Below are 48,706 nucleotides of genomic sequence, written 5' to 3'. Positions count from 1 at the left end.
ACAGATCAAGTATGTATAACAACTAGAGAATTGCACACATGTACATGCTATGTCACTTCAAGCTATAGAACTTATACACAGCAGATACAAGAACTGCTCTTTCTATATTTTTTTTATTTCTTTTGCTCACACCAAGACCTACACCAGGACGTACACTCTTTCCCTACCCGACGCTCTCCCGATCGGGCGATACGTGCCGATATCTTGCGCGAAACCGGTTTAACCGCCTCGGCTGGCATTGCGCCGATCAAATTCCTCGCCAAGATCGCCTCCGATTTAAATAAGCCCAACGGGCAATACGTCATTACACCGCAAGTGATGCCGGACTTTTTACTGACGTTACCGTTGAGCAAAATTCCTGGCGTAGGAAAAGTGGCGACAAAAAAACTGGAAGAGATGGGACTGCGCACCTGCGCCGATGTGCAGAGAGCCGATCTCGCCTTGCTGCTGAAGAGATTTGGTAAATTCGGCCGCGTGCTCTGGGAGCGCAGCAACGGCATTGATGAACGCGATGTGGTGGTGGAGCGCGAACGCAAATCGCTCGGTGTCGAACGCACATTGATGGAGGACATCCACAACTGGGAACAGTGTCTGGCAATCATTGATTACCTCTATGCTGAGCTGGATCGACGCCTGACAAATATCCGTCCCGACAAGCAAATCGCGCGTCAGGGCGTGAAGCTCAAATTTAATGATTTCCAGCAGACCACGCAGGAGCATGTCTGGCCGGTGTTGAACAAGGATGACATGATCGCAGTGGCGCGGCAGGCATGGGATGAAAGGCGTGCCGGGCGCGGCGTGCGGTTGGTGGGATTGCATGTGACGCTGGTGGATCCGCAATTGGAGCGGCAGCTAGTGTTGGGTTGGTAAAACCTTGAGTATGGCCTTGGCTATCATCCTGGCGGCTTGAAGCGCCGCCAGGATGCCCTATTCGGCCACTGAATTACTTCTTAGCGTTCTTCGCTTCCAGCGTGGCAAACCACGGCGCAACAAAATCGTTGTTCACACCCCAGCCTGGAATAATCTTGTTCAGGGTTGCTACGTTAATCGCCCCTTGCTGGCTATTCAGCAACTGCTGCGAAATGGAGGACGCTTTAAACTCGTAGCTTGCCGGAGTGGCTTCACCCGCGATTTTATTGGCCACTAAGCGCATATTGACCGCACCGATGGTTTTTGGATCGACCGCGACCGTCTGCACCCATGGGCTGTTCTTCTCATGCATCAACTGCAAGTCCTGGTTGGACACGTCAATACTGTAGATTTTGATTTCAGTACGACCATTCTCTTGTAGCGCTTTATAAGCACCCTGACTGAACGCATCCCACGACGCCCAAATCGCATCTATTTTACCTTTTGGATATTTTGCCAGGATCGCACCCACTTTGTTGGCGGTGTCGCCCTGTACATCGGTAGAAACTGCGCCAATGGATTCCAGCTGATGAATGCCTGGATTCTCTTTCAGCAGTTTCTCATACACCACCTGGCGACGTTCCTGCGGCGGGAAGCCTGCGACCCACAGTTTGATGATGTTGGCTTTACCATGGAAATCACTGATCAACTGACCCAGTGACGCCTGCGCCAGCGAGGCATCGTCTTGCGCAGTGACGGTCACGCCATTGACCGGCGTATTTACCGGGGTATCAAAGACGGACAGTTTGATACCTGCATCGACAATGTGTTGCACCAGAGCGGTGGAGTAGGGTTCTTTGCCGTGAGAGAGAATGATGCCATCGTATTTCTGGCTGATCGCCTGATTAACAAAGTCCTGGAAACGCGCATCATCGCCGTTACTCAGGAAAGTACTGACTTTAAAGCCCAGTTGACGACCTTGCTGAATGGCACCGGCAATAAACTGCGTGGTGTTATCGTCAGACCCCAGGTTACGGATGATGGCGATGCGCACCGGACCTTCGTGATTCGCAATCGCTGCGGGAACCGGGGTAACGGTATCGGCAAAGGCAGCGCTGGCGTTCAGCAGGCTTAAGGCCAGCAGCGAAAGGGTAATTTTTTTCATTAGAATCTCTTTCTCAGTAAACGCGCCTTAGCGGCGCTGAATGTAGGTAATCGCCAGGGCCAGAGCCAGCACCAGGCCTTTGATAATGTCCATGGCGTAATAAGGCACGGACAACATCACCAGCCCGTTCTGCAACACACCCAGAATCACCGCGCCCACCAGCGTACCGAGCGCGTTAGGTTTGCCGGAACCGGCCAGCGAGAAGCCGATCCATGCCGCGGCAACGGCATCCATCAAATATCCACCGCCGGCGTTCACCTGCGAGGAGCCAATACGCGATGCCAGCAGAATGCCGCCTAATCCGGCCAGCAGCGATGCGAGTACATAGGCCAAAACGCGGTAGCGCGTGGTGCGAATACCGGAAAGGCGTGCGGCTTCTGGATTGCCACCCAGCGCGTACATGCGACGGCCATGCTTGGTCAATGACAGCGCCAGTTGTGCCACAATCGTCACCACCAGCATGATGATCACAATGGTCGGCACCTGACCCAACAGACCGAACGCTGCGGGGATAGTGCCCTCCGCCATATCGCCGCTTGGCATCACCATATTCTCGGTAATCGAACCGCCGAAGCTGTAAGTCATCGCCACGCCCTGAATGACAAACAGGGTGGCCAGTGTAGCCAGCATGTCGGGAATGCGCAGGATGATGATAAGGAAGCTGTTGAGCAGTCCCACCAGGGTGCACAGCAGCAGCGTGATGATGATGGCTTCGGTGGTGCCAAAGCCGTGCCAGACAAACAGTGAAATCACCAGCGCATTGGCCAGTGAGGCGGTTGAGCCTACCGACAAATCGAAGCCGCCGATGGTCAGCGAAATCGACACACCAATCGCAATCACCGTGACGATGGCGATGGATCGCAGGATGTTGATGATGTTGGTGGGCTCGAGGAAGCTGTCCGATGCCAGGCCAAACCCGGCGATCAGGATCACCACGGTCAACAACATGCCCCATTTGTAGAGGAAATCGAATAGTTTATGACGCAGAGAAACCTGCGGGTTCAGGGATAGTTCTTTGCTGCTCACGCAGGGGTTCCTCCGGTGGAATAAAGCAATAGCATCTCTTCTGTGGCCTCACGACCTTCCATCTCTGCCACAATGCGCCCATCCCAGAGCACACAAATACGGTCACATAAGCCGACCAGTTCGGAAAACTCGCCCGAAGCGTAGATGATGCCTTTGCCTTCACGTGCCAGGCCGTCAATCAGGCTGAACAGATCGGTTTTGGCTTTGATATCGACACCTTTGGTTGGCTCATCAAAGATCAGCACGTCAGCGTTGTTGCGCAGCCATTTGCCAATTGCCACTTTTTGCTGGTTACCGCCTGACAGACGACGCAGAATCTGCGCCGGGCCGGTGGTACGCACGTTGAGGCGCTGAATCACCTCTTCAGCCCAGCGCCAGGCCTGACGATGACCGAACAGGCTCCAGCGGGAAAAACTGTTGTCCGCGCTGACGCTCAGGTTCATGCTCACCGGTTCATCGATGAAAATACCCTCTTTACGACGCTCTTCCGGCACCAGCGCCATACGGTTTTCCACCGAATCATGTGGAGAAAGCGGTCGCCACGGTTTGCCGTGCAGCTCGCCTTTTTCTACGCGGCTTTTGTTTGCACCAAACAGCGCCTTACACAGCTCGGTTTTCCCTGCACCCGCTAAGCCGGCAATGCCGAGGATTTCACCTTTGCGCAGATGCAGTGAAATGTCCGCCAGCAGCTGGTCATCGTGCAGACCTTCCACCGACAGCAGCAGCGGTTGTTCACTCTGTTCACGGCGAGGTGGATAGACATCGGTCAACTGGTGTCCCAGCATTTTCTCAACAATCTGCTCGCCACTCAGTGCCGCCATTGGGCAGCTCTCAATCAAACGGCCATCGCGCAGCACGGTTAAGCGATCGCAAATCGCTTTGAGTTCGTGAATGCGATGGGAGATAAACACCACGCCAATGCCGTTGCTTTGTAAACGACGCACCACGGTAAACAGACGCTCGCTTTCATGCTGATCCAGCGGCGCGGTCGGTTCATCCAGAATGAGAAAACGGCAGTGATGGGAGAGGGCGCGCGCCAGCAGGATTTGTTGTTTCTCCGCCAGCGAGCAGCGTTCCACCAGACGATTAACATCGATGTTCACTTCCAGCTGATTGAGCAGGGCACGCGCCTGGCGACGGATTTCACGCCAGCTATAGACATGGCCGGGTTCTGCCAGCTGATCGAGCAGGATGTTTTCTGCCACGCTGAGCTGCGGCACCAGCGCCACATCCACCTCCTGCTGCACCAAATGAATACCGAGTTTTTTGGCATCGCGCGGGGTGCGAATCGAGACCGGCTGGTCATCCAGCAGAATTTCACCGCTGTAATGATTATGCGCGCCGGATAGCACCGCCATCAGGGTGGATTTTCCTGCGCCATTGGCCCCGGTCAACGCATGCACTGATCCGCCCTCGGTCAGAAAATCGACCTGGGTCAGTGCGGCAAAACCGCCAAAAGCGATGGAGATATTACGCATCTCCAGGCGGTTAATCGCACTCATGGGGCAGGCCTTTCATTAAGAGAGTGGGTGGCATTTTTTCTGAACCCATAACGCTGGGCAACAAACGAAAGCGCATAAGCTAGCACGAAATCTTATTAGCCATCCAGACATCTGGGCGTAACGGCGTCTAAAACTAGAGAGGGAGTGTGGAGTGGTAGAATGCTGGGGTAATAAGCAGGATTTATAGTGAAATATGCTGCATGTTACTGTTGGTCTCAAAATGGGTTCCGGCAAATATTGCGACCTTATTAGCAAGAGAATCCTTAACCTCAGGATTGCAGGCATAAAAAAACCAGGCCTTAGCCTGGTTCCTTACAGCATCGCAAAGACTTACGCCTTCTCTGGCACCACGTTCAGCAGCGCAGTCAGCAGTTTCCAGTACAGACCGACGCTCTCAATGTGCACCTGCTCATCCGGTGAGTGTGGACCGGTAATGGTTGGCCCAATCGACACCATATCCATGTTCGGATACGGCTTCTTGAACAGACCACACTCCAGACCCGCGTGAATCACCTGAATGTTTGGCGTTTTGCCAAACAGGGCTTCATAGGTTTTACGCGTCAGCGCCATCACCGGTGAATCAGCATCAGGCTGCCAGCCAGGATAACCGCCTTTTGGTGCGGTTTTCGCGCCAGCCAATTGGCCCAGTGAAGTCAGGGTTTCCACCACCCAATCTTTGCCGGTGTCGATCAGTGAACGAATCAGGCAGATGATTTCGGCATTGTCCTGATCCATGGTCACCACGCCGACGTTCAGCGAGGTTTCCACCACGCCTTTGGCCACGTCAGAGTTGCGAATCACACCGTTCGGGGTGCTGTTCAGCAGGTTGATGAAGCGATCGCGGCTGTCGGTGGTCAGCGCCTGGCCCTGATGTGCCAGCGGCTCGGTGGTTAACGCAATGTTCTTCTCTTTAATGCCCAGCTCGTTCAGCAGCGTGGCCTGGAAATGAGCCGCAGCCGATTTGAGTGCATCCACTTTATGGCTGTCGATTGCCAGCGTGGCAAAAGCTTCGCGCGGAATCGCATTACGCAGCGTGCCGCCAGTGAACTCAATCAGACGCACATCCAGTTCCTGCGCGTAGACCGCAAAGAAACGCGCCAGCAGCTTGTTGGCGTTGCCCAGACCATGATGAATATCGGCACCGGAGTGGCCGCCTTTCAGGCCTTTCAGCGTTAGCTTCAGGGTTTCAAAGCCCGCAGGTACGGCTTCACGGTTTAATGGCAGGGTGGTGATGAAATCAATACCGCCCGCGCAACCCATGTAGATCTCACCCTCTTCTTCAGAGTCGGTGTTGATCAGGATATCGGCTTGCAGCCAGTTTGGCTGGAGACCAAAAGCGCCATCCATGCCCGATTCTTCGGTCATGGTCAGCAGCACTTCCAGTGGGCCGTGGGTCAGGCTGTTATCAGCCAGCACCGCTAGCGCAGAAGCCATGCCAATACCGTTGTCGGCACCCAGCGTGGTGCCACGCGCTTTAACCCACTCGCCATCAATATAAGGTTGAATCGGGTCTTTAGTGAAGTCGTGCACCGTATCGTTGTTCTTCTGCGGCACCATATCGAGGTGCGCCTGCAGCGCGACAGGGGTACGTTTTTCCATGCCCGCAGTGGCCGGTTTACGAATCAGGATATTGCCGACCTGATCGCGCTCAACCCAAAAGCCTTGCTCTTTGGCCCAGCTGACCACGTGTTCGGCCAGCGCTTCTTCATGGTAAGAAGGGTGCGGAATGGAGCAGATTTTAGCGAAAATATCCCACAGCGGTTGGGGGGAAAGTTGCGACAATTCAGACACAATGCATCTCCTGTGTCAGCGCGGCGGACATACCGCTCGCACGCCGGGTTCCAGTGAAAGATCGCCGTCAGCACATCTGACGTGATGTGGCTGAGAATATCACTGTTTTTCACCGGGTGCGTACTCAGGCGCGCTAAAATCCTGCATCCAATGCGACAGATGCTGGTTTTTAACGCGTCAGATCCTTATAATCTCGCGCAACCTTTTCCCCCTTGCCTATTTTTAAACCAACATTGTTGGTCGGGATTTCTTTTATGAGCGAAAAATACGTCGTCACCTGGGACATGTTGCAGATCCATGCCCGCAAACTGGCCCAGCGCCTGCTTCCTGTGGAACAGTGGAAAGGTATCATTGCGGTCAGCCGCGGTGGTCTGGTTCCGGCATCGCTGCTGGCGCGTGAATTGGGTATTCGCTATGTCGATACCGTCTGCATCTCAAGCTATGACCACGATCATCAGCGCGAAATGAAAGTGCTGAAGCGTGCGGAAGGCGACGGTGAAGGTTTCATCGTGATTGATGACCTGGTGGATACCGGTGGCACCGCGCAAGCGATCCGCGATATGTATCCAAAAGCGCGTTTCTGCACCATCTTCGCTAAGCCAGCTGGTCGTTCGCTGGTGGACGACTACATTGTCGATATTCCGCAGAACACCTGGATCGAACAGCCGTGGGACATGGGCGTGGTTTACATCCCGCCAATCGTCAAAAGCTGATTGATGCAACGCAAACAACGCCCGGTTATGCCGGGCGTTGTGCATTCTACGCCTCGCACCCAACATGTGGGTGCAGTACACTCTTAGGCATCTATGCGACTATCGCGGGAGAACGTCTAAGATGTCGGATAAAAACCTCAGCGAAGAGCTTTTTAAGCCCCGCTTTAAACACCCGGAAACCTCCTCTCTGGTGCATCGTCAGCACCATCATCCGGTTCAGGTGCACAACACCCTCGAAGGGGATACCCAACCTTGCTGGTATCGCATGCTCAACAAGCTGCTGTGGACGTGGCGCGGCCTGTCTCCGCAGGAGATCAGCGAAGTGCTGGCGCGCATCGCTATCAGTGAGTATGAGCACACTGATGACACCCAACTCGACACGGTGATTGGCTATCGCGGGGGTAACTGGAACTATGAGTGGTCGAAGCAGGCCGCCTTATGGCAACAGCGCGCGATGGAGAATGAAGATCACGAGGAAGCCGGGCATCAGTGGATGCGCGCATCTAATCTCTACAGTATTGCCGCCTATCCCTATATCAAAGGCGATGATCTGGCCGATCAGGCACAGGTGCTGGCAAACCGGGCATACGAAGAGGCCACGCAGCGTCTGCCTGGTGAGCTGAAAGCGCTGACCTTCCAGATCAGCGGTGGCAGCCCGGTCACCGGTTTCCTGCATATGCCTGCTGAGGCCAAAGCCCCATACCCAACGGTGCTGCTGTGCGGTGGCCTGGATTCGCTGCAGAGCGATCATTATCGCCTGTTCCACGATTATCTGGCGCCGCGTGGCATCGCCATGTTGACGCTGGATATGCCCTCTGTGGGCTTCAGCAGCAAATGGAAGCTGAACCAGGACACCAGCCAGCTTCACCAGCAGGTGCTGCGTGAGCTGAGCAATGTGCCGTGGATTGATCACACGCGCGTTGCACTGTTTGGCTATCGCTTTGGCGCCAATGTCGCCACCCGGCTGGCTTATCTGGAAGTGCCACGCCTGCGTGCGGTCGCGACATTGGGCGCGATGGTGCATAACGTGTTTGTCGATGAGCAACGCCAGCAACAACTGCCGGACATGTACATGGATATGCTGGCCAGTCGCCTGGGGATGCCTTCCGCGTCTGACAGCAACCTGCGCATTGAGCTCAATCGCTATTCACTGAAGGTGCAGGGTCTGTTGGGGCGTCGCACGCCGACGCCGATGCTGGCGGCATACTGGCCGGGCGATTTGTTCAGCCCAGAAGAAGAGGCTCAATTGATTGCCAACTCTTCCGCACAGGGCAAAGTATTGGCAATACCCGCCACGCCGGTGTTCTCCAGTTTTGAGAAAGCGTTAAATCAAATCTGTGACTGGTTAGCAAAACAATTGGGTGTATGACTGGCAAAAATTCGACGCTCTGCTACTACTTATATCCGGGATATTTTGCGTTGCGCGCGTGATTCGCGTAACGAGAAACAATTTTACGGTTATTTGAGGGAGAATTAGCATGACGTTACCGAGTGGTCATCCCCGTAGTCGCCTGCTGAAGCGCTTCACCGAATTGGGGCCGTACATCCGTGAAGGAAAATGTGAAGAGCAGCGTTTCTTCTTTGATTGCCTGGCGGCGTGTGTCAACGTTAAACCCGCACCCGAACTCCGTGAGTTTTGGGGCTGGTGGATGACGCTGGAAGCGCATGAAGACCATTTCACCTATGAATACCACTTTGGGTTGTTTGATAAAGACGGTGACTGGGGTGTGGCGACGATCAAAGGCAAAGAGAACAACGAGAAAGTGGAGAGTACGCTGCGTAATTTCCATGAGCGTCTGAAAGCGGTGTTGAAGGATCTTAAGTTGGATCTCAAACCTGCATCGGGTTTTAAAGAAGAGCCGGTGAAGCTCAGCGCTTAAGCACGCCATCGTCGGGTTCGGCTTTAAAGCCCGCTAAACAGACAAAAAGAAGAAAGAGCCGGTGATGAGCCGGCTCTTTTTTTATAGACACATTGAGGGTAAAGCTAACGACTTAGAACTGGTAAGTCAGACCAACAGCAACCACGTCGTCGGTGTTCAGGCCGAGTGGGTTGTTGTCATCCAGCTGGTTGATTTTGTAGTCAACCATGGCAGACATGTTTTTGTTGAAGTAGTAAGTCATTGCTACGTCAACATATTTAACGATATCCGCATCGCCGATACCTTCGATGTCTTTACCTTTGCTCTGTACATAGCCCAGGGATGGACGCAGGCCGAAGTCGAACTGGTACTGTGCAACCACTTCGAAGTTCTGTGCTTTGTTCGCCACACCACCCGTGATTGGGGTCATGTTACGGTTTTCAGAGTAGGTGGTCGCCAGGTAGATGCTGTTAGCATCGTATTTGATACCTGCAGCCCATGCTTCTGCTTTGTCGCCGCTGCCCAGACGACCAGTAGAGGACTGAGTATTGGTACGATCCGCAGAAGACAATGCACCCATCAGGCTGATGCCGGTATCAGCAATGGTGTAACCCAGTGACGCACCGTAACCGTCGCCATTCTGCTTAGAAGCATCTGAACGGCTGTTAGCGCTGGTCGCGTCGTTTTTGCCCTGATATTGCAGCGCGAAGCGCAGGCCATCAACCAGACCAAAGAAGTTATTATTGCGGTAGGTTGCCACGCCAGAGGTACGGCCCAGCAGGTAAGTATCGGTGTAATCGCTGTCACCGCCGAATTCTGGCAGAACGTCAGTCCAGCCCATTACGTCGTATACAACACCGTAGTTACGGCCATAGTCGATAGAACCATATTGACCAAACTTGATACCGGCAAAGCCCAGACGGGTTTTGTTACCACTGTTAGCATCGCTGCCTTCAGTGCGGTTACCCTGGAATTGATATTCCCACTGACCGTAACCGGTCATCAGGTCGTTGATCTGAGTCTGACCTTTGAAGCCCAGACGGATGTAAGTTTTGTCACCGTCTGAACCCGCGTTGTCACTGAAATAGTGCATGCCTTTAACGCGACCGTACAGATCCAGTTTGTTGCCGTCTTTGTTGTAAACTTCTGCGGCTTGGGCGGTGGAAGCCAGTGCCAGCGCTGATACGACTAATGCCAGTGTGCTCTTCTTCATTTGCTATCAATCCCAATGAGTAAAATTTGTTGTACCCTTGAAAGGGTTTGTAAAACAGGGGACTTTTTACCGACTGGTGATGAAAGTTTTATGACAGTTTTTCTGATTTCTTGTTAATCGCGAACTTTTGGTCTACGGCATTGTCAGGGGATTTTTGTGCTTTTCCCCTTGCTGTTATTGGCTTCCTCGCTCACTCCTGATAAAACGTCCCTTCGCAGAATTTTTTTCTTATATGGCAGGAAAAACATGAGTGGCAGTCAGACCCTTGTGGTCAAATTGGGTACCAGCGTCCTCACCGGCGGTTCGCGTCGGCTGAATCGTGCGCACATGGTGGAGTTGGTTCGTCAGTGTGCGCAACTGCATGCGGCGGGTCATCGTATCGTTATCGTCACTTCAGGCGCAATTGCCGCCGGACGCGAACACCTGGGTTACCCCGAACTGCCACCTACCATCGCCTCAAAGCAGCTGTTGGCTGCGGTGGGGCAGAGTCGTCTGATTCAGCTTTGGGAACAGCTGTTCTCCATCTACGGTATTCATATCGGTCAGATGCTGCTGACGCGTGCGGATATGGAAGATCGTGAACGCTTCCTCTACGCACGTGACATGCTGCGTGCGCTGCTCGATAACCACATCGTGCCGGTGATTAACGAGAACGATGCTGTTGCTACCGCTGAAATCAAAGTGGGCGATAACGACAACCTGTCTGCGCTGGCGGCGATGCTCGGCGGCGCGGATAAACTGCTGCTGCTGACCGATCAACAGGGCCTGTTCACCGCCGATCCTCGCACCAATCCGGAAGCGGAACTGATCAGCGATGTGCACCAGATTGATGATGCGTTGCGCACGCTGGCCGGAGGCAGTGTTTCCGGCCTCGGCACGGGTGGCATGGCGACCAAACTGCAGGCGGCCGATGTGGCCTGCCGCGCCGGTATCGACGTGATCATTGCGGCGGGCAGCCGCCCGGATGTGATCAGCGACGTGCTGTATGGCAAACCGGTGGGCACCCGTTTCCACGCACAGCAATCACCGCTGGAGAACCGCAAGCGCTGGATCTTCGGCGCACCGCCGGCTGGCGAAATTGTCATTGATGACGGTGCACTGGCTGCGGTATTAGAGCGCGGCAGCTCACTGCTGCCGAAAGGCGTGCGTGAAGTGCAGGGCAACTTCTCTCGTGGCGAAGTGATCCGCATTCGTAACCTGCAAGGGCGTGATATTGCCCACGGCGTGACGCGCTACAACAGCGACGCCATGCGCATGATTGCCGGTCATCACAGCCAGGAAATCAGCGACATCCTCGGTTACGAATATGGCCCGGTTGCGGTGCATCGTGACGACATGATCGTCAGTTAAGGAGCAGATGATGTTAGAAGAAATGGGAAAAGCGGCGCGTGCAGCGTCGTACAAGCTGGCAGAACTCTCCACTGAACAAAAAAATCAGGTGCTGCTGACGATTGCCGATCGCCTGGAAGCGGAAAGTGCCGACATTCTGGCGGCAAACGAGCAGGATCTGGCTGATGCGCGGCAGAATGGCATGAGCGCGGCATTGCTGGATCGCCTGACGCTCAATCCACAGCGGCTGAAAGGTATCGCTGACGATGTGCGTCAGGTGTGCCGTTTGGCCGATCCGGTCGGACAGTTGATCGATGGCGGCGTGCTGGACAGCGGTTTACGTATTGAACGTCGCCGCGTGCCATTGGGCGTGATTGGGGTGATTTATGAAGCGCGTCCTAACGTCACCGTGGATGTGGCTTCTCTGTGTCTGAAAACCGGCAATGCGGCGATTTTGCGCGGCGGTAAAGAGACCTATCGCACTAACGCGGCTACCGTTCGCGTAATCCAAAACGCGCTGAGCGAGCATGGCCTGCCAAAAGGTGCGGTGCAGGCGATTGAAAACCCGGATCGCGAGTTGGTTAACCAACTGCTGAAACTTGATCGCTACGTCGATATGTTGATTCCACGCGGCGGTGCAGGGTTGCACAAGCTGTGTCGTGAAAACTCGACGATTCCGGTGATCACCGGAGGTATCGGTGTGTGTCATCTCTATCTTGATGAAACCATGGAAATCGAACCCGCGCTGGAGGTGATTGTTAATGCGAAAAAACAGCGTCCAAGCGCCTGCAATTCACTCGAAACCTTGCTGATTCACCGCGATCAGGCTGAACGCTTTATTCCTGCATTTTTGCAGCGCATGGCGCAGGAAAACATCCCGCTGCACGGCGATGAAAATGTCCTGTCGCTGCTGCAAAACGGCCCGGCCAGCGTGGTGGCGGTGAAAACCGAACAGTATGACGATGAGTGGTTATCCAACGACCTTAACGTCAAGCTGGTGGCGGATCTCGACGATGCGGTTGCGCACATTCGCGAACACGGTACGCAGCATTCGGATGGCATCCTGACGCGCAGCATTGGCAACGCCAACCGCTTTGTGAATCAGGTCGATTCCTCCGCCGTTTATGTCAATGCCAGTACGCGTTTCACCGATGGCGGGCAGTTCGGTCTGGGTGCGGAAGTCGCGGTCAGTACGCAGAAGCTGCATGCGCGTGGCCCGATGGGTCTGGAAGCGCTGACGACCTACAAGTGGATTGGCTGGGGCGACGATACACTGCGCGGCTAATTTTTACTTCTGCAACACAATGGGCACCGTAAGGGTGCCCATTTTTTTTGCTTCCGATCCAATTATTTCCAGAGCTTTTTGATTTATTTCTGTCATCTATGGCGCCGACGCGCTTTTTCGCGCATTTTTTGTTTTAGGTGCTGGTATCAGCGTCACAGAACAATCCTGAAAACCCCTGTCAGAACAAGCTGTAGGGCATTCATTGCTGGTTTCCACCCCATCGAAGAGGATAATGATCATCCAGCTTCATTGATAAAAGCTGTTGGGTAGTAAACTGACGGTAATATAAAATGAACTGGTAGCAAAAAAGAAAATAACATTCAGTCTTTAACTGATGGCAGATTATTAACTGATGGTTAAAAAAGAGAGTAACAGACAAGCTTTTACTGCCAGGCTGATTGCCGCGTGTGATAGCGCGGGAATTGTCGGACATGGACGAAACAAACAGGTTGCACAGGCGCTGCAGAAAAGGGGATGCAGGATCTCAACACCGGGAGTCTGGAAATGGTTTAACGCTCAATCGATTCCGGATGACAGTAATCTACTGGCGCTCAGCCAGTTGCTGGACGTGCGCGTAGAGTGGCTGCAGTTTGGTATGGAGCAACCCGATGCCACGGTGATCCAGCATGCACTTATTGACCCGCAACATCGGTTCCGCGTCGAGAGTCTGGATATTGGGCAGCGAAGCGCCCAGGGCATTGCTGCGCGTGATGAACTGGTCGAAACCATTCAGGCTATCGAGTATGGGCTGGATGAGGCTCGCGTGCTGTTCAGCGGCCGTCCGGCAGAGAGCATCCGCCTCATCGCGCTAAACAATGATTCGATGGCCGGCACCTTTGCGCCACGTGATCAGCTGTTCGTGGACATCAGCGTGCATCGCTTTGACGGAGACGGGATTTACCTGTTTACGCTGGATGATCAACTTTATCTCAAACGTCTGCAGCTGCAACACAGAAAGGTCGCGGTCATCTCCGACAACAAGCGCTATGAGACCTGGTACTTAACGCTGGATGAGGCGGCCTCATTGCAGGTGGTGGCGCGCGTCATCATGAGCCAGGCGCGTGATTACCAGATTTTAGGTTGATCACAAAACGCGCTGAGCAGGTAAAAAAATATTCCGGCTGAAATCATAAATTTAACCGATGGTAAATAAAAAATTAACTGTTGGTGTTTGCCAATGCATTAGAACCTGTTAATAATTTGACCATGGAAGGACGACATCACTGCTCCCGGATGAGCCCGCTCTTAAACAATTGAGGCGCTGCACAAGCGCGATACCCACCACCCAAAGTCAGTGAATTTTGGGATGGGGTGGATGCGCATTATGCAGCGTCGTCAGCTCTCTTCTGACTTCACTCTCCTCTGCTTATCCCTGGCCGCGAACGCAGCCGGGCGGGTCGATGTCGAGTGTTTGCAGTGGAATCACGGACGCCTCGGCTTCAGCCGACACGCCGCGCCTGCCACCCCATCGCCAAAGACTCATTCACAGGAGGAGTTATGGCGATTATCCAGTATGGCAAGTCAGTCTTCACCGGGAACGCGCGCACCCGCCGTCATCGACGCCGCCAGTCACTTAGCCGCCTGAAGCGCAGTATCGACTGCGCCTTAGGCCTTGAGCCCGATAACCCAAGCCTGCGTAGCGCAGAGCGCATCTGCCAGCGCCAGACGCAATCGCGAGTCGACTGTGCGGTAATGGCCCCCACACCACGTCAGGCCGAAAGCGCCAGCTTCGACAACTGCTGTCTGCCCCACGTCCATTTGTACGCCGTGCGCTAAATCCTTGTCATATTTCCCAGCTTTAAGCGGAACGTTTCGTTGTTGCTCACTGTTTAGCCTCGCTTGAGCGTAGCGCGGATTACGCGTGGTCTCAGAAGGGCGGATAGATCAGTGAGATTTATGTTTTGGAGTCTTTGCGCAGTCATTTTTGCATCGTTGCGCCCGTCAAAGAGGAATCGCTATGAGCCAGATTATTGCCATTTTGAATTTTGAAGAGGGCTACCGCGAGGCACCCTACCTTGATACGCAAGGGTTTCCTACCGTGGCCGGCGGTATCCGCATCGGGCCTAAAGGAGCCTCACTCAGCAACTACATCTTCCAGGTACCGCGACGAGTCGGGGATGTGTGGAAGCAGTGCATTGTGGAGAACAAAGTGCTGGAGATGAACCAGCGTGCTCTGGTGCAGCAAGCGCTAAGCAAGTGCAGTGAGGCGCGCTGTGATGTGCTGATCAGCATGGCATATCAATTGGGCGTTGATGGGTTATCCCTGTTTCGCGGCATGCTGAGCGCCATCACCCAGGGGGACTTTAATGGCGCCGCCAATGCCATGCTCGACAGCTTGTGGGCACGGCAAACGCCCGGGCGCGCACGGCGTCACGCTGAGGTCATGCGCAGCGGCAGCTACGACATTTATCGGGGGCTGTTATGAACATGAGATGGATGGTGTTTGTCATCGCGGTGCTGGCAGCAGTGATTGTGCTGTTGTTGCTCCAGCGTTTTACCACGCTGGAGTTTGTGAAGCATGCGCGACTGTTGTTCAAAACCTGGTCAGTATGGCTGGCTTCATTGGGCTCGATGCTCAGCGCCTGGGCGCAATCCTTCCCCTCATCCGCGCTGGATGCCTGGAATGCATTGCCTCAGGACATCAAAGACATTCTTCCCCACAACTACCTCGGTTTGATTGGTGCCTTCATGGTGGCGATGGGGGTTCTGGCGCAGTTTGTCCGACAGAAAAACCTGATTGAACAGCGCAAGACGCTGGAGGAGAAACCATGACGCTTATTACTTCACTACTTGGCGGCAGCTGGCACTGGCTGGCTGCGCTGGCGGGCATTGTTGCGGCACTGGTGGCCAGCTACTTCGGTGGCAGAAAGATTGGCAAGGTGCAGCAACAAGCCAAATCAGAGGTGGACTTCGCGAACAAAGCGGCCGTGCAGGCTGTCTCGGTTAACCAGCAGCAACAACAGTTGCGCGAGGAGGCTAAACGTGTGGAAGCCAGCAATCTTAATCTTGATGACGCTGCTGCTCGCGACAAGCTGCAGCACTCGAAATACAACCAGCCCTGAATCCCCCGTCGTTATCGACTCTGCTTGCACGCTTTTCTCCCCGATTTACACCCACGGCAATGATGCCGAGCGTATGGATGTTCGCACCGTGCGCGCCATCAACAACCACAACGATCTCTGGGATCAGCACTGCGGCCGATTGGCGCAGTAACGCCGTTCCCACACTTGCATTGCAAACCTGAAAAGGCCGAGGAGGCTATGATGATCGAAGTTAATTCATTCGCAGAACTGCGCACCACCACGCCGACTAAAAATGGCGATCTGGCGTTTTTGCGCCGCTACAACGCGGACTCCACCTTCCATGGAGGCGGTGACTTCACCGGTTTTATTGGCACCACTACTGCGACAGATGATGGCGGTACCTTAGCCATCGGTAATGGCTTTTACTGGAAACGCGTGATTAACGATCCTTCTGACGTGAACGTCTATCACTTTGGTGCCAAAGGAGACGGTTATGCCAATGACACGGACGCGGTTAATCGCATGCTAACCTGGACGCAGAATTACAGCGGTAATATTAAGGACCTGCCGATTCGTTTTCCCGGCGGGAAGTTTCTGATCAGTCCAATTGATATCAGCGGCACCGATAACGCCTTCTTCGGTCTGCAGGGTGATGATGTTGAGCTGGGTTCGTTGCCGCGTACCACGATTATCTCGGATAAGAGTGCCAACCCGGTATTCAAGGTGAAGGCGCGCCGCACCTCAATTCGCGGCATTGCCTGGAATGGTCAGGCCTCGGCCGATATCACCACCAACAAAGGTACCATCACTGCCGATATGTGCAGCAATGTTCAGCCGTTCTTCGAAAATACCTGTATCGAAGGCACCACGGTAAACATTTACTGTTTCCGCGCACAGAATAACGGCGGCACGGTGATTAAAGTGCTGGATACGCTGGACACCAAATTTGACCAGATTTATACCCTCTACACCTATGCGCGCGTCTTCGATGTGGGCTGGTCAAATTCACCGAATGGGGTATGGGATCACTCTACCGCGATTGAGATTTGTAACTGTAACTTCCAGACGGGTTATGGTGACGCCACGTTGTATATGCCGCGCTGTACACAGGGGATTTTGCGCAATGTGTGGATCGAGCACACGCGCAATCCAGGAGACTTGTCGGATGGTGGCTGGACCATTGACACGCTCAATATTGAGGATTGCGGCAATCCTTTCAATCTCAATAATGCGCGCGTGGTGATGCGTCAAATCAACCTGCAATCTGGCGCGAAAGTGTCGAACGATCTGGTGGCCGGCAGATGGCTCTCCACCTTCGAATATGGTTATCGCCGCGACGAGAGTTACGGTAGTTTCCTGACCGGATCGCTACGTGCCGGCTATTATAGCGGCTATAAAATCACCAATAACACGTCAACTGACAACTGGTATCGCCTGGGGCAGCTGTTCTTCCCGAATGCGAACCAGCAGTGGGTGATGGAGTTTATTGGTAAAGCCGATGCCACCCAGCCCACCGGCACCGCCGGCACCCCGGTTAACGTGGCAAGTAGCGGCAAAACCTGGATCAATTTGCAACGGCTGGAAACGGTGTGGGCGGATGCCTTTCATATGGGGCAGCCCGCCATCCTGGATATGCGTTACGGCCGTGTCGGTACCACTTATGCCGTGGTGTGGGTGAAGCTGAAAGCGAACAGTGGCGACACCATGCTGAACCTGAAAACCACCGGCCCAACGCGTTTCGATTCAGGCTCATGTTCGCTGTTCCAGTCTGATCTGTCGGTTGTTACCGATACCACCAACATGGGCACACTGAAGCCAGCCGCACGCTTTGGCATGCACAATGGGCTGGCGGGGATTGGTGCTAATGAGAAGGGCGTGCTGACAGTAGCCACTGCCGCCGGCACGCCAACCAATAAAACCGCGCCAACCGGCTTTGTGCTGGTCAATATCAACGGTATTGACCGTAAACTGCCCTACTACGACTGAGACCCATCTATCTGGCGAGGCTGCGGCCTCGCTTTTTTTTTGACCAAAATACACGTTGAGCGTCTCAGGTGCGTTGTCTCTTCAATTCTGGTTCCTGGCACGCCAGCCGCATAGGATGGCGATTTTCTCAGATAGAATGTGTTAATTCTCTTTTTATTTACGTTAATGCGTACAAAAAAACGTTAATCTGGAGATGGTGTAGTTTTCAGTACGGCACCAGGCAATAAAACGGTTCAATATATCAGGTCCGTTCTTATCTCCAGATTCATTACAGTTTAATTTGCCCGGATAATTAGCAGGTTAACTTACAGAACAAGGTGTTAGCGAAAAATGGTCTTGTAAGTTCATTTCGATCTTATTATTCCTAACAGTATTTGACTGCCGCCTTAATCATTTTTCTGAAAACCGATTCATCCGCGCTAATCTTTCCCCTTCTGCGATATCCCATTTCCAGCTAAGTAAATTCCGTATTGGCCTCCAGGCCATTGACCTCATCGCGTTGTCTGGTGAGAATGCGATTAAAAGTTTGAATCAGATCGCAAAATTAGGGCCCTGAGCCCATTGCAACACGGCTGCGAGAGCCATGTTGAATTAACGCCACTTGCCATTATCGAACGGCGAAAGACGCATCGAGATAATAAAAAGGCAGGGCATACAGCAAAATCGTTAATGTCGTAACGTTCGTTGAGAAGGCCGTCTTTAGATGTGCCTTTTCAATCCCGGTCGGCATTTCTTGTGGTGCAAAAAAATTCAGTAGGCTGCACCCGTTTTAATCATATTGAATGGCATATTGATAATTGGCGTTTCTTATTGATGTCACGGTGATTGCACTAAGCGTCATCTTGCCTTCAATATGATATTTAATATAACCACATGATATTTAACTGAACTCGTCTGAGTGCAGTGTGGTTTCTTTGCGCCAAAAATAGCCCGTAACAGGTAGTCAGTACACTGGTAGCTGTAAGCCAGGGGCGGTAGCCTGCGCTTTTAGTTAAATGAATGAATAATAAAATTGCACGATTTTATTAGCGATAATCTTATTTAACTCACCGTTTTATGAGAGTTAAAAGGCCGGCGATTTCTGCCTGAGGAAACTCCTAAATAAATCAAATTTAATGTTAAGCCGGACGAAAGGGACGTGAAGTTTGGCTTAGCCATGATTCTCACTGAGGTTGATCTGTGAAAGATAAATTAAAAAATTCGATGTGGATGATTGCTGAAAAACTCATCGCAGTGTTTGGACTGATTTTTGTGACGTCCTATGTCGCGAAATATGTTGGACCGACCACCTTCGGCATTATCTCACTCTCCATGCTGGTGTTTCAGTTTATTCAGTCGATCGCCGTGATGGGCAGCGATGTGATTTTGCTGAAGCGTATTTCGCAAAATCGTCATTCAGGTATTCGCCTGATGATGGCGACTTTTCTGCTGGTGATGCTGATTTACTGCGGTTTAGCGCTCAGCGGCATGGTGATCATGGGAGAGGCGTGGAGCCGTGAAGCGCTGGTATTTATCTGCGCAGCGGCGATGGCCTGTCTGTTCTCGTCGATTGATCTGGTCAATATCTACAACGAGGCCATGCTCAACGCTCGACTCAATGTGATCGCCAACGTGATCGGCCTCGCCATCAGTCTGTCAGTGCGCTTCATTATTTCGTATCTGCAACTGGACCCTCAGTTTCTGGCGATCCCCATTGTGCTGGCCACATTGCTGCCGTTCAGCATCAAGCTAGCGATCTTCTGGCGCTATCATCGCCAGGGGCCGATTCCGGCGCTGCGCCACATCAAAAAGTATTCGCGCTACATGGTGGCTTCCGGCATTTCGCTGGTGTTCTCGGTGATCGCTATCGCGATTTATACCCGCGTCAACCAACTCAGCGTTTCGTATTTCCTCGGCGTAAAAGAGGCGGGGATATTTGCTGTTGCCATGACGCTGGCAACCTCATGGGTGTTTTTACCTAATGCCTTGTTGGCCTCATTTTTTCCGGCGTTCTTTGCCGAGCGTGATGATGAGCAGTCAATTATCAAAGCGCAAAAACTGCATCTGCTGGTCGTCGGGGTGTCCGCCATTGTGATCATGGCGATATGGCAACTCGCAGGTTGGTTTATCCGTGACTTTTACGGCGAGGCGTATCTCGATGCCATTGCGCCGACGCTGCTGCTCAGTGTGGGCGCGATGTGTGGTGTGCTCAGCAGCCTCATGGACCGTTTTATTATTAAGTACAACGGTTATCGCTTTTTAGTGAAAAAGACCTTTGCGGTATTAATTATCTGCCTGGCATCGTCCATTTTATTGGTGCCGCTTTTTGGTTTAACCGGCGCTGCCCTCAGCGTGGTATTAACCGAATTCCTCTCTTTCTCGCTGCTTAATTATTTCTTCACTGCGCAACCGGTGATGCGTATTCATCAGATTTTTTTCAACCCCAGGAAACTATGGCAGTTATTTGTCAATTACAAAACCTCAGACAGTAAAGAGAGTTTATCATGAATGAAAAACCACTTTTCAGTATTATTATTCCCGTCTATAACTCACAAAAAACCATCAAGCGGACATTGCTGAGTGTGCTTAATCAGACGTTCAGCGATTATGAAATTGTGGTGGTCAATGATGGTAGCACTGATTCAACCCTAAACGTACTGGAGGAGTTTTCACGTTATTCTCAGGTCACGGTAATAAACCAAAGGAACGCCGGTGTCAGCGCGGCTCGCAATAGCGGATTGCAACAGGCCAGTGGGGAATATGTTCTCTTCCTCGATGCAGATGATTGGGTGGATGATGATTTTTTGATGATCTTCAAACAGAATCTGGATGCATGGCCAACGGAGTCGGTAGATTTGATGGTAGGCAACCTCAACGACGGCCGTGTGGGCAAGGTCTCTCAGGCTGGCTTCTTCAGCAACGAGGATATTCCTTATGTGCTCGGTGAGCTGGAGATGAGCGACAACATTGGTTATTTGCATAATAAGTGTTATCGCCGTCAGATACTGAGTGAGCTGAATCTGCGCTTTATTGAGGGGATCTCAATGAGTGAAGATCTTTTATTTAACCTCAAATTCTTCAGCTGTATTAGCAATTTTCTGGTCACTCAGGGAACGGCTTACCATTATGAAGATGTTGCCGGTTCATTATCCAAGCAAAAGGTGCATTATAGCGAGCTTAAAGTCAGGAAACAGTTTCTGACCACGCTGTATGATTCTATCGTTGAGAAATATCAGGGAAGTAATCTCGATTACCTGCTAAAAGGCATTTCAAAACGCGTACTGGCGTTAGATATGCAAATTGTCACAGCGATGTATCATTCGTCGTTTTCACCTGCAGATATCGCGCAGGAAATTAATGAAATAAAGCGGGGGAAATACTCGAAAGGGATTTTCATTCTGCTGAATAAAAATGAAAAACTGAAGTACATGATTATGAATTTGAATACTATCACAGCGTACTATTTCCTCTATGCACTCTACAGAATGCGCGCATTCTGATTTGAAATTCCCCCGGGATTATTCTCTGTCATTGTCTGCTGCGGATATTCCTCAGAATACCGAGTGGAACGATGGCTTCGCCAGAGAGCAGTTGCCGGGGGAGTTTCACCTTTCTCTACTGCAGTCCCTGTGGCAACGGTTCGCCGTTGCCACATTTTCTCTGCCAGCACGGCCCGCTTTTCACTCCTCGCTGTCTCACGCATGATTCTCCGGCCAATACCCTGGGCGGTCTGCCTTTCGCGCCCGACAAATCCTTGCACTCCAGCATGCTCTCAGGTCAAATAGCGCCCCATGCAAACGTTTGCGTGCGCGAATCATGCATTTTTGTTGATTAAATAACCGATTCACGCATTTATGACGGCTTTGTGATGCATGTCTTGCGTTCAGGCAACCTTAAGTCGTCAAAAACGCGTAGCATGTGCCCCGTCGCACCAATGGCATGTTTAGCCGCCGTGATTTCGGCTGCATTGTTTAAAAAGCTTTAAATTCTGGAGAGACAGATGGACAACTCACAAACCGTTGCACAGGGCACGGTTGAGGCCCGTTCAACAGGCTGGCGTAAGAGTGATACCGTGTGGATGCTGGGCCTCTACGGTACAGCGATAGGCGCAGGCGTTTTGTTCCTGCCTATCAATGCAGGTGCAGGTGGTCTAATCCCCCTGATTATTATGACCATCCTCGCGTTCCCCATGACCTACTATGCACACCGAGCTCTGACGCGCTTTGTGCTGTCGGGTAAAAACCCCGGTGAAGATATTACTGAAGTGGTGGAAGAGCATTTCGGTGTGGGCGCAGGCAAGATCATCACCTTGCTCTATTTCTTCGCTATTTTCCCGATCCTGCTGATGTACAGCGTGGCGATCACCAACACCGTCGACAGCTTTATCGTGCATCAACTCGGGATGGTCTCGCCGCCGCGCGTGGTGCTGTCATTGGTACTGATCATCGGCATGATGACGGTGGTACGCTTTGGCGAGCAGATGATCGTCAAGGCAATGAGCGTGCTGGTGTTCCCGTTTGTCGCGGTGCTGATGCTACTGGCCGCCTATCTGGTGCCACACTGGCACGGCGCTGCACTGGAAACGCTGTCGTTCAGCCAAAGCGCTGGCGATAGCAGCATCTGGATGACGCTGTGGCTGGCAATTCCGGTGATGGTGTTCTCCTTTAACCACTCGCCGATTATCTCGTCGTTCGCGGTGGCGAAGCGCAACGAGTATGGCGCAGCAGCGGAAAAGAAATGCTCACGCATTCTCGCTAGCGCACACTTGATGATGGTGGTGACGGTGATGTTCTTTGTGTTCAGCTGCGTGCTGAGCCTATCACCGGCGGATTTGCAGGCGGCGAAAGAGCAGAACATCACCATTCTCTCCTATCTGGCAAACCACTTTAATGTGCCGATGATTGCCTGGATGGGACCGATTGTGGCGATGGTGGCGATCACCAAATCGTTCCTCGGCCACTATCTGGGTGCGCGTGAAGGCTTCAATGGAATGGTGGTGAAATCGCTGCGCAGCCGGGGAAAAAACGTGTCGCCTCAGCGTCTGAACCGCGTCACAACCGGCTTTATGCTGCTGACGACCTGGCTGGTTGCCACCTGGAACCCGAGTATTCTCGGCATGATTGAAACCCTCGGCGGGCCGATCATTGCGATGATTCTGTTCCTGATGCCGATGTACGCCATTCAGAAAGTCCCGGCGATGCGTCAGTACAGTGGCAAAATCAGCAATGTGTTTGTGGTGATTGTTGGCCTGTTAGCGATTTCGTCGATAGCGTATTCGCTGATGCATTGATGCAAAAGGGCGGCGCGGTTTCATCGCGCCGCTCTGTCTTACACTGCCGCTGTCTTGAAGACGCTCATTGACTGCGCCAGACGATCGGCCTGTTCCTGCAACGCTTGTGAAGCGGCAGAGGCTTCCTGCACCAACGCGGCATTCTGCTGAGTGACCGCTTCCATCTGGGTTATGGCCAGATTGATCTCACTAATACCACTGCTCTGCTCGCTGCTGGCAATGGTAATTTCACTCATGATATCCGCCACGCTCTTCACGCTGTTCACCACTTCACCAATGGTGGTTCCCGCGTGCGTCACCAGACGGCTGCCTTCATCCACTTTCGAGACTGAGTCTTCAATCAGGACTTTGATCTCTTTCGCGGCAGAGGCGGAGCGCTGTGCCAGATTGCGCACTTCGGTGGCGACCACAGCAAATCCACGGCCTTGTTCACCGGCGCGAGCAGCTTCAACCGCAGCGTTAAGCGAGAGAATGTTGGTCTGGAAGGCAATGGAGTCGATCACGCTGATGATATCGACAATCTTTTTAGAAGAGAGGGTGATCGCTTCCATCTTCTCGATGACTTGTTCCATCACCACGCCACCCTCTTTGGCAACGGTTGAAGTGGTGGCCACCAGCTGATTGGCTTCACGCGCGTTATCCGCATTGTGCTTCACGGTCGCGGTCATCTGCTCCATGGCGGAGGCGGTCTCTTCCAGCGAGCTGGCCTGCTGCTCGGTACGGGATGAGAGATCGATGTTGCCGCTGGAGATCTGATTTGAGGCCACGGCAATAGTGTCAGAACCGGCACGCACGTTGGACACGATGGTCAGCAGGTTATCGTTCATCGCCTGCAGCGCCTGCATCAGCACGGCGGTTTCATCTTTGCCGCTGACCTTGATGTGGGAGCTGAGATCGCCCGCCGCCACTTTCTCGGCGATGCCAACCGCTTCATTGAGCGGGCGGACAATTGAGCGCGTCAGCATAAAGCCAAGCAGCACGGAGGCGGCAATCGCAATCGCCGAGAAGATCAGTGTGATTTCGATGGCGGTCGAGCCGTCATCAATAATGCCAGTGCCTTCTTTGCGCAGTTGATCCGACTGTGAGTTGGCAAAAGCCACCGCGCTATCAAGGTAGGCGTTCTGGGTACTGGTGATTTTCTTGAGCACATAAGTGCTGGCTTCTTCAAGCTTGCCTGCACGTACCAGATCCAGCACTTCATTCTTTTGCTGCTCAAACAGCTGGCTGGCGGCCAGCAGACCGGCGATTTTCTTTTTACCGATTTCGGTAACCTGAATGGCTTCGATCTTTTTCATGGCGCTGTTGGTGCGCTCGGTTGCCTCATCCAGCTGCTTATAGCGTTGCACGTTATATTCCGGGCGCAGCGTATCAATCACCATGCCGCGTAAGTATTTGATCTGATCGTTCACACCATCGCGCACGTCAAAACCCAAACGGACTTTGACATAGCGGTCTTCCACAATAGAGGTGATGCCGTTTTTAATGTTGTTGATTTTCATAATCGACGTCACACCGACTACGCCCAGAAGGGCCACAACAAGTGCGAAGGCTATCCCTAAACGGACGCCCACTTTCATATTCTTTAAGCTCAACATTGGTTCTCCCCGTAATGCTAAATAGTGTTGTTTTCAAGACGGAAAAGCAGGCGGCTGGCCCGCATCAGGCTGATGTTTTATAAGATAAAGATACTTACCGGGCGTAATTAATCTGGTATGGCAGCACCGGTTCAAGCGCTATCAGTTATCGGTTGTTAATGTTTTAACTTTAATTTTTTAGAGGTGCGTCACAAAACCGTTAACATGATTAATGAGTGGATCGGTTTTATCAGGGAGGGCAGGACGTAAAAAAGGCGCGAATAACGCGCCTTATAGGGAGGTAGGTGAGATTAGAAAGGATTAACGTTTCTTTTCCAGCACGCGATGGATCACGCTCGACAGTTCATTAATCTCAAATTTCGCCACATAGCCATCGGCGCCGACTTTACGCACGTGGTCTTCGTTGGCACTGCCGGAGAGCGAGGAGTGGATCACCACCGGAATCTGACGCAATGCATCATCACGTTTGATATTACGCGTCAGGGTAAAGCCATCCATCTCTGGCATTTCCAGATCGGTTAACACCAGCGCGATTTTGTCGTGTATCGACTCGCCTGCCGCTGCGGCTTCTTTCTGCATCTCGTTAATTTTGATCCAGGCTTCCAGACCGGTGTTATGCATGATGGCCGGAATGCCCATGCTTTTCAGACCCTGTTCCAGCAACTGACGCGCCACTTTGGAGTCTTCCGCGACAATCGCCACCTGGCCAGGCTTGAGATTGAAATCTTTCGCCGTCTCAGCACTTGGCTCAACGCCACGCACCGAAGGGATGATGTCATACAGAATCTGCTCAACGTCCAGCACCATTGCCAGATTGTTGCTCTGACCGTCGGTATCGAGGCAGGCGATACTGGTGATATTGCGGCTGCCAATGCCGGCTTCGGCAGTGTGCACCTGGTTCCAGTCGAGACGGACGATATTCTCCACCGACTCCACCGCGAAGGCCTGGGTGCTGCGCGCATATTCGGTCACCAGCAGCAGATTGAGGCCGGTTTCCGGTTTACAACCGGTCACTGCGGGCAGGTCGATGACCGGGATAAACTGACCGCGAATACTGGCCATACCGAGCAGCGGTGACTGCATACCCGCTGCTCGGGTAATGGTGGGCATCGGTACGATTTCGCGCAGTTTAAACACGTTGATGCCGTATAGCTCAGATTTGCCTTTCAGCTGATCGGAACCCAGGCGGAACAGCAGCAGTTCGAATTTATTGGAAAGCGCAAGGTTAGCGCGTTCATCGATCTCTTTCTGAAAATTATCCATCATGGCCTCAAGCGGAATCTGGGCTGGGTAAAGGGGCAATGATTAACTTATCGGCAGCGCGGAAAAAAAATGAAGGGGCGGGGCAGAAAATTTAGCGCGAGAGTGAATACCCTCGCGCAAAGGGGATTACTTCAGCAGGATGGCGCGGACGCTTTTGCCTTTGATCTTGCCTTCTTTCAGTTTGATCAGCGCTTTCTTCGCTTGTGCGGCATCGATCGCCACATAAGCGTGGGTTTGTGTCAGGTCGATCTTACCGATTTGATCAGCGCTGAATCCGGCTTCACCGGTGAGCGCGCCGAGGATATCGCCAGGGCGGATTTTGGCTTTACGACCACCATCAATGCACAGCGTCATTTTGGTGGCAGGCAGAGCTTGCGCCGCTTTCCCTTTCAGGGTAGCGGAGGAAACCCAGTTGAGTTTCTGGCTCAGATACTCTTCCAGCGCATTAGCCCGCACCATTTCATCGGGCGCGACGAAGCTGACCGCCAGTCCTTTTTCGCCTGCACGACCGGTACGACCGATGCGATGGATATGCACTTCAGGATCCCATGCCAGCTGGAAGTTCACCACCAACGCCAGCGATTTGATATCCAGCCCGCGTGCAGCCACGTCGGTGGCAATCAGCACGCGGATGCTGCCGTTGGCGAAACGGATCAGCACTCGTTCACGATCGCGCTGCTCCAGATCGCCATGCAGTGCCAGTGCACTGATTTGACGATCGTTCAATGCGGCTGCAACGTCATCACACTCACGTTTGGTATTACAGAACACCACGCAAGAAGCGGGCTGCTGCTGGCTGAGCAGGGCACTGAGCAGATTGCCACGCTCACTGACGCTGGCTTCGATAAATTGCTGATCAATAGCAGGCAGTTCCGCTTTGTCTTCCGTGGCCACGGCCAATGCATCGCGCTGGAAACGCTGGCTGAGGCTGGCGATGGTATCCGGCCAGGTGGCAGAGAACAGCAGCGTCTGGCGTGCATCCGGCGTGAAACCAATGATCGCTTCCATATCGTCGCGGAAGCCCATCTCCAGCATGCGATCGGCTTCATCTAACACCAGCGTTTGCAGTGCGGTGAGATCGAGGTTGTCGCGCTTCAGGTGATCAAGGATGCGGCCCGGCGTGCCGACCACAATATGCGGTGCGTGCACCAGCGAATCGCGCTGCGCACTCATCGGTTGACCGCCGCACAGCGTCAATATTTTGATGTTGCGGGTAAAACGTGCCAGCTGACGCAGCACATTACTCACCTGATCGGCCAGTTCACGCGTTGGACACAGAATCAACGCCTGAGTTTGGGTGCGGGTGTTGTCAATGCGCTGCAGCAAGCCGATACCAAAGGCTGCCGTTTTACCGCTGCCGGTTTTCGCCTGCGCACGCACATCGCGCCCTTCAAGAATGGCGGGCAATGAAGCCGCCTGAATAGGTGTCATGGCGTCGAAGCCCATCTCGCGCAGGTTGTCGAGTTGGCTGGCAGGGAGTTGCGTCAGGGTAGAAAAAGCGGTCACGGGAATGTCTCAAATAGCGGTCAGGATTGCGGCGGTCAGTCTCGCAGAAAGGGCTGCTATCGGCAATGCAAATCGCGCAATTGATAACATATTGAAATCAATTAGCGCTATGATCGTTTGGTTAAATATTCGCCTTTAATAGGTGTAAAATTCTAATCATTTTATTCTTCGTGACCGGTTGCTTCAAAAGATGTGAAACGTCTTTCCTGAATGAAAAGGTGCAATTAGCGTTGATAAAGGGACTATATAGCGTCTTTTTGACCTGTTTTTGTCTATGTTACGCTTATGTGTCACTTAAGATGGGTAAAATTCCGATTAAAATAACCTGCCGTTTTGCTTTATATTTGGCGCGCCATTTGGCAAACAATAATATATTCAGAGGTCCACTTTGAGTCTTTACGTCCAGGGACAAAACGAAGACATTCTGAAAATCGTCGGCCGCGCCGTGTTAACCCTGCATCTGCACGGAGAGACCTTATCTTCGGATAAAGTCAGTTCCATGATTGCCTGTTACGCGGAAGAAGAGCCAGCTAGCGACGATGAAAACCAGCGTTTGTATGCGCTGGCGATTCAGATGTTATCGTAAATCCAGCAATCTGCAGTGGGCGCATGCCGCCCCTGCATTTACCGTTCATCAAGCCTCCGTAAGGAGGCTTTTTTGATCTCAGACGCTGAACACCGGCATACCGCTGTGGAAGGTGGCTCGTACCGGCGAGATGCGGGCGACAGCCTCAGCGGAGCAGCTCGCCTCAACCAGCATCATGCTGGCGTCATCCTGGACTTTTGGCCACTGGCGCTCGCCCTGGTTCGATAGCGGCAAGATGCCGCCGGTGGCAATGTGCAGTGCCCGGCTCAAACCAAACTCATCCGAACCGCGATAGAGTTGTGCATACAGGTTGGCTTTCTCCAGCATGCTGCCGGTGCCAAACGGTGACCAGTGATCGATCACGCTGTCGGTGCCGGTCATGACCGTGATGCCCGCGGCCTGCAATTGCGGTAACGGCATGGTGAGTTTGCCGATGGGGATGGTGGACGCCACGCTCATCTGTTGTTCAGCCATGCCTGCAATCATCTTATCGAGCGTTTTGCCTTCCAGCGTGGCCAGCGCAAAGCCATGGCTCAGCGTCACTCTGCCTTTGAGCGGCGGGTTCTTCGCGATGGTGTCCACCATATACTGAATGGCCGCCACGCCAGAAGGTGCGGTTTCGTGCAGATGGATATCGACGCCACGATCAAAATCGAACGCAATCTGGAACATAGCATCCAGCGAGGCCTGCATCGCGCCATCCACATTGGTGGGATCCAATCCGCCAACGTACTGCACGCCCATCTGCATCGCTTCGCGCATCAGGCCATCTACTTTGGAATGCAGTAAACCGTGCTGTGGGAAGGCGACAATTTCACAGGGAAATTCGGGGTGGTTCGCCAGCGCCCGCTTCAGATGCTCCAGGCTTTTTAGGCCACTCACCGGATCAATGTTGCAGTGGCTGCGAGCTTCGGTGGTGCCTTTGCTGTGCAGCAAACCGATCAAAGCTTCGGCACGCGCCTGCGAGGTTGGGAGCAACTGCGGGATTAATACCTGCTCACGGGCGATCATATCCATGATGGTTTTGCCCTGACGCGGGCGTGGCGCTTGCCAGGGGCCGCTGTAAAATGTTTTGTCCAGGTGGATGTGCATGTCGCGGGTGCGCGGCAACAGCAGCGAGCCTTCGGCATCCCATTGCGGAATGTCGGCGTTGCGCGCTTTACCAGCGGCTTCGATGGCGGCAAATTTGCCATCTTTGACGGTGATATCGTAAAGCGCAGTACGCGTCGCGATGATGTCGTTGCCCTCACGCTCAAAGCCTTCCTCGAGGCGTACGTTGAGCAATTGGTAATGATCCACGCGCGGCGGCGGCGTAGAGATTGGCGCTGCGGCAGAAGAGTGCGAGGGAGCGGCGGCGCTCATGCCGGCAGCCAGTAGGCTTCCGGCTGCGGTGAGGCGGACGCCCTGGCTAATGAAATCGCGACGGCTGGGTGAAGTGAGGTGCATCAGAGGCTCCAGTCAACAAGGAAAACGTTAATCTGGCAAAACCCGGGGCGCGGCGCTGCGATATTTCCCACTGCTGAGCAGTGGGAAAATCACTGCCACTTTAACTGGCAAAATTCCACTAACGCCACGGCCAGCGCCTGTTGCAAATCATCCTGTGGAGAGCGGCAAAACAGCGCCAGCTCAAAGTGGCTGATCGGCGGTAAGCCTGCGGCTTCGTCCAGCACACGATGGCCGGGCAGGCGACAACTGGCAGGCAGCAGCGTTAAACCTAATCCGGCCGCGCTGGCACTGGCGAGTGCCACCAGACTGGCGCTGCTGTAGCTGATGCGCCAGCTGCGGCCCAGCGCATCCAGCGTCTGACACATCTCCTCGCGATACAGTCCCTGCTGGGGAAATACCACCAGCGGCACTGGCGTCTGCTCAAAGCAGGGGTGTTCGGCGCTGTCCAGCCACAGCAGGGGCTCCGGTCGCGCTGCCAATGGGCGTTCACCGCCGGGTTGCTTGATCAGCATGATATCCAGCTCTTCTCGCTGCCACGCACGATGCAAGTCGACATACATGCCGCTCATCACGTCGAGGCGCAGCTGCGGATGTTCGCGACTAAACTGTGCGAGCAGTGCTGCGGTGGGGGCAGCAAAATCCTCTGGCACGCCAAGACGCAGGACGCCATCGCGCCACTTGTCGCTCAGTACATCGTGCGCTTCGCCGTTAAGCGCAATGATCCGGCGGGCATAGCCCAGTAATTTCTCTCCCTCTTCGGTCAATACCACCTGATGCGAGGTGCGTTCCAGCAGCGCTTTACCAATCATCTCTTCAAGGCGGCGCACCTGCTGGCTGACGGTGGATTGCGATAGATGCACGCGGTCGGCGGCGCGCGTAAAGCTGGCGGTTTCGCATACCGCAACAAAACTGAGTAACTGCTGCGGCGTAAACATCGGCTGACGATTCATTTTTCCACTGATCACTATGGTGTTATTTCATTTCCAAATAGTAACCATTGCTGCGACCCTGACAACCTTTCTACTGCAGGATTGTGTATGAACCGACATTCCAACGGATTGACGCTCGCCGCTTTGGTGCTGGCCGGGCTCAATATGCGTCCGTTACTGACTTCTGTTAGCCCATTGCTGGGCGAACTGCGCCAGGCCATGAGCCTCTCTTCCATTGCCGCTTCGTTGTTACCCGCCGTACCGATGGTGATGATGGGCGCGGTGGCGCTACTCAGTGCCTCCCTGATGCAACGTGTTCCGCTGCAACGTTTGTTGATCGCCGGGCTGGTCCTGCTGCTGCTGGCGCTGGCCGCACGCGGTGTGATTCAGGACGGACAATGGCTGGTGGTCAGCGCGCTTTTTGCCGGGCTGGGGGTTGGCGTGGTGCAGATGGCGATGCCAGGGTTGATCCGCCAGCGCTTTGCCCAGCGCAGCGCCCCCGTTACCGGGTTGTGGGCGGGCGCGTTGATGGGCGGCGGAGGATTGGGGGCAGCACTCTCGCCGTGGCTCAGTGCGCATTTCGGCTGGTCACTGGCGCTCACCGGTTGGGCACTGCCCGTATTGCTGGCGATTGTGCTGTGGTGGATCGTGCGTGTGCCGGTGGCGCAAAGCGCAGAGTCGGTATCTATGCCCTCGCTATGGCGAAAACCGCGCGCCTGGTCGCTGGCACTCAGTTTTGGCCTGGTCAATGGCGGTTATGCCACGTGCGTCGCCTGGCTTCCGGATGCTTATCACCACCTTGGCTGGTCAGCACAGGCGGGCGGCTCGTTACTGGGGGTGATGATCCTTTGCCAGGTGGCTGGCGCATTATTGATGCCCTTGCTGGCGCGCAAGGCGGATCGTCGTCCACAGCTGATCATCAGTCTGGTTTGCCAGCTGGTCGGTATGTGCGGTTTCCTGTTTGCTCCCCTGCTGGCGCCATGGTTGTGGGCGGCGATTGCCGGATTTGGTTTAGGGGCGGCGTTCCCGCTGGCGATGGTGCTGGCGCTCGATCACCTGCCACATCCGCAGGCGGGTGCACGCCTGGTGGCGTTTATGCAGGGCGCAGGTTTCATCATCGCCGGGTGTATGCCGTTTATTGCCGGTCAGTTGCAGGTGCTGACGCACAGTTTTACCAGCGTGTGGATGATGCAGGGCGCCGTAACGGTGGGATTGATCGTGCTGAATCTTCGCTTTCATCCCCACAGTTATCGTCGGGCCTTTGGTCAGACAGAATGATGATTGGTCCTACCAAAACGATTTAAATGTTGCCGCATCGTCACAGAACACGAAAAATAACCCCAACCTCGTTGCTTTAGGTTAACAATGCATTAACTATCTGGAGCCAGAAAGCCCCACACTGCAATTTGGTCCTACCAATTTCAGTGAGCAGAAGGGCAAGACCTGCGGCGCAAACCTGCATTGCCGTTGCGCTGCACTCATCTGGTAACCTCTGGAGATAACGGCATGCCGGTGTGGCAACAAAACTACGATCCTCTCAACAATCTGTGGCTCTCCAGCCTGGTGGCGGTGATCCCGATTGTGTTCTTCTTCTTCGCCCTGCTGAAGCTCAAGCTGAAAGGCTATCAGGCGGGCACCGCCACGGTGGTGATTGCACTGCTGGTGGCGCTGTTCCTGTATGGCATGCCGTTGGGCCAGGCGCTGGCTTCCGTGGTCTATGGCTTCCTCTACGGCCTGTGGCCAATCGCCTGGATCATCGTCGCGGCAGTATTTGTGTATAAAATCTCGGTGAAAACCGGACAATTCGACATCATCCGTGCTTCGATCCTCTCCATCACACCCGATCAGCGCTTGCAGATGCTGATCGTCGGATTCTCCTTCGGCGCGTTTCTCGAAGGGGCGGCGGGTTTTGGCGCACCGGTGGCAATCACCGCAGCCCTGCTGGTGGGATTGGGCTTTAATCCGCTGTACGCGGCTGGCTTATGCTTGATCGTCAACACCGCGCCAGTAGCCTTTGGTGCGATGGGGATTCCGATTATTGTCGCCGGTCAAGTCACCGGACTCGACAGCTTCCAGATTGGCCAGATGGCCGGGCGTCAATTGCCGTTCCTGACCCTCATTGTGCTGTTCTGGATCATGGCGATTATGGATGGCTGGCGCGGTATCAAGGAAACATGGCCAGCAGTGATCGTCGCGGGCGGATCGTTCGCCATTGCGCAGTTCCTCAGCTCCAACTTCCTTGGCCCGGAATTGCCGGACATCATCTCGTCACTGGCCTCTCTTATCTGCCTCACGCTGTTCCTGCGCCGCTGGAAGCCAGTACGTATTTTCCGTTTCGATGAGAAAACCGCCGTTGACCCGACGCAAACCTCTCAGCGCTATACGCTGGGCCAGATTGTGCGCGCGTGGATGCCATTCCTGTTCCTCACGGCTACCGTCACCCTGTGGAGCATTCCGCCGTTCAAGGCGCTGTTTGCTAAAGGTGGCGTGATGTATGACTGGGTGTTCAGCGTTCCGGTACCGCTGCTGCATGAGCTGGTGGCACGTATGCCGCCGGTGGTGAGTGCGGCAACGCCTTATGCGGCCATCTTTAAGTTTGATGTGCTGTCAGCCACCGGTACAGCGATTATCGTGGCGGCGGTGCTGTCCGTGATCTGGCTGCGTATGAAGCCCGCTGCGGCGATACAGACCTTCGGTGAGACGCTGAAAGAACTGGCACTGCCCATCTACTCCATCGGTATGGTGCTGGCCTTCGCCTTTATCTCCAACTACTCCGGATTGTCTGCCACACTGGCCTTAGCGCTGGCGCACACCGGCAATGCCTTTACTTTCTTCTCGCCGTTCCTTGGCTGGCTTGGTGTGTTTCTGACAGGATCTGATACCTCTTCAAATGCGTTGTTCGCGGCGTTGCAGGCCACCACCGCGCAGCAGATTGGTGTGTCGGATGTGCTGCTGGTGGCCGCCAACACCACGGGTGGCGTGACGGGTAAGATGATTTCACCTCAGTCGATCGCCATCGCCTGCGCCGCCGTGGGGCTGGTGGGTAAAGAGTCGGATCTGTTCCGCTTTACCGTTAAACACAGTCTGATCTTCACCTGCATGGTGGGGGTGATCACAACGCTGCAAGCTTATGTCTTAACCTGGATGATTCCATGACAGAAAACACGCCGCGATTAGCGGAAACGCTACGGGCGCGATTGCTCGCCTGGATTGAGGAACACCAGCTGGAGCCGGGTATGCGCTTACCGGCCGAGCGCCAGCTGGCCGCTGAGTTCGGTGTGTCACGCTCATCATTGCGTGAGGCGATTCAGCAGCTGATCAGTAGCGGCGTGTTAATCAGTAAACGCGGCGGCGGTACCTGGCTGTGTGAGCCGCAGGAGCCCTGGTCGGAACAGCGGATTGTCGAACCGATTCGCCAACTGCTGGCGGACGATCCCGATTATCGCTGGGATATTCTGGAAGCGCGCCACGCCATCGAAGCCAGCACCGCCTGGCACGCCGCCTTGCGTGCCACTGAAGCGGATAAAGAGAAGCTGCGCCTCGCTTTTGATGCTCTGCTCAAGATGCACGACTGCGATGATCCCGATATCGCGGCGCAGGCCGACCTGCGCTTCCATCTCGCCATCGCTGAGGCCTCGCACAATGTGGTGCTACTGCAAACCATGCGTGGTTTCTTCGATTTGCTGCAGTCTTCGGTACTGCACAGCCGCCAGCGCATGTACACCCAGCCGGTGATTTTTAATCGCCTGAATGAACAGCACCAGGCGATGTTCGATGCGGTGATGGCTGGTGATGCCGAGGCGGCACGCCAGGCGGCGATGGATCACCTCGGCTTTGTACATACCACCTTGAAATCGCTCCATGAAGATGAAGCCCGACAGGCGCGCATTACCCGCTTGCCAGGCGAATCCCTGGATAATCGTAAGGAAAAAAACTGATGATCATCTCTGCAGCCAGTGACTATCGCGCCGCGGCGCAACGCATCCTGCCCCCGTTCCTGTTCCACTATCTTGACGGCGGCGCGTATGCCGAACACACCCTGAAGCGCAATGTGTCCGATCTGTCGGACGTGGCGCTGCGTCAGCGGGTGCTGAAGAACATGTCCGATCTCAGTCTGGAAACCAAACTGTTCAACGAAACGCTGTCGATGCCTGTCGCGTTAGCGCCCGTGGGTTTGTGCGGCATGTACGCGCGACGCGGGGAAGTGCAGGCCGCGCGTGCAGCGGCACTGAAAGGTATTCCGTTCACGCTCTCCACGGTATCGCTGTGTCCGATTGAAGAGGTAGCGCCAGCCATTAATCGTCCGATGTGGTTCCAGCTGTATGTGCTGCGCGATCGTGGCTTCATGCGTAACGCACTGGAACGCGCGAAAGCGGCGGGCTGCTCGACGCTGGTCTTTACCGTGGACATGCCGACACCGGGCGCACGCTATCGCGATGCGCATTCGGGCATGAGCGGGCCAAACGCGGCGATGCGTCGCTACTGGCAGGCGGTAACGCATCCGCAGTGGGCGTGGGATGTGGGTCTGCATGGCCGTCCGCACGATCTCGGTAATATCTCAGCCTATCTCGGTAAACCTACGGGGCTGGAAGATTACATTGGCTGGCTGGCCAATAACTTTGATCCGTCGATCTCATGGAAAGATCTGGAGTGGATTCGTGAGTTTTGGGATGGCCCAATGGTGATCAAAGGCATTCTGGATCCCGAAGATGCGCGTGATGCGGTGCGCTTCGGCGCGGACGGTATTGTGGTGTCGAACCATGGCGGACGCCAGCTGGATGGCGTGCTGTCATCGGCGCGCGCGCTGCCCGCCATTGCAGACGCGGTGAAAGGCGATATTGCCATTCTGGCCGACAGCGGTATCCGCAACGGATTGGATGTGGTGCGCATGATCGCGCTCGGTGCAGACACTGTCCTGTTGGGCCGCGCCTTTATCTATGCGCTGGCGACGCATGGTCAGCGTGGCGTTGAGAATTTGCTGAATTTGATCGAAAAAGAGATGAAAGTGGCGATGACGCTGACCGGGGCCAAAAGCATTGCTGAGATCACCCAGGACTCGCTGGTGCAGGCAAATGCGCTGCTGAGCGAAGCGGGATTGCATCCGGCCCGACCGCGTGCCGTGAGCTGAGGCGCGAAAAGCAAAATGGGAGGGGTTGTCTATACTGATCTCCTGTCTGACTAACAGGAGGAATGACATGACCATTCATAAGAAAGGATCGGCCCATTGGGAAGGCGACATCAAAGGCAAAGGCACCGTGAGCACCGAAAGTGGCGTGCTGAGCAACCAGCCTTACGGTTTCAATACCCGCTTTGAGGGTGAGAAGGGCACCAATCCGGAAGAGCTGATCGGAGCTGCACATGCGGCGTGCTTCTCCATGGCGTTGTCGCTGATGCTGGGTCAGGCTGGGCATCCGCCAAAAAGCATCGACACCACGGCGGATGTGTCCCTGGACAAGAAAGGTGAAGGTTTTGCCATTACCAAAATCGCACTCACCAGCACCATCGCGCTGCCAGGTATCGATAGCGCCAAATTTGATGAGATTATTCAGAAAGCCAAAGCGGGCTGCCCGGTGTCACAAGTCCTGAATGCTGAAATTAGCCTGGACTATACGCTGAATAATTAATCGCCCTTACGCTTTACCAGCGTTAGAATAACGATGCGCCTCAGGGCGCATCGTTGCTTTCTGCCGTCTGGAGGATGCGTGGGGAAAAAACTGGCTGCAACTAAACACTGGAAAATGATTGTGGTGCTGCTGTGCATCTGCGGCGCGCTGATGCTGATTCGCTGGGCGGCGATGATATGGGGTTGAAAGACTGGATCTGCCGCCATAAGCTCGGCGTGCTAGTGATGGTGATTCTGGTGCTGGAAGGGGTGCACTATCTGCTGACCGCCTCCTGGTTGCCATGGCAACTCGGTTGATTCAGGCGTACTCGCTGTCTGGATGGCGAACGTTACGCACACTGCTGCGCGCAATGCGATAGGCCTTGCGTGGGTCACCCGCCACAAACTCAAAGGTCGGCGAGTAGTAGAATGGCAACCAGCCTTCAAAGCTGCTCTCCCACTCCCAGCGCACCGGGCAGGGCCAGAGAATGCCATCATACAAAATGTAATAAACCCAGCGTCCGTTTGGACGACGGGGGCGAGTCTTCTTCATGGGATTCACAACGGTAATAGTGTAAAGCAGCTTATATTTTGGACGCTATGCGCCGATCTTGCAATGCCGTCTGGCTTATTTTTGTACAGCTCAAATAAAACTGGCACCGAATTAACGGTGCACTTCCCCGCACAGCAGGACCACATTCGGTCGAACTTTATGGATGCGGTCGGCCATTTGCTCACAGGCCACTTTGGTCGGGTAGATACGTTCTGACACCGGTAAGGCGTCACAGGCATCATGTCCACACGCGCTCACTAACAACACAAAACCAATCAGCATGATTGGACTCCTTAAACACGTTCCTGATGATACGGGAAGCAGTGGCTGTTCGTTCCTTTTTTTAATCCAGTATAGCCAAACGGCAGGAGAGTCAATGATCACCTTGAGCGGCCTTGTGGTGCGAACGGTGAGATTATAACCAGCCGGACGCACAACAGCATGACAATCTGAGCTAAACTGTGCGGCCCTGACAAAAATGATGAGTGAGTGACCAATGTTGAACGAAATTGCCCATCCGGCCAGCAGCCCAAAACAAGCCGCGCTGCAACTGGTGATTGAACTGGTGCGTGCAGGCAAACTCAGCCCAATGCAAGGCGATGCTTCAAACATGATTTCAATTTACGAGCAGTTCAAAGCCCATTTTGAGGCGGACAAACACAAAGACTCGGCCATTTCCTGATGCTTTTATTCTGAAAACAGCGCAATCTCTTGCGCTGTTTTTTTATGCATAGAACCAGGCGGGCAGAATCGCGATCAGGTTATTCAGCGTATGCAGGAAGATGGGCAGCGCGAGGCTATTGCTGCGCAGACGGGCGTAACACAGCAACAGTGAAAACAGCGTCAGGGCCACGATGGTCTCCCAGTGCACGTACTGCGTGTGCATCGCGGCGAACAGCAGCGAGGTGAGTAGCATGCAGGCGAAGCGACTTTTCGGCGCCCATAACAGAAACCCCTGTAACAGAAAACCGCGGAACAACACCTCTTCAAACACTGGCGCGAGCAGCACGGCGGTCAGCAGCAGGATCAACATCGAACTGCGACCCTGTTGGCTCTGGGCAATCAACCAGCCTTCCGGTTGCAGGAATTGCGTTTGCGCCACCATCAGTGCCACCAGCGCACCCACAAACAGCAACGCCTGGCCGGGACGGAGATATCCCAGCGGAATGTCAGTGCGGCGTTGGCAGTAAAAACGATACAGCGGGTAAATTACCGCGAATTCGAACAAGCAGAGCACCGGCACCAGTAAACCGTTATTACGCAGCGCCCCGTAGTTGGGAAACAGCGTAATCAGCATGGTCACGACGTAATACACCACAAAGCTCGCGGCATAGAACAGCGTCAGCGTCACTTTGTCGGATTGGGTGTCCATAATTAGCTCAACGGGCAGAGGAAAACGCATAGTAGCAATGGCGATCATTGCTGTCGAGATGGCCCCACACAGAATCGCACTGCTCAAAAATTCCGCCGCGAGGACTAAATCTGCGGCGGCCTGCGCCGATAACCAAAAAAACCATTACAGGACAGAGGCGCATCGAAAGCGCACCCTGTCTTCTTTTTTGCTGCCTCTGTTTTGCGAGCACATTGCATGAATTCTGAGTATCACCGGCACGCGACCTTGCCTGCCAGGGCTAATATGGAAGCACACACGGTAAGGGTGACGCGACGCAGTCTGCGCACCTTAACGTCGCTACTCTTTGGCGTGCTATTGCTTTCTGTCGTAATGGTGCTGGTGATTGCCCATCGACAAAACACTGACTCCATCCAGCAGGATGTCAACCTGATGCGCCAGGCCTGGCAACAGCAGCAGGAGAAGATGATCACCGATGTACGTGATTACGCCAACTGGGGTGAAGGCTGGAAGAATCTGCACCTGACGGTAAATAAAGTCTGGGCGTGGGACGAGGAGAACTTAGGGCCGGGACTGTATAAGGAGTATCACTATGACGGCGTGTTTGTCATCGATGGTGCCGGCAAAACGCGCTATGCGGTAGTAGATGGCAAATTGTCAGAGGCTTCGCTGGAGAGTTGGCTGGGCGGGCAAACTGCACTGTTGCTGGCCGCCGCCCGTCACCAGCCTGACGATGGCATTACGCGCAATGCGATAATCAATCAACAGCCGGCATTGGTGGTAGCCGCGCCGATCACGCCAGGCAAGGTACCCGATCTTCCCACTATTCCGGGCCCAGCTTCGGTGATGGTGTTCGTCAACATCATGACCCCGGAAAAATTGCAGGCCTTTGGCAAGGCACTCAATGTTATTGCGCCGCGCATCGCCAATGGCTTAAACGATGCGTTGTATGAACCGCGGCTGGCCGAACCGGTGATTCAGGGCGAGCCGCTGGTATTGCGCTGGCAGGCCAAAAATCCCGGTTTTGGCGTGATCTGGCTGATGATGCCACTGTTGCTGTTTACGGCGCTGGCAGTTGCGCTGGTGACACGCCGTGTCATTCGCCATGCGCTGCATAACGCCGTTATTTCCGATCGTCGCTTTGAAATGCTGGCCATCAGCCAGCGTGAACTGGCCAACAGTGAAGAGCGTTTCCGCGATCTGGCAGAAGCGGCCTCGGACTGGATTTGGGAAGTCGACGATCAGGGCCGTCTTTGCTATCTATCCTCGCGCTTTGCGGCCGTCACCGGACACGATATTAAAAGCTGGATTGGACGCCCGCTGGATCAACTCCTTAGCCATCCTAGCCATTCGCTGGTGGCCTGGCTGCTGCGTCAGGGCGATGAAATGCAGCATGTGCCGCTGCGCTGCCAGTTTATGGCTGCCAACGGTGAGCGCCGTATTGGCGAACTGATGGCGAAGACCATTCGCCGCAACGGCTTGCGCACCGGCTTTCGCGGTGCAGTATCTGATATCACCCATGAAGTGGATGCGGAAGCACGCATCCAGTTCCTGTCACGCCACGATCTGCTCACTGGCCTCGCCAACCGCATGCAACTGCAGGAATTTCTGACCACGCATCTGGAACACGCCACGCAAGCGTCACCGCTGTTTGTGATCAGCTTCGATCTGGATCAGTTCAAACCGATCAATGATTCATGGGGCCACGCGGTGGGCGATGTGGTGCTGAATGAGATTTCTCAGCGGCTGAAAAATCTGATTGGTCCCGATGAACTGGCGGCACGGCTGGGCGGGGATGAGTTTATTCTGCTGCTGCGCGAAAGCTCGCGTGCCGGTCTGGAGTATCGTTGCCGTGCGCTGCAGCGCGCCGTCCATCAGCCAATTATCACCGGCTCACACCAACTGAGCCTTACCGCCAGCATGGGGATTGTCAGCGCGCCGCAGGATGCCAGCCAGCCGGAAGCCTTGCTGCGACTGGCGGACATTGCACTCGGTCAGGCCCGCACGGCTGGACGCGATCGCTGGGTGTGGTACTCCAACGATATGGCCAACCATATTCAATCGAAACGCGATATGGTGCAGGCGATTGAAGAGGCGCTGCGCAACAACACGTTTTCCCTGCACTATCAGCCGCGGTACCAGCTGCAAAGTGGACAGCTGGCTGGCGCGGAAGCGCTGATTCGCTGGCAAGTGGCTGAGGATCAATGGATTACCCCTGACCGCTTTATTCCGCTGGCGGAAGAGAATGGGTTGATCGCTGCCATCAGTGACTGGGTGCTAATGCGCGCCTGCCATGATGCCAGCGATTGGGGCGACCAGCGCTACGTATCCGTGAACATCTCTCCGGTGGAATTCCGTAACAGCGATCTGGTGGATCGTGTCGCACACGCGCTGGCGGTGAGCGGTTTACCGGCCACACGGCTGGAACTGGAGATCACTGAAAACGTGACCTTCGAGCATCCCGATCGTGCGCTGGAAATCATGCAGGGGTTACGTGCGCTGGGCGTGCGGCTGACGGTGGATGATTTTGGTACTGGCTATGCTGCCTTAGGCTATCTCAAAACCTTCCCGTTCAATGGCTTGAAAATCGATCGATCATGGATGAAAGAGTTCCCGGAATCCAGGCAGGCGCAATCAGTGGTGGCGGGGATTGTCGGATTGGCGCGGGCATTTGCACTCACCATCACGGCAGAAGGGATTGAAACCGAAGCGCAGCTCAATGAGCTGAAGGCGCTTTCTTGTGAAGAGGGGCAGGGCTATTTTCTCGGCAAGCCAATGCCACTTGCGGCGTTTAAAGTGCGCTTGCAGGATGAAAAAGAAGCCGCTCAATAAGTGCGGCTTCTCGGTTATGGCGGCAGTTTAGCCGCCCGTCTCATCAGGGCTTAACGCACCCGAACCGCAACCACGGTCATCAGGATGGCAAAGCCGATAAAAATGGCAAGTTCCATCATCGTCACCTCAGATAATTCTTAGTTAATTGTAGTGACTCAGCGCGTGAACTTTAGACCGTGTGTGCGGTTAATCCTGGAAGTTGAGAGGAAGATCGCGCGTTAGAGCACAATTATTCGACTAATCCTCTGTCATTGTTTTCACAATAAGGGCTTGCTTTGTTACTCTCGGGAACGGTTCGTTTACTATCCAGGAGGAGAAACTTGTGACCCATTATGGAAAAGCGTTACTGGCCACGGCCTTTTTTGCCTTAACCGCCTGTCAGTCCGCCAGCAAACCGGACAGCACCGCTGCCGTCAGCCACGATCCCGAAACCGATCAGTGTGGCGCATCGCAATATCAGAATTATATCGGCCAGCCACTGAGTAGCCTTGATACCCAACGCTTTGCGGTGCCGGTGCGCGCCATTCCGTGGAACGGTGCCGTCACCATGGACTTCAACCTGCGCCGCCTGAATTTTACTGCTGATCAGAGTGGTAAAATTTCGCGGGTTTATTGCGGATAAATTCAAACGGACATCGCATTGTCATCGGGCTGTCATGGCGCCGGGCGAGGATAGCTGCGCATTACGGAGATTTCCTCGTCACTCTCGAATATGCAATGCTCGTCTTGTTTCTTCCCGCCTCGGCGGGAATTTTTTTATCTATTAATCCGTACTGGATTGATGAGGAGCGACGATGAGACACACCAAAAAAATTCTGCTAATCACCCTGCTATTAAGTCCACTGGCGCACGCCTCGAGCGAAGCCGCCTGGCAGCAAAACAGCCAAACCCGGCAGCAAGCCTGTCTGAAAGCCAGCGGCCTGAAAGGGGTGAAGGTGGTGGGGAAACCGATTCAGTATGACGACAGCGTCGGCTACGACGCGGTACTGCTGGAAGGGCGTTATCCGCAGAAGCACATGAAAAATCAGATTGGGCGTGAGCTGTGCCTGTACCAGCGTACAAGCGGAAAAGCGGTGGTCAGCGAGGCCGATCACCTGCGCGCAGTGAAGTAACACGATATGGAGGCGCGCCCGCTTACGGCGCGCCTTGAAGTCCCTGAACGCTGTAAATGTCCTTTAAATCCGCCGCACACAAGGCGATTTCTTCGGTGGTTTAATGACGGCACCTTACGGCTTTTGTTGTCTGTCTTCCAGCAACTGCGCCAACAGATTGCGATAGCTTTGGAGCTGCTGCTCATCCCCCTCAAACTCCAGTTTGGCAATCACCCGCGCAATGATCGCTTTGCTGGTCGCGGGCTGACCATCATCCATCAATTCGCGCATGATCGCTGCCAGCAGATCGCTCTCGTGCGGCGCATGCCAGGCAGGACTGTTGAAGTAGTCGGTAATCGCCCGGCTGGCGCTGTTAGGATGTGCTCTCATGGCTGACCTCCGCAGAGACAACGATGCCCACCGCCGTTTATTGGCAGCATTGGGAAATATGGGTTAAGCATGGGAACTGTCCAGAACGGGCAGCGCCTCGCCAGCGATAGCCGGTGATTTTTTAAACATAGATGCGGCGTCGAATATTGTCAGTAATGGATAGACATATTTTTTCACGTTTGCTCTCTATCGCGATGCGCTTATCTTGCTGAGTTGATTGTTACAGCACATAAAGACACTACAAATCGTGCCCCTTACACTATTTGCTGTGAGCAGAATCACGCACGGCAGCGAAAAACTGCGTTTTTAACCTGATGCCATGTTTTGCCGTCCAGCGATGTTATGAGGTTGTTAGACTGAACCCTCATTTCATTTTTCTGATGCTCACGCCCATGCTACGCTCCATCGAGTCCTGGAAGGTCAATCTGATTTCGGTCTGGTTTGGCTGTTTTTTTACCGGATTAGCCATCAGCCAGATCATTCCCTTCCTGCCGCTCTACGTTGAGGAACTCGGTATCCATGGCACCAATGCACTGAGCGTCTGGTCGGGTCTCACCTTCAGTATCACCTTCATCGTATCTGCTGCGGTGGCACCGCTGTGGGGCAGTCTGGCTGACCGTAAAGGGCGCAAGCTGATGCTGTTACGCGCATCCTTTGGCATGGGCGCGGTGATTCTGCTGCAGGCGTTTGTGACCGAAGCATGGCAATTGCTGCTGCTGCGTGCGCTAATGGGCCTGACATCCGGTTATATTCCTAATGCGATGGCGCTGGTGGCCGCTCAGGTTCCGCGTGAGCGCAGCGGCTGGGCATTGAGCTGTGTCTCCACCGGACAAATTGGCGGCGTGATTCTGGGGCCGATGATCGGCGGGCTTCTGGCTGACTGGCTGGGACTGCGCATGGTGTTTATTGTCACGGCAGTGCTGTTGATGGTGAGCTTCCTTGTCACGTTGTTCCTGATCAAAGAGACCGGCTACACGCCAGTGAGCAAGCAGGACAAAATGAGCGGACGCGAGGTGTTCCGCAGCCTCGACAATCCTCGCCTGATGATGTGCTTGTTCGTCACCACCATGGTGATCCAGATGTGTAACGGCTCGGTGAACCCGATCCTGACGCTGTTCGTGCGTGAGCTGGCGCCCGATGCGCAGAATCTGGCCTTCCTCAGTGGTGTGATTGCCGCACTGCCGGGCGTTTCGGCGCTGATCTCCGCCCCTCGTTTGGGTAAGCTGGGCGATCGCATTGGCACGCAGCGCATTCTGATAGGCACCATGCTGTTTTCTCTGGTGTTGCTGATGGCGATGTCATTCGTTACCAGCGCCACCCAGTTAGGCGTGCTGCGTTTCCTGCTGGGCTTTGCCGATGGCGCGATGATGCCTGCAGTACAAACGCTGCTGGTACGCCACTCGCGCGATAATGTCACCGGACGCATCTTTGGCTACAACCAATCCTTTATGTATCTCGGCAACGTGGCCGGCCCGCTATTGGGTGCGGCGGTGTCTGCTGCGACCGGCTATCGCTGGGTCTTCTTCGCTACCGCCGTGGTGGTGCTGTTGAATGTCCTGCTTCTGCGCCGCTTCTATCGCCGCCCGAAAACCGAGCTGACTCCACCGCTGAGCCAGCAAGGTGAGGCGGCGAAGAAGTCTACTGGCGCAGCGTCAGCGCGTAGTGCCACTGCTGCTGAGAAAGCAAAAACTCCGGGCTGACGCTGGGGCTCCAGGAATCGTCACCGCCCACGCCCATATGGAAGCCATCAAGGTGCAGCCAGCAGCCTTCCTCTTCCCGCAACAGATGGCGATGCGAGGTATCACGCAGCTGTTCGAGGCTGTAGCGGCTGAGCGAGAACGCAAAATCGCCGCTCGCCTGCCAGCTGCCGGTATCAAGCTGGCGCGTACCGCAGCGCAATCCATTTTCACCGGGAAACACATAGGCGGTACTCAGCGAAGCCAGCGGCTGCTGCCAGTGTGAAAACTGCGCCGCCAGCTGACGATCCGGATAGTTTTCATGAGGGCCCAGGCCGAGCCAGCTCACACTCTGCGGCGCGCTCCTCAACTGACAACGCAACCCGATGCGCGCGGGAGCAGGCAAGCCCGGCGCCTGTTGCACCTCGACACTGACGCTCAACTCACCGTTGCCACCGATCTGATAACGCTTGTGGCTGGTAAAGATCACCTGCCCATTGGCCTGCCACTGATGCCAGGTTTCAATCAGCACGCTGTGTTTCAGGCTATCGACCTGCATATCCAGCAGCACTGCTTCCAGCTGGTTATAGCCCGCGTGTTTCCAGCGCTCCACCCAGGCATTGGGATCGACATTGGCGGCTTCACTGGTGCCGATATCGTTATCAATCGGCGCGCGTACAAAGCACTCCTGCAATGACGTCAGCATTGTCTCTTCATCGTTAACAAACCACTGCACCAATTCCCCACTGCGGCGCGAGAAGTGCCAACGCTGTTGCGGCAGTTGCACGGCAACCAAATCGTGATTGGCTATCAGCTCTGGCGCGGTGGGCGTGGCATCAATCACACGAGGCATTAACGCGGCGGGCAGCGGCCACTGATCCCAGGCCACGCGGGCATCGGCTTCCGACCATGCGGTGGCAGCGATCTGATGTACCGCGAGATTCAGCCACGCATTCCCTTGTAAGTGTTCAGCGGCTGGAATATCAATCGTCTGGCTGCCCTGCGCGACAAGATGCAGCGGCAGTTCGCCCTGCGCGACGGAAACGCCATCCTGTTCAATCGACCAGCGCAGCACTTCATTATCGCTGCTGCGGAACAGGTACTCGCTGGAGATCGTGAAACGCCAGGCGTTACTGGCATCGCGCTGGAACTGGAAGAATTGCTGTGCACGCTGCGCTTCAAACAAAGCCGGATGCGGCGTTCGATCGGCAAACACCAGACCGTTCATACAGAACTGGCGGTCGTTAGGCGTGTCGCCAAAATCGCCGCCGTAAGCCTGCCATGGCTGGCCTTGCTCGTCATAACGCGTCAGGCTTTGATCGACCCAATCCCAGACAAAACCGCCCTGCAGGCGCGGGAACTGACGGAAGGCCTGCCAGTATTTGGCGAAGCCACCGAAGCTATTGCCCATGGCGTGCGCATACTCGCACAGGATCAGCGGACGCGTTTCACCCGGCAGGCCAATCCATTTTTTCAATGACCACTTCGGTACGGCAGGGAAGGGCTGATCCTGATCAACGCGCGCATACATTGGGCAGACAATATCGGTGGCGGCAGTATTGGCGCCACCGCCTTCATATTGCACCGGACGGGTCGGATCGCTGCTTTTCACCCATTGATAGAGCGCATCATGGGTACTGCCATGGCCGGACTCATTGCCGAGTGACCAGATGATGATACAAGCGTGGTTACGATCGCGCTGCACCATGCGCGTGACGCGCTCGCTATAGGCGGCGAACCAGCGTGGATCGGCCGATAAACGGTTCATTGGCTGCATGCCGTGGGTTTCAATATTGGCCTCATCGACGACATACAGGCCATATTCATCGCACAGGCGATACCACAGCGGATGGTTGGGATAATGCGCACAGCGAACGGCGTTGAAGTTGTGGCGTTTCATTAATTCAATATCGCGCCGCATGCTGGCTTCATCCACCACCTGGCCATTTTCCGGATGATGTTCATGACGGTTCACGCCGCGAATCAGCAGGGCTTTGCCGTTGACGCACAGCTGACCGTTTTCAATGCTGACACGCCGGAAGCCGACATCGTAGGCTTCGGCTTCAATCACCTGCCCGTTGTCATCCAATAGCGTCACCACGGCACGATAGAGATGGGGCGTTTCCGCACTCCACAGCAGGGGATTTTTTATCGGCAGCACCAGCAGCGCGCGCTCTGGGTAATGCCCACGTTCGTCAATCACCGCACTGCCCGGCGCTTGTTCTTCGCTGCCGATGCAGGTTTCGTCCTGCCACAGGCTCACACGCAGACGGCACTGATTAAGCGGTCGTTCACCGGCGTTAATTTTGACACTCACGCGCAGATCGCCTCGGATATATTCCGGGCTCAGCGCCGTTTCGATTTGCACATCGGCCAGTTGAGTCGATGGCTTATGCAGCAGGCTGACGTCGCGGAAAATCCCGCTCATGCGCCACATATCCTGATCTTCTAAATAGCTGCCATCGCTCCAGCGCAACACCATCACTGCCAGTCGGTTCTGGCCACGCTGTAATGCCTGACTGAGATCAAACTCGGCTGGCAGTCGGCTGTCCTGTGAATAGCCGATCCACTGGCCGTTACACCACAGGAAAAAGGCCGAGTTAACGCCGTCAAACACAATGCGCGTTTGTCCTTGCGTCAGCCAACTCTCATCGACATTGAATGTGAGCGAATAACATCCGGTGGGGTTTTCCTTAGGAACAAACGGCGGGTTCACAGGAATCGGATATTGCACGTTAGTGTAGATTGGCGCGTCAAAGCCATGCAGCTGCCAGTTTGCAGGCACGGGCAGGGAGTGCGCGCCAGGCAAATCCTGCAGCAACCAGCTTTGTGGCACCGCTTCAGGCTGTGAGAAATAGCTGAAACTCCACTGTCCATTCAGTAACTGGCGTGATGGGGAAGGGGCATCGTCGCGCGCACTGACTTCATCGCGCCAGCTGGAAAACGGCGGATGGGCATCCAGACGGTTCAGGCTAGTGATCACCGGATTTTCCCAGTCGCGACGCGCCAGGATATCACTGAGAGAAAGGGTGGGCAGGGTCATGGTAAGATCTCATTGATTGTAATGCGCTCACATTGCGTCATTTCGCGCGGCGTGTAAAGTGATCGACCGCCCGCAATGGTTGAAATTTTCTTCAATATGATGATGCCTCTGTGGTTTTTTTGCGGGCGTAGTGCCAGTAATTTGTTAAGCGTGGTGAGCAGAGATGAATAGCGCCGGGTTGCAGAGAATTCTGTATTGTCGTGCCCGTTACCGCCTCATACACTCAGCCCGATTTCACCATCCAGAGGTAATTATGGTCCGTATTATTAAACTCGCTGCCGTTGTGGCATTGGTGACCGCGTTGAGCGGTTGTATCTTCCCACCGCCGGGTGGCGGAGGCGGTTGGGGTGGTCCTGGCGGCGGTGGCGGTCCAGGTCGTGGCTTTATGGGACCCCATTAATTAGCGCCAGACGTTAATGCATGATTACGCGCGAAACGTTTCGAAAAAGCCCGATCAATGAAGTGAAACGTTTCGCCGTTACATATTGAAATTCCGTTTCTTTTTTAACGCTGCGCTTATTCTAAATTTTAAGCAAACCGCCAAAAATCCCTGTTGTTTTAACCCCCTCAATGCTAACGTCTGTTTTCCATCTCTTATTGAGCCTGTCGCATGAAAAACCTTATCGCGGAACTTCTGCTAAAACTGGCTGAGAAAGAAGAAGAGTCAAAAGAATTAGTGGTCCAGGTAGAGGCATTAGAAATTGTGCTGACGGCCATGCTGCGTAAGCTGGATCCTGAACAATTCAACGAGATTGCGGCCGGTATCGCCACCGCGATGCCTCCACTTGCCCCTGCGGCAGAAACCCCAGATACCACTCTGCTGCGTAACTACGTTGAAAAGCTGCTGAATCATCCCCGCGTGTAAGCGTCACGCCACGCTGAAGAACCGATTTTGCTGTTAGCGTGCTCGCAGCAAGCTCTGGACGAGGGAATATATTTTTTTCTGCATTGCTTATTTCCTGCCATGATTAAGAGGCAATAATTCTATGGAGATTCCGGCAATGAAATCGTGTCTTTTGGCAATGATAGCAGCAGGCCTGCTGTTGGCGGGCAATGCGGGTGCAGCAGAGAAAACCGCCCAACAAAATAAAATGACCATGTGTAATCAACACGCTTCCTCTCAGGATTTAAAAGGGGATGCGCGTAAATCCTTCATGAGCGACTGTCTGAAAAAAGACAGCAAGATGGGCAGCATGACGCCGCAGCAAATGAAGATGAAAACCTGTAATACCGACGCGGCTGATAAAAAACTCAGCGGCGATGCGCGCAAGACCTTTATGAGTTCCTGCCTGAAAAAAGCCTGATCGAATTGCACCTGATCTAAGGGTTCATACTGTGTATGAGCCCTTTTTATTGCCTCTCACTCACTGGTCAGAAGAAAAAGTAATAGCCGGAGCGTCGTCACATTTTAAGCGCGGTAACAGTGCCAGGATGTATTAATCCTAAATAAGGACTAATTAAAAAATAATCTATCCTTCCCCTCGAACCGGATGCTTTCGTCGGGCAGCTTTGACCTGTGGAGACGGCTATGAATGTGCTTGATTATGCTGTGATGGCGCTCTATGCGCTGATGATAGTGGCCATAACGCTCTGGGCGATGCGTAAAGTCGGCAGCACGCGAGATTTCTTCGCGGCAGGCGGGAAAATGCCTTGGTGGTTGTCGTAGTTCGGGAGAGGGTCGTGGAGAGAAAAAGTGGGAGTCCCTGGTTTAGTGTCAAAGGGGACCCGTAGAAGAAGAAATCACACCAGGACCAGATCCGCTGCGTGATACGACATAGCGACCCGTAGGTAGATGTGCATGGTGAAGGTCTTTCATATGTGGTATGTAGTCTG

The 48,706-nt window shown here is 54.2% G+C and carries 45 protein-coding genes; 30 read left to right on the top strand and 15 right to left on the bottom strand.

What is annotated here, in order from left to right; all coding sequences use genetic code 11:
- Positions 1-943: 943 nt before the first annotated feature.
- The 4 genes from H7A81_RS05485 to pepD all read right to left on the bottom strand — a co-directional run bounded on the left by H7A81_RS05485 (position 944) and on the right by pepD (position 6,333).
- Positions 944-2,014: a sugar ABC transporter substrate-binding protein gene (locus tag H7A81_RS05485; RefSeq protein ID WP_182056948.1), complete on the bottom strand. Its 1,071-nt coding sequence runs from the start codon at positions 2,012-2,014 to the stop codon at positions 944-946.
- A 27-nt stretch (positions 2,015-2,041) separates the two neighbouring features.
- Complete coding sequence (locus H7A81_RS05480) at positions 2,042-3,040, bottom strand: ABC transporter permease (RefSeq protein WP_182056947.1); 999 nt, start codon at positions 3,038-3,040, stop codon at positions 2,042-2,044.
- Positions 3,037-4,542 (bottom strand): sugar ABC transporter ATP-binding protein, encoded by a 1,506-nt coding sequence (locus H7A81_RS05475; protein ID WP_182056946.1) that lies wholly within the window; start codon positions 4,540-4,542, stop codon positions 3,037-3,039. Before H7A81_RS05475 ends, H7A81_RS05480 begins: the two co-directional genes overlap by 4 nt.
- Before the next feature lie 330 nt (positions 4,543-4,872).
- Positions 4,873-6,333 carry a beta-Ala-His dipeptidase gene (pepD, locus tag H7A81_RS05470; protein WP_182056945.1) on the bottom strand — a complete coding sequence of 487 codons (1,461 nt, stop codon included), beginning with the start codon at positions 6,331-6,333 and terminating at the stop codon, positions 4,873-4,875.
- A gap of 254 nt (positions 6,334-6,587) precedes the next feature.
- Between pepD and gpt the strand changes: the two genes are divergently transcribed.
- The 3 genes from gpt to crl all read left to right on the top strand — a co-directional run bounded on the left by gpt (position 6,588) and on the right by crl (position 8,926).
- A complete protein-coding gene (gene gpt / locus H7A81_RS05465) occupies positions 6,588-7,046 on the top strand; it encodes a xanthine phosphoribosyltransferase (RefSeq protein WP_034825338.1) in 459 nt (152 codons plus the stop codon).
- Positions 7,047-7,167: 121 nt separating this feature from the next.
- Positions 7,168-8,415 (top strand): esterase FrsA, encoded by a 1,248-nt coding sequence (gene frsA, locus H7A81_RS05460; protein WP_160867973.1) that lies wholly within the window; start codon positions 7,168-7,170, stop codon positions 8,413-8,415.
- 109 nt (positions 8,416-8,524) lie between these two features.
- The gene (gene crl, locus H7A81_RS05455; protein WP_034825334.1) at positions 8,525-8,926 is read left to right on the top strand and encodes a sigma factor-binding protein Crl; all 402 of its coding nucleotides are present in this window, start codon (positions 8,525-8,527) and stop codon (positions 8,924-8,926) included.
- A 112-nt stretch (positions 8,927-9,038) separates the two neighbouring features.
- Here crl and ompC read toward each other — a convergent pair whose 3' ends face one another.
- Positions 9,039-10,118 (bottom strand): porin OmpC, encoded by a 1,080-nt coding sequence (ompC, locus tag H7A81_RS05450; RefSeq protein ID WP_182056944.1) that lies wholly within the window; start codon positions 10,116-10,118, stop codon positions 9,039-9,041.
- A 246-nt stretch (positions 10,119-10,364) separates the two neighbouring features.
- Here ompC and proB point away from each other — a divergent pair, with 246 nt between their 5' ends.
- The 11 genes from proB (at position 10,365) to H7A81_RS05395 (ending at position 23,010) form a co-directional block, all read left to right on the top strand.
- Entirely contained in the window at positions 10,365-11,468 is a 1,104-nt protein-coding gene (gene proB, locus H7A81_RS05445) for a glutamate 5-kinase (protein ID WP_034825331.1), read from the top strand.
- A gap of 10 nt (positions 11,469-11,478) precedes the next feature.
- Entirely contained in the window at positions 11,479-12,732 is a 1,254-nt protein-coding gene (proA, locus tag H7A81_RS05440) for a glutamate-5-semialdehyde dehydrogenase (RefSeq protein WP_166933654.1), read from the top strand.
- Positions 12,733-13,084: 352 nt separating this feature from the next.
- A complete protein-coding gene (locus H7A81_RS05435; protein WP_182056943.1) occupies positions 13,085-13,816 on the top strand; it encodes a helix-turn-helix transcriptional regulator in 732 nt (243 codons plus the stop codon).
- A gap of 413 nt (positions 13,817-14,229) precedes the next feature.
- Positions 14,230-14,508: a hypothetical protein gene (locus tag H7A81_RS05430; protein WP_034825325.1), complete on the top strand. Its 279-nt coding sequence runs from the start codon at positions 14,230-14,232 to the stop codon at positions 14,506-14,508.
- Positions 14,509-14,689: 181 nt separating this feature from the next.
- Positions 14,690-15,157: a hypothetical protein gene (locus H7A81_RS05425; protein ID WP_034825324.1), complete on the top strand. Its 468-nt coding sequence runs from the start codon at positions 14,690-14,692 to the stop codon at positions 15,155-15,157.
- 2 nt (positions 15,158-15,159) lie between these two features.
- A complete protein-coding gene (locus H7A81_RS05420) occupies positions 15,160-15,504 on the top strand; it encodes a hypothetical protein (protein WP_176505737.1) in 345 nt (114 codons plus the stop codon).
- Positions 15,501-15,794 carry a hypothetical protein gene (locus H7A81_RS05415; RefSeq protein WP_166933658.1) on the top strand — a complete coding sequence of 98 codons (294 nt, stop codon included), beginning with the start codon at positions 15,501-15,503 and terminating at the stop codon, positions 15,792-15,794. The genes H7A81_RS05420 and H7A81_RS05415 overlap by 4 nt, the downstream gene beginning before the upstream one ends.
- 201 nt (positions 15,795-15,995) lie before the next feature.
- Entirely contained in the window at positions 15,996-17,741 is a 1,746-nt protein-coding gene (locus tag H7A81_RS05410) for an amylovoran biosynthesis protein AmsF (RefSeq protein ID WP_058961537.1), read from the top strand.
- A 1,179-nt stretch (positions 17,742-18,920) separates the two neighbouring features.
- The gene (locus H7A81_RS05405) at positions 18,921-20,228 is read left to right on the top strand and encodes an oligosaccharide flippase family protein (RefSeq protein WP_182056942.1); all 1,308 of its coding nucleotides are present in this window, start codon (positions 18,921-18,923) and stop codon (positions 20,226-20,228) included.
- Positions 20,225-21,220, top strand: coding sequence for a glycosyltransferase family A protein (locus tag H7A81_RS05400; protein WP_034825312.1), 996 nt, complete (start codon positions 20,225-20,227; stop codon positions 21,218-21,220). Before H7A81_RS05405 ends, H7A81_RS05400 begins: the two co-directional genes overlap by 4 nt.
- 500 nt (positions 21,221-21,720) lie before the next feature.
- Positions 21,721-23,010, top strand: a complete 1,290-nt coding sequence (locus tag H7A81_RS05395) for an HAAAP family serine/threonine permease (protein ID WP_097117541.1) — start codon at positions 21,721-21,723, stop codon at positions 23,008-23,010.
- A gap of 38 nt (positions 23,011-23,048) precedes the next feature.
- Here H7A81_RS05395 and H7A81_RS05390 read toward each other — a convergent pair whose 3' ends face one another.
- The 3 genes from H7A81_RS05390 to dbpA form a co-directional block, all read right to left on the bottom strand.
- The gene (locus H7A81_RS05390; RefSeq protein WP_182056941.1) at positions 23,049-24,605 is read right to left on the bottom strand and encodes a methyl-accepting chemotaxis protein; all 1,557 of its coding nucleotides are present in this window, start codon (positions 24,603-24,605) and stop codon (positions 23,049-23,051) included.
- 300 nt (positions 24,606-24,905) lie between these two features.
- A complete protein-coding gene (locus tag H7A81_RS05385; RefSeq protein WP_034825306.1) occupies positions 24,906-25,868 on the bottom strand; it encodes a chemotaxis protein in 963 nt (320 codons plus the stop codon).
- Positions 25,869-25,994: 126 nt separating this feature from the next.
- Complete coding sequence (gene dbpA, locus H7A81_RS05380) at positions 25,995-27,374, bottom strand: ATP-dependent RNA helicase DbpA (protein WP_160867966.1); 1,380 nt, start codon at positions 27,372-27,374, stop codon at positions 25,995-25,997.
- A 388-nt stretch (positions 27,375-27,762) separates the two neighbouring features.
- Between dbpA and H7A81_RS05375 the strand changes: the two genes are divergently transcribed.
- Complete coding sequence (locus H7A81_RS05375; RefSeq protein ID WP_034825302.1) at positions 27,763-27,960, top strand: hypothetical protein; 198 nt, start codon at positions 27,763-27,765, stop codon at positions 27,958-27,960.
- 78 nt (positions 27,961-28,038) lie between these two features.
- On the opposite strand, the gene H7A81_RS05370 is transcribed toward H7A81_RS05375, so the two are convergent.
- Entirely contained in the window at positions 28,039-29,406 is a 1,368-nt protein-coding gene (locus H7A81_RS05370) for an amidohydrolase family protein (RefSeq protein WP_182056940.1), read from the bottom strand.
- Positions 29,407-29,495: 89 nt separating this feature from the next.
- A complete protein-coding gene (locus H7A81_RS05365; RefSeq protein ID WP_058961528.1) occupies positions 29,496-30,356 on the bottom strand; it encodes a LysR substrate-binding domain-containing protein in 861 nt (286 codons plus the stop codon).
- 87 nt (positions 30,357-30,443) lie between these two features.
- Between H7A81_RS05365 and H7A81_RS05360 the strand changes: the two genes are divergently transcribed.
- The 6 genes from H7A81_RS05360 to yniD all read left to right on the top strand — a co-directional run bounded on the left by H7A81_RS05360 (position 30,444) and on the right by yniD (position 36,145).
- Positions 30,444-31,613 (top strand): cyanate transporter, encoded by a 1,170-nt coding sequence (locus H7A81_RS05360; protein ID WP_182056939.1) that lies wholly within the window; start codon positions 30,444-30,446, stop codon positions 31,611-31,613.
- Positions 31,614-31,841: 228 nt separating this feature from the next.
- Positions 31,842-33,491 (top strand): L-lactate permease, encoded by a 1,650-nt coding sequence (lldP, locus tag H7A81_RS05355; RefSeq protein WP_160834020.1) that lies wholly within the window; start codon positions 31,842-31,844, stop codon positions 33,489-33,491.
- Positions 33,488-34,273 (top strand): transcriptional regulator LldR, encoded by a 786-nt coding sequence (gene lldR, locus H7A81_RS05350; protein ID WP_034830467.1) that lies wholly within the window; start codon positions 33,488-33,490, stop codon positions 34,271-34,273. The genes lldP and lldR overlap by 4 nt, the downstream gene beginning before the upstream one ends.
- Positions 34,273-35,463, top strand: coding sequence for an FMN-dependent L-lactate dehydrogenase LldD (gene lldD / locus H7A81_RS05345; RefSeq protein WP_034830470.1), 1,191 nt, complete (start codon positions 34,273-34,275; stop codon positions 35,461-35,463). Before lldR ends, lldD begins: the two co-directional genes overlap by 1 nt.
- Positions 35,464-35,530: 67 nt before the next feature.
- Positions 35,531-35,959, top strand: coding sequence for an OsmC family protein (locus H7A81_RS05340; protein ID WP_034830472.1), 429 nt, complete (start codon positions 35,531-35,533; stop codon positions 35,957-35,959).
- 78 nt (positions 35,960-36,037) lie between these two features.
- On the top strand, positions 36,038-36,145 hold the full coding sequence (yniD, locus tag H7A81_RS27945; protein WP_097117533.1) for a small membrane protein YniD: 108 nt from the start codon (positions 36,038-36,040) through the stop codon (positions 36,143-36,145).
- 111 nt (positions 36,146-36,256) lie between these two features.
- On the opposite strand, the gene H7A81_RS05335 is transcribed toward yniD, so the two are convergent.
- Together H7A81_RS05335 and H7A81_RS05330 are read right to left on the bottom strand one after the other, a co-directional pair.
- A complete protein-coding gene (locus H7A81_RS05335) occupies positions 36,257-36,490 on the bottom strand; it encodes a hypothetical protein (RefSeq protein ID WP_034830475.1) in 234 nt (77 codons plus the stop codon).
- Between the two features lie 111 nt (positions 36,491-36,601).
- Positions 36,602-36,772, bottom strand: coding sequence for a hypothetical protein (locus H7A81_RS05330; protein ID WP_007887091.1), 171 nt, complete (start codon positions 36,770-36,772; stop codon positions 36,602-36,604).
- Between the two features lie 214 nt (positions 36,773-36,986).
- Here H7A81_RS05330 and H7A81_RS05325 point away from each other — a divergent pair, with 214 nt between their 5' ends.
- Entirely contained in the window at positions 36,987-37,172 is a 186-nt protein-coding gene (locus tag H7A81_RS05325) for a hypothetical protein (RefSeq protein ID WP_034830477.1), read from the top strand.
- A 42-nt stretch (positions 37,173-37,214) separates the two neighbouring features.
- Here H7A81_RS05325 and H7A81_RS05320 read toward each other — a convergent pair whose 3' ends face one another.
- Positions 37,215-37,862, bottom strand: a complete 648-nt coding sequence (locus H7A81_RS05320) for a CPBP family intramembrane glutamic endopeptidase (RefSeq protein ID WP_034830547.1) — start codon at positions 37,860-37,862, stop codon at positions 37,215-37,217.
- Between the two features lie 216 nt (positions 37,863-38,078).
- Between H7A81_RS05320 and H7A81_RS05315 the strand changes: the two genes are divergently transcribed.
- The 3 genes from H7A81_RS05315 (at position 38,079) to H7A81_RS05305 (ending at position 41,785) form a co-directional block, all read left to right on the top strand.
- Positions 38,079-40,673, top strand: a complete 2,595-nt coding sequence (locus H7A81_RS05315) for an EAL domain-containing protein (RefSeq protein WP_182056938.1) — start codon at positions 38,079-38,081, stop codon at positions 40,671-40,673.
- Positions 40,674-40,995: 322 nt separating this feature from the next.
- Positions 40,996-41,295, top strand: coding sequence for an I78 family peptidase inhibitor (locus H7A81_RS05310; protein ID WP_045833892.1), 300 nt, complete (start codon positions 40,996-40,998; stop codon positions 41,293-41,295).
- Positions 41,296-41,467: 172 nt separating this feature from the next.
- Entirely contained in the window at positions 41,468-41,785 is a 318-nt protein-coding gene (locus tag H7A81_RS05305; protein ID WP_058961474.1) for a hypothetical protein, read from the top strand.
- A 114-nt stretch (positions 41,786-41,899) separates the two neighbouring features.
- Here the strand turns inward: H7A81_RS05305 and H7A81_RS05300 are convergent, their stop codons facing one another.
- Complete coding sequence (locus H7A81_RS05300) at positions 41,900-42,154, bottom strand: biofilm development regulator YmgB/AriR family protein (RefSeq protein WP_034830488.1); 255 nt, start codon at positions 42,152-42,154, stop codon at positions 41,900-41,902.
- A gap of 392 nt (positions 42,155-42,546) precedes the next feature.
- Between H7A81_RS05300 and H7A81_RS05295 the strand changes: the two genes are divergently transcribed.
- Positions 42,547-43,854, top strand: a complete 1,308-nt coding sequence (locus H7A81_RS05295; RefSeq protein WP_166933678.1) for a multidrug efflux MFS transporter — start codon at positions 42,547-42,549, stop codon at positions 43,852-43,854.
- Here the strand turns inward: H7A81_RS05295 and H7A81_RS05290 are convergent.
- Positions 43,793-46,873 carry a beta-galactosidase gene (locus H7A81_RS05290; protein ID WP_182056937.1) on the bottom strand — a complete coding sequence of 1,027 codons (3,081 nt, stop codon included), beginning with the start codon at positions 46,871-46,873 and terminating at the stop codon, positions 43,793-43,795. The genes H7A81_RS05295 and H7A81_RS05290 overlap by 62 nt on opposite strands.
- Positions 46,874-47,126: 253 nt before the next feature.
- On the opposite strand from H7A81_RS05290, the gene H7A81_RS05285 reads away from it, so the two are divergent.
- The 4 genes from H7A81_RS05285 to H7A81_RS05270 all read left to right on the top strand — a co-directional run bounded on the left by H7A81_RS05285 (position 47,127) and on the right by H7A81_RS05270 (position 48,539).
- The gene (locus H7A81_RS05285) at positions 47,127-47,273 is read left to right on the top strand and encodes a hypothetical protein (RefSeq protein WP_166933682.1); all 147 of its coding nucleotides are present in this window, start codon (positions 47,127-47,129) and stop codon (positions 47,271-47,273) included.
- Positions 47,274-47,483: 210 nt separating this feature from the next.
- Positions 47,484-47,738 (top strand): anti-adapter protein IraP, encoded by a 255-nt coding sequence (gene iraP / locus H7A81_RS05280; protein ID WP_034830496.1) that lies wholly within the window; start codon positions 47,484-47,486, stop codon positions 47,736-47,738.
- A gap of 136 nt (positions 47,739-47,874) precedes the next feature.
- Positions 47,875-48,177 (top strand): PsiF family protein, encoded by a 303-nt coding sequence (locus H7A81_RS05275; RefSeq protein ID WP_034830548.1) that lies wholly within the window; start codon positions 47,875-47,877, stop codon positions 48,175-48,177.
- A gap of 224 nt (positions 48,178-48,401) precedes the next feature.
- Entirely contained in the window at positions 48,402-48,539 is a 138-nt protein-coding gene (locus tag H7A81_RS05270; protein ID WP_182056949.1) for a hypothetical protein, read from the top strand.
- The last annotated feature ends 167 nt before the right edge of the window (positions 48,540-48,706 follow it).

It is taken from the genome of Pantoea sp. ME81, assembly GCF_903970985.1.
Lineage (GTDB): Bacteria > Pseudomonadota > Gammaproteobacteria > Enterobacterales > Enterobacteriaceae > Pantoea > Pantoea communis.
The sequence above is the reverse complement of the archived record's forward strand: the minus strand, read 5'-3'. Positions and strand labels throughout refer to the sequence as shown.

What these genes read in the sequence shown, in the direction of transcription:
- proA (WP_166933654.1), top strand. Translation starts at nt 11,479, where the DNA reads ATGTTAGAAGAAATGGGAAAAGCGGCGCGTGCAGCGTCGTACAAGCTG.
- H7A81_RS05290 (WP_182056937.1), bottom strand. Translation starts at nt 46,873, where the DNA reads ATGACCCTGCCCACCCTTTCTCTCAGTGATATCCTGGCGCGTCGCGAC.
- lldD (WP_034830470.1), top strand. Translation starts at nt 34,273, where the DNA reads ATGATCATCTCTGCAGCCAGTGACTATCGCGCCGCGGCGCAACGCATC.
- H7A81_RS05430 (WP_034825325.1), top strand. Translation starts at nt 14,230, where the DNA reads ATGGCGATTATCCAGTATGGCAAGTCAGTCTTCACCGGGAACGCGCGC.
- H7A81_RS05360 (WP_182056939.1), top strand. Translation starts at nt 30,444, where the DNA reads ATGAACCGACATTCCAACGGATTGACGCTCGCCGCTTTGGTGCTGGCC.
- iraP (WP_034830496.1), top strand. Translation starts at nt 47,484, where the DNA reads ATGAAAAACCTTATCGCGGAACTTCTGCTAAAACTGGCTGAGAAAGAA.
- H7A81_RS05320 (WP_034830547.1), bottom strand. Translation starts at nt 37,862, where the DNA reads ATGGACACCCAATCCGACAAAGTGACGCTGACGCTGTTCTATGCCGCG.
- H7A81_RS05305 (WP_058961474.1), top strand. Translation starts at nt 41,468, where the DNA reads ATGAGACACACCAAAAAAATTCTGCTAATCACCCTGCTATTAAGTCCA.
- lldP (WP_160834020.1), top strand. Translation starts at nt 31,842, where the DNA reads ATGCCGGTGTGGCAACAAAACTACGATCCTCTCAACAATCTGTGGCTC.
- H7A81_RS05420 (WP_176505737.1), top strand. Translation starts at nt 15,160, where the DNA reads ATGAGATGGATGGTGTTTGTCATCGCGGTGCTGGCAGCAGTGATTGTG.
- H7A81_RS05315 (WP_182056938.1), top strand. Translation starts at nt 38,079, where the DNA reads ATGAATTCTGAGTATCACCGGCACGCGACCTTGCCTGCCAGGGCTAAT.
- ompC (WP_182056944.1), bottom strand. Translation starts at nt 10,118, where the DNA reads ATGAAGAAGAGCACACTGGCATTAGTCGTATCAGCGCTGGCACTGGCT.
- H7A81_RS05270 (WP_182056949.1), top strand. Translation starts at nt 48,402, where the DNA reads ATGAATGTGCTTGATTATGCTGTGATGGCGCTCTATGCGCTGATGATA.
- H7A81_RS05485 (WP_182056948.1), bottom strand. Translation starts at nt 2,014, where the DNA reads ATGAAAAAAATTACCCTTTCGCTGCTGGCCTTAAGCCTGCTGAACGCC.
- H7A81_RS05330 (WP_007887091.1), bottom strand. Translation starts at nt 36,772, where the DNA reads ATGCTGATTGGTTTTGTGTTGTTAGTGAGCGCGTGTGGACATGATGCC.
- H7A81_RS05410 (WP_058961537.1), top strand. Translation starts at nt 15,996, where the DNA reads ATGATCGAAGTTAATTCATTCGCAGAACTGCGCACCACCACGCCGACT.
- H7A81_RS05325 (WP_034830477.1), top strand. Translation starts at nt 36,987, where the DNA reads ATGTTGAACGAAATTGCCCATCCGGCCAGCAGCCCAAAACAAGCCGCG.
- proB (WP_034825331.1), top strand. Translation starts at nt 10,365, where the DNA reads ATGAGTGGCAGTCAGACCCTTGTGGTCAAATTGGGTACCAGCGTCCTC.
- lldR (WP_034830467.1), top strand. Translation starts at nt 33,488, where the DNA reads ATGACAGAAAACACGCCGCGATTAGCGGAAACGCTACGGGCGCGATTG.
- H7A81_RS05395 (WP_097117541.1), top strand. Translation starts at nt 21,721, where the DNA reads ATGGACAACTCACAAACCGTTGCACAGGGCACGGTTGAGGCCCGTTCA.
- H7A81_RS05300 (WP_034830488.1), bottom strand. Translation starts at nt 42,154, where the DNA reads ATGAGAGCACATCCTAACAGCGCCAGCCGGGCGATTACCGACTACTTC.
- H7A81_RS05285 (WP_166933682.1), top strand. Translation starts at nt 47,127, where the DNA reads ATGGTCCGTATTATTAAACTCGCTGCCGTTGTGGCATTGGTGACCGCG.
- crl (WP_034825334.1), top strand. Translation starts at nt 8,525, where the DNA reads ATGACGTTACCGAGTGGTCATCCCCGTAGTCGCCTGCTGAAGCGCTTC.
- H7A81_RS05365 (WP_058961528.1), bottom strand. Translation starts at nt 30,356, where the DNA reads ATGAATCGTCAGCCGATGTTTACGCCGCAGCAGTTACTCAGTTTTGTT.
- H7A81_RS05425 (WP_034825324.1), top strand. Translation starts at nt 14,690, where the DNA reads ATGAGCCAGATTATTGCCATTTTGAATTTTGAAGAGGGCTACCGCGAG.
- gpt (WP_034825338.1), top strand. Translation starts at nt 6,588, where the DNA reads ATGAGCGAAAAATACGTCGTCACCTGGGACATGTTGCAGATCCATGCC.
- H7A81_RS05295 (WP_166933678.1), top strand. Translation starts at nt 42,547, where the DNA reads ATGCTACGCTCCATCGAGTCCTGGAAGGTCAATCTGATTTCGGTCTGG.
- H7A81_RS05435 (WP_182056943.1), top strand. Translation starts at nt 13,085, where the DNA reads ATGGTTAAAAAAGAGAGTAACAGACAAGCTTTTACTGCCAGGCTGATT.
- H7A81_RS05390 (WP_182056941.1), bottom strand. Translation starts at nt 24,605, where the DNA reads ATGTTGAGCTTAAAGAATATGAAAGTGGGCGTCCGTTTAGGGATAGCC.
- H7A81_RS05335 (WP_034830475.1), bottom strand. Translation starts at nt 36,490, where the DNA reads ATGAAGAAGACTCGCCCCCGTCGTCCAAACGGACGCTGGGTTTATTAC.
- frsA (WP_160867973.1), top strand. Translation starts at nt 7,168, where the DNA reads ATGTCGGATAAAAACCTCAGCGAAGAGCTTTTTAAGCCCCGCTTTAAA.
- H7A81_RS05340 (WP_034830472.1), top strand. Translation starts at nt 35,531, where the DNA reads ATGACCATTCATAAGAAAGGATCGGCCCATTGGGAAGGCGACATCAAA.
- H7A81_RS05475 (WP_182056946.1), bottom strand. Translation starts at nt 4,542, where the DNA reads ATGAGTGCGATTAACCGCCTGGAGATGCGTAATATCTCCATCGCTTTT.
- H7A81_RS05400 (WP_034825312.1), top strand. Translation starts at nt 20,225, where the DNA reads ATGAATGAAAAACCACTTTTCAGTATTATTATTCCCGTCTATAACTCA.
- H7A81_RS05415 (WP_166933658.1), top strand. Translation starts at nt 15,501, where the DNA reads ATGACGCTTATTACTTCACTACTTGGCGGCAGCTGGCACTGGCTGGCT.
- H7A81_RS05385 (WP_034825306.1), bottom strand. Translation starts at nt 25,868, where the DNA reads ATGGATAATTTTCAGAAAGAGATCGATGAACGCGCTAACCTTGCGCTT.
- H7A81_RS05370 (WP_182056940.1), bottom strand. Translation starts at nt 29,406, where the DNA reads ATGCACCTCACTTCACCCAGCCGTCGCGATTTCATTAGCCAGGGCGTC.
- H7A81_RS05275 (WP_034830548.1), top strand. Translation starts at nt 47,875, where the DNA reads ATGAAATCGTGTCTTTTGGCAATGATAGCAGCAGGCCTGCTGTTGGCG.